General features: G+C 56.7%; 43 protein-coding genes and 1 pseudogene (2 of these 44 cut by a window edge). 9 read left to right on the top strand and 35 right to left on the bottom strand.

Features of this window, described 5'->3' with window-relative positions; translation table 11 throughout:
• The 25 genes from CWI75_RS14355 to fabV all read right to left on the bottom strand — a co-directional run.
• Positions 1-58 carry the 5' end (the start) of a sulfatase-like hydrolase/transferase gene (locus CWI75_RS14355; RefSeq protein WP_101522211.1) on the bottom strand. The gene continues 1913 nt to the left of window position 1, outside the view, so 58 of the gene's 1971 nt are visible here — the first part of the coding sequence; the start codon lies at positions 56-58; its stop codon lies off the left edge, out of view.
• Positions 55-1035, bottom strand: coding sequence for a glycosyltransferase family 2 protein (locus CWI75_RS14360; RefSeq protein ID WP_101522212.1), 981 nt, complete (start codon positions 1033-1035; stop codon positions 55-57). The genes CWI75_RS14355 and CWI75_RS14360 overlap by 4 nt, the downstream gene beginning before the upstream one ends.
• An 11-nt stretch (positions 1036-1046) precedes the next feature.
• Positions 1047-1745 (bottom strand): sulfotransferase family protein, encoded by a 699-nt coding sequence (locus CWI75_RS14365; RefSeq protein WP_101522213.1) that lies wholly within the window; start codon positions 1743-1745, stop codon positions 1047-1049.
• Positions 1742-2029, bottom strand: coding sequence for a hypothetical protein (locus tag CWI75_RS18725; RefSeq protein ID WP_241521237.1), 288 nt, complete (start codon positions 2027-2029; stop codon positions 1742-1744). The genes CWI75_RS14365 and CWI75_RS18725 overlap by 4 nt, the downstream gene beginning before the upstream one ends.
• A 130-nt stretch (positions 2030-2159) precedes the next feature.
• Entirely contained in the window at positions 2160-3278 is a 1119-nt protein-coding gene (locus CWI75_RS14375; RefSeq protein ID WP_101522214.1) for a hypothetical protein, read from the bottom strand.
• 68 nt (positions 3279-3346) lie between these two features.
• Positions 3347-5536, bottom strand: a complete 2190-nt coding sequence (locus tag CWI75_RS14380) for a glycosyltransferase (RefSeq protein WP_162300097.1) — start codon at positions 5534-5536, stop codon at positions 3347-3349.
• A complete protein-coding gene (locus tag CWI75_RS14385; protein ID WP_101522216.1) occupies positions 5523-6722 on the bottom strand; it encodes a sulfotransferase family protein in 1200 nt (399 codons plus the stop codon). Before CWI75_RS14385 ends, CWI75_RS14380 begins: the two co-directional genes overlap by 14 nt.
• Positions 6723-6850: 128 nt before the next feature.
• Entirely contained in the window at positions 6851-8053 is a 1203-nt protein-coding gene (locus tag CWI75_RS14390; protein ID WP_101522217.1) for an acetyl-CoA C-acyltransferase, read from the bottom strand.
• 41 nt (positions 8054-8094) lie between these two features.
• A complete protein-coding gene (locus tag CWI75_RS14395) occupies positions 8095-8886 on the bottom strand; it encodes an SDR family oxidoreductase (protein WP_101522218.1) in 792 nt (263 codons plus the stop codon).
• 14 nt (positions 8887-8900) lie between these two features.
• Positions 8901-10091 carry an acyl-CoA dehydrogenase family protein gene (locus CWI75_RS14400; protein ID WP_101522219.1) on the bottom strand — a complete coding sequence of 397 codons (1191 nt, stop codon included), beginning with the start codon at positions 10089-10091 and terminating at the stop codon, positions 8901-8903.
• Entirely contained in the window at positions 10088-11254 is a 1167-nt protein-coding gene (locus tag CWI75_RS14405) for an acyl-CoA dehydrogenase family protein (RefSeq protein ID WP_101522220.1), read from the bottom strand. The genes CWI75_RS14400 and CWI75_RS14405 overlap by 4 nt, the downstream gene beginning before the upstream one ends.
• Before the next feature lie 10 nt (positions 11255-11264).
• Positions 11265-12152 (bottom strand): SDR family oxidoreductase, encoded by an 888-nt coding sequence (locus CWI75_RS14410; protein WP_101522221.1) that lies wholly within the window; start codon positions 12150-12152, stop codon positions 11265-11267.
• A gap of 1 nt (position 12153) precedes the next feature.
• The gene (locus tag CWI75_RS14415; protein WP_101522222.1) at positions 12154-13302 is read right to left on the bottom strand and encodes an acetyl-CoA C-acetyltransferase; all 1149 of its coding nucleotides are present in this window, start codon (positions 13300-13302) and stop codon (positions 12154-12156) included.
• A gap of 20 nt (positions 13303-13322) precedes the next feature.
• Positions 13323-14369, bottom strand: a complete 1047-nt coding sequence (locus CWI75_RS14420; protein WP_101522223.1) for an acyl-CoA dehydrogenase family protein — start codon at positions 14367-14369, stop codon at positions 13323-13325.
• Positions 14370-14371: 2 nt separating this feature from the next.
• Positions 14372-15535: an acyl-CoA dehydrogenase family protein gene (locus tag CWI75_RS14425; RefSeq protein WP_101522224.1), complete on the bottom strand. Its 1164-nt coding sequence runs from the start codon at positions 15533-15535 to the stop codon at positions 14372-14374.
• Between the two features lie 3 nt (positions 15536-15538).
• Positions 15539-16303: an enoyl-CoA hydratase family protein gene (locus tag CWI75_RS14430; protein WP_101522225.1), complete on the bottom strand. Its 765-nt coding sequence runs from the start codon at positions 16301-16303 to the stop codon at positions 15539-15541.
• A gap of 13 nt (positions 16304-16316) precedes the next feature.
• On the bottom strand, positions 16317-17390 hold the full coding sequence (locus CWI75_RS14435) for an NAD(P)H-dependent flavin oxidoreductase (RefSeq protein WP_101522226.1): 1074 nt from the start codon (positions 17388-17390) through the stop codon (positions 16317-16319).
• Positions 17391-17400: 10 nt separating this feature from the next.
• Positions 17401-18204 carry a CoA-transferase subunit beta gene (locus CWI75_RS14440; RefSeq protein ID WP_101522227.1) on the bottom strand — a complete coding sequence of 268 codons (804 nt, stop codon included), beginning with the start codon at positions 18202-18204 and terminating at the stop codon, positions 17401-17403.
• A 23-nt stretch (positions 18205-18227) separates the two neighbouring features.
• A complete protein-coding gene (locus CWI75_RS14445; RefSeq protein WP_101522228.1) occupies positions 18228-19100 on the bottom strand; it encodes a CoA transferase subunit A in 873 nt (290 codons plus the stop codon).
• A 15-nt stretch (positions 19101-19115) separates the two neighbouring features.
• Positions 19116-19583 carry an Lrp/AsnC family transcriptional regulator gene (locus tag CWI75_RS14450; protein WP_101522229.1) on the bottom strand — a complete coding sequence of 156 codons (468 nt, stop codon included), beginning with the start codon at positions 19581-19583 and terminating at the stop codon, positions 19116-19118.
• Entirely contained in the window at positions 19570-20076 is a 507-nt protein-coding gene (locus CWI75_RS14455; RefSeq protein ID WP_101522230.1) for an Lrp/AsnC family transcriptional regulator, read from the bottom strand. The genes CWI75_RS14450 and CWI75_RS14455 overlap by 14 nt, the downstream gene beginning before the upstream one ends.
• Position 20077: 1 nt before the next feature.
• Positions 20078-21661 carry a FadD3 family acyl-CoA ligase gene (locus CWI75_RS14460; protein WP_101522231.1) on the bottom strand — a complete coding sequence of 528 codons (1584 nt, stop codon included), beginning with the start codon at positions 21659-21661 and terminating at the stop codon, positions 20078-20080.
• 178 nt (positions 21662-21839) lie between these two features.
• Positions 21840-23471, bottom strand: coding sequence for a long-chain-fatty-acid--CoA ligase (locus CWI75_RS14465; RefSeq protein ID WP_101522232.1), 1632 nt, complete (start codon positions 23469-23471; stop codon positions 21840-21842).
• Between the two features lie 26 nt (positions 23472-23497).
• Positions 23498-24340 (bottom strand): MBL fold metallo-hydrolase, encoded by an 843-nt coding sequence (locus CWI75_RS14470; RefSeq protein WP_241521238.1) that lies wholly within the window; start codon positions 24338-24340, stop codon positions 23498-23500.
• 5 nt (positions 24341-24345) lie between these two features.
• Positions 24346-25536, bottom strand: a complete 1191-nt coding sequence (gene fabV / locus CWI75_RS14475) for an enoyl-ACP reductase FabV (protein WP_101522288.1) — start codon at positions 25534-25536, stop codon at positions 24346-24348.
• A 246-nt stretch (positions 25537-25782) separates the two neighbouring features.
• Between fabV and CWI75_RS14480 the strand changes: the two genes are divergently transcribed.
• The 3 genes from CWI75_RS14480 to CWI75_RS14490 all read left to right on the top strand — a co-directional run bounded on the left by CWI75_RS14480 (position 25783) and on the right by CWI75_RS14490 (position 29701).
• Positions 25783-26361, top strand: coding sequence for a tRNA-(ms[2]io[6]A)-hydroxylase (locus CWI75_RS14480; protein WP_101522233.1), 579 nt, complete (start codon positions 25783-25785; stop codon positions 26359-26361).
• A gap of 13 nt (positions 26362-26374) precedes the next feature.
• Complete coding sequence (locus CWI75_RS14485) at positions 26375-27712, top strand: glycosyltransferase family 2 protein (protein WP_101522234.1); 1338 nt, start codon at positions 26375-26377, stop codon at positions 27710-27712.
• Positions 27713-27838: 126 nt separating this feature from the next.
• Positions 27839-29701, top strand: a complete 1863-nt coding sequence (locus CWI75_RS14490; RefSeq protein WP_101522235.1) for a choice-of-anchor I family protein — start codon at positions 27839-27841, stop codon at positions 29699-29701.
• An 86-nt stretch (positions 29702-29787) separates the two neighbouring features.
• On the opposite strand, the gene CWI75_RS14495 is transcribed toward CWI75_RS14490, so the two are convergent.
• From CWI75_RS14495 to CWI75_RS14535, 9 genes are all read right to left on the bottom strand, one after another.
• On the bottom strand, positions 29788-31566 hold the full coding sequence (locus tag CWI75_RS14495) for a sugar phosphorylase (RefSeq protein WP_101522236.1): 1779 nt from the start codon (positions 31564-31566) through the stop codon (positions 29788-29790).
• Positions 31567-31605: 39 nt separating this feature from the next.
• Positions 31606-32829: a glycosyltransferase family protein gene (locus tag CWI75_RS14500; RefSeq protein ID WP_101522237.1), complete on the bottom strand. Its 1224-nt coding sequence runs from the start codon at positions 32827-32829 to the stop codon at positions 31606-31608.
• A 5-nt stretch (positions 32830-32834) separates the two neighbouring features.
• Positions 32835-33674, bottom strand: a complete 840-nt coding sequence (locus CWI75_RS14505; RefSeq protein ID WP_101522238.1) for an HAD-IIB family hydrolase — start codon at positions 33672-33674, stop codon at positions 32835-32837.
• On the bottom strand, positions 33674-34591 hold the full coding sequence (locus tag CWI75_RS14510) for a hypothetical protein (RefSeq protein ID WP_241521239.1): 918 nt from the start codon (positions 34589-34591) through the stop codon (positions 33674-33676). The genes CWI75_RS14505 and CWI75_RS14510 overlap by 1 nt, the downstream gene beginning before the upstream one ends.
• Before the next feature lie 96 nt (positions 34592-34687).
• Positions 34688-36466, bottom strand: coding sequence for a dihydrolipoyllysine-residue acetyltransferase (gene aceF, locus CWI75_RS14515; RefSeq protein ID WP_101522239.1), 1779 nt, complete (start codon positions 36464-36466; stop codon positions 34688-34690).
• A 20-nt stretch (positions 36467-36486) separates the two neighbouring features.
• Positions 36487-39138 (bottom strand): pyruvate dehydrogenase (acetyl-transferring), homodimeric type, encoded by a 2652-nt coding sequence (gene aceE / locus CWI75_RS14520; RefSeq protein WP_101522240.1) that lies wholly within the window; start codon positions 39136-39138, stop codon positions 36487-36489.
• Positions 39139-39438: 300 nt separating this feature from the next.
• A complete protein-coding gene (locus tag CWI75_RS14525; protein WP_241521240.1) occupies positions 39439-42300 on the bottom strand; it encodes an insulinase family protein in 2862 nt (953 codons plus the stop codon).
• A 3-nt stretch (positions 42301-42303) separates the two neighbouring features.
• The gene (locus CWI75_RS14530) at positions 42304-43380 is read right to left on the bottom strand and encodes an AI-2E family transporter (protein ID WP_101522241.1); all 1077 of its coding nucleotides are present in this window, start codon (positions 43378-43380) and stop codon (positions 42304-42306) included.
• Positions 43381-43395: 15 nt separating this feature from the next.
• Positions 43396-43626, bottom strand: coding sequence for a sulfurtransferase TusA family protein (locus CWI75_RS14535; RefSeq protein WP_101522242.1), 231 nt, complete (start codon positions 43624-43626; stop codon positions 43396-43398).
• A gap of 205 nt (positions 43627-43831) precedes the next feature.
• Between CWI75_RS14535 and CWI75_RS14540 the strand changes: the two genes are divergently transcribed.
• Positions 43832-45286, top strand: coding sequence for a M48 family metalloprotease (locus CWI75_RS14540; protein WP_241521241.1), 1455 nt, complete (start codon positions 43832-43834; stop codon positions 45284-45286).
• 7 nt (positions 45287-45293) lie between these two features.
• Here the strand turns inward: CWI75_RS14540 and nadA are convergent, their stop codons facing one another.
• On the bottom strand, positions 45294-46367 hold the full coding sequence (gene nadA / locus CWI75_RS14545; RefSeq protein WP_101522244.1) for a quinolinate synthase NadA: 1074 nt from the start codon (positions 46365-46367) through the stop codon (positions 45294-45296).
• A gap of 271 nt (positions 46368-46638) precedes the next feature.
• Between nadA and CWI75_RS14550 the strand changes: the two genes are divergently transcribed.
• From CWI75_RS14550 to CWI75_RS14565, 5 genes and pseudogenes are all read left to right on the top strand, one after another.
• Positions 46639-48348: a putative bifunctional diguanylate cyclase/phosphodiesterase gene (locus tag CWI75_RS14550; RefSeq protein ID WP_101522245.1), complete on the top strand. Its 1710-nt coding sequence runs from the start codon at positions 46639-46641 to the stop codon at positions 48346-48348.
• Positions 48349-48453: 105 nt separating this feature from the next.
• Complete coding sequence (locus tag CWI75_RS14555; RefSeq protein ID WP_241521242.1) at positions 48454-50250, top strand: putative bifunctional diguanylate cyclase/phosphodiesterase; 1797 nt, start codon at positions 48454-48456, stop codon at positions 50248-50250.
• Position 50251: 1 nt separating this feature from the next.
• Positions 50252-52264, top strand: coding sequence for a S8 family peptidase (locus CWI75_RS14560; protein ID WP_101522246.1), 2013 nt, complete (start codon positions 50252-50254; stop codon positions 52262-52264).
• 1038 nt (positions 52265-53302) lie between these two features.
• A pseudogene (locus CWI75_RS18940) lies at positions 53303-53476 on the top strand (two-component regulator propeller domain-containing protein); the annotation flags it as partial.
• A gap of 39 nt (positions 53477-53515) precedes the next feature.
• Positions 53516-57671 carry the 5' portion of a two-component regulator propeller domain-containing protein gene (locus tag CWI75_RS14565; RefSeq protein WP_146003604.1) on the top strand. Its footprint extends 155 nt past the window's final position, so only the first 4156 of its 4311 coding nucleotides appear in the window; its start codon is at positions 53516-53518; the stop codon falls past the right edge of the window.

Raw genomic sequence — 57671 nt, forward strand, 5'->3', positions numbered from 1 at the left:
GCCTACCCCGCATGATTACCGCCGCGGCCAGGCAACTGGGGACTGCCCCCGCAATCACGCAACACTTCCGCGTCCTCCCGCATTCAGCGCCCTGAGCGCCGAGTCGTGAAGGAATCTCTGAACAGCAGGGTGGATCGAACCAAGGTAGATCGGGTCAGTCACGGGGCTCGAAAACTCCTCTCCCCGCAAAACGCGATATTGCCTTTTGCTGTTATCAATATAATCATCGCGCATTTTCGGGTCTTTACCACCGGTGGTAACACCGCCGTGAAATTGGTGAAAGCTGCCCTCGCCATGCAGGACCAGGTGTTGTACTCCGGGAAATTCGCACACTCTTTTATACATATCCAGGTTCACCAGGCCCCCGCCCGGCAGATCGAATTGCGGGTCGTAACCGCCAAGCGCCTGCCAGACCCTGACTGGAATGCTGATGCAGTTGCTCTCGCTGTTGGGCAGGAAAAAACCGGGAGCGCTGGAACCGCTGAAGCAGGCGATATCAAACAGACGGTAGCCGTCGTCAGGCCACGCTATGGACGCGAGAAGTTCCCGCTCCACTTCCGCACTGTAGCCGCTGCTTACGGCCTCCTGCTGCAACTCGCTGCCCAGATGGTAACCCGGCACCGCCACTATGGCATTACCAGCCGCACGGTGGCCCATGATGATATGCCGGACGACTCCCGGGGTGAGCATTCTCGCGCCGTCTATCATCACGCAAATGCAGTCACCCTTTGCCTGCTCGGCACCCGCATTGATCGCGCCAACCGGGCTGGGCTCCGGGTCCCGACGCAAAACATAGCGAAAATTGCCCGGCAATGTCTGCAGGAAATCTTCCCGCATCAGCCTGGATGAAGCGTTTTCGACAATAATGACTTCGTACTCATCGCCGCTCACACCGCGCTGATAACCGGGCAGTAATGAACGCACGGTATTTTCCGCCTGCAGCTGCATGTCATAAACCACCACGACAAAGCTGACCAGGGCAGGTTTTTCGAGACCTTGCCGTTTTTTTCCCTTACTGAATAGTCGTGCCAGCATGCGTAACCCGTTTAGAGACTTGCCCGTTTCAGTTTGTAATATAAAAAGCGTATTTTCCAGGGAAGACCATGATGTGAACGTGCGGCGAAGGTTTTTAACTGATTGTCATAGAATCGCTGGGGCGAGGCCACGGGATCAAGATTCAACTGACGCACAACGGTATCCACCCTGGCGTTGAAGACGGTCTCCTCCTGATCAAAACACAGCAGTGGGAACCGCTCCTGGCACCACTCCCTGTACAAAATGCGATTATAGGCATACCACAGTGACAGCGCCTCCTCTCGCGGGATTTGGCTACGATTTTGCAAGGACTCCGCAACCGCTTCGGGGTGCCGGAAGATGCCGACATACTCAAGATCCGGCAGTAGCGATTTCCATCCCCCCAGCACCAACAAGGCGCGCGGATCCTTGAACCCCAGTACGGCACTGGACGCATGGTCCGCCAGCAGTCGGCGACCGGCGGCCAGGTGGCCGGCAGACCAGATGGCACGCTCGGGAGGCTGGTCCCAGGCACCGCCGCTATCCGCCAGAATCCGGTCATGCAGGTCAACAAATGCCTGGTTTTCCCGATTACCCTTCTTGTTGTAGGGGTTCCAGGTATGACACTCACCCAGATCCAGGCCCGCCTCCTGCAGCGAGCCGGTCAGGCAACTGGTACCGCTGCGATGCATGCCCAGTATGGCGATCACCCGCCCGGGTTTTTGATTCATGCCTCGCCCTCACGCCATGGCGCCACCCAGAATAAGAGAAGCATACCGGGTAACGCGATTACGGCACACAATAAAAAGGCCATATTGTCGCCGATCTTGTACAGGAACATAAACCCGACGACCAGGGCAAACAGCCCGATTTCGGTCAGCGAGACACCCTGGTCCCGGAGCCAGGCAGGAACCAGCTGCAACAGGACATACAGCGGCATGCCCGAGGCAAGCCCGGTGAATACGCAAGTCAGTATTCGCTTGTTAAATACCGCCGCATGCCATGGGGCCTTCAATTCCTGGTAATTATTAATCGTAAGACCCTGTGCGCGTGGCTATCTGCGTGAAATGAAGAACCAGATTATCACTATCACCCCCATTAGTAATCCCGACTGCACCGGATACTGGGCCAGTAAGCGTGATGTGCTACCGCGACCTGCCTTCATGGGGGGACAATAAGTCCACCGGGTCGTGCCCTAACTCCGGCCACAAGCCAAGCTCTGCGTGCATAAGCAGGGCGGCTCGCGCTGCGGCTTGCCTCAGTTCCGGCGATTTAAGCTGACGCAGCTCATGTTTCACGATCGCGAGGAATTCGGCAATGACCTTTCTGTCGACGTTCTCAAGCTGCAATTCATCAGCCGCCGGTAGCGGTTCGGAAAACAGCTGTTCCTGCTGCAGAAAAATACGGGCAAGACGGTTATTGTCCCGCTGCCACTGCTTGCGGTAGCGGCCGTACAAGGCACGATTCACGTAAACCGTATTATTGGCGGGCGATTCCGGGCACAAGCGCTGGATAAACGCCACAACCGTATCATTATCCGCCTTGGGAAAACCGGTCCGATTGAAACAACGCTTGATGTAGAGCTGGTTGACCCCCAGGCCCTGGTTGCTCTCAAGCGGTGCCGAACCCAGGGCCGGAATGCCAATCGTTGCACAGAAGTCCTGCACAATATCCCCACCAACCCACTGGGCACGCTCGTAAGGACGAATAATAATGTTTTCAACGCCAAACGCGCTGGACCAAAACTCCATCAGCCGGGAGTAACTATGCCTGAAAATCTGGTGGGTCCCGTAGAACTCATAGGCACTTCGCGACCATTGCCGCGCGCCTTTAACATCCTGGTTATAAAACGAGGCATATAGCTGGTCCTGCCGACGCAGATACACGACGATCTTTACAGTGTGTCCCGCCAGCGCTTGCCGGATATCCCCCAGCATTGCCTCCAGGCCCACGGACTGGCCGAAAAACAGTTCTGAACTCAACACGACCTTATCAAACTTGCCAGCTTTGGCTTCAAGCTCGGTTTGCAGGCGTGCCCAGGCTTTCCCGCGTGGAAAATCCCCGTACCAGAAATCCGGCAGGTGCCCGGACTGATGCTTTCCAATCAGGTCCGCAACCAGTATGTGGTGGGCATCGCCGTGACGGCACTCGCGAGGGTACAGAACGCCCCGAGAGCCCAACTTGCGCTTGTGCCTGGCAAACACCGCCTGCAGGCTGGAAGTTGCGGTTTTAGGAGAACCAATGTGAAGATAAACCGTTGCCATTAAATAGTCCGTCAGGCTGATCAAGAATTATGCAGGATTTACCGGGTGATGCAGAGAGGACATTGCCATTAGCGCACGATGTCGTGCATGGGTCGCGCCGAGAAGCGACGCTTTATGGCCTGTTGCAGCCCGAACGGGACCAGTGCGACCAACCTGGCCACCAGAGGCCTGCGACTGAAACGCCAGATTCTGCCGAGCCAGCGTTCCGAGCTAGTGAGTTCATGCCCGGCGCCACGAAAATTCTCCCGCAGACCGGCCATCACAGTGGCACTGACAACCCCGCTGATAACCGCTACACCACGCAGATACTCATCCGCATAGAAATCATGCATTTCATCGGTGGTGTCAACCGCGGCGAGGCCTGGTTTCTGGTCCATGCCGTGGGCAGCGACATCCTGCCAGAACAGCTGCCATTCCCGCACCGACCTGTCCCAGGGACACACCACACTCAAGACCCGGCCGGCGACCCGCTCAACGAAAGCGCCTATATCCGGCACGACAACCGGCAGGCCCAGCCGTAGCGCCAGGCTCAGGGTATAACTGTATGTTTCCGGCCACAGTGCCGGAAACCATACTACATCGGGCGCGATTGTCTTGATCAGGTCTTTGGCCTGTGCGCTGTCGTAAGGCCCATGAGTGATAATGCCCTTGCCCAAGGCCCGGTAAGCATAGCCCAACAAATGCATTTCAACAGGTGACCCGGCCAGTGCGGCGGCGACCTCTTCCAGGATGTCGGCTCCTTTCTCCCGACTGATGGCGCCCACCACCAGAATCCTCAGCGGTCGCGAGTTATCGTGGTGCCACTGGGGTTGCGGATAAGGTTGCGCCGCCAGGTAATCGGGATGCCAGCAAATAACGGGCTGGGCCACGGTAAAGTACCGCTGAAACCTGCGCGCGCAATCAGTTGAGGGAAAGATGACCCGCCGCGCCCTGCTGACCAGTGGCCTTTGATTTAACCGCCATTGCTGCGCCGAAATGCCATCGGGTAGAGGATAATGTCCGGCGCAGCGCTGATCAAATTCCGGACTACTCTCGGCAACAAACCTGGCTTCGGCATCGGTCAGTGTCGGGTTGCCATTGACCAGATAATAATCGTGGATTGTGAGGTCGTAATCGCAATCCAGCGCCCCCGCGACCGCCCATATCCGCGGGTGCAGCCCCAATGTGTGATGAAAGTGTACATGACCAACACCCAGCTCCCGCAATAGCGCAACCAGCTTGTCAAACTCGCTGTCGACGTCAAAATACAGTCCATCTCTCAGCCGTCTACCCTGATCGAATATACCGAGCGTTACCGATTGCCCATCCTGCTCGGGGACCAACTGCAGAAACAGGGCGTCAGCGGCATAAAGTTTGGCCAGCTCATTCAGGTGTTCCTGTACGCCACCACCCAGCTTGTGCGATATGAACAACACCTTGGGCCGATGTTGGGCTGCAAACAAGCCCAGCAATACGGGTATCCGGACCTCCCGTGCGGGGTCCTGGACAACAAATGACCCGATGGTGGCGTGATAATGTGGGTAGCGCTGGTCGAGCAATTCCATTGCCCTGGCCACCCGCGGGGTCTGCTCCTGCGCAAAGCTGACGCCGCCTTTGTGATAGACAAAACAGTTGCCCAGATGAAGGTTACGCCAGCCCGCCTGTTCCGCACGCTGGCACCAGTCATTTTCCTCCCCGTAACCGCGACCGAAAGTATCTTCGTCAAAATAACCGATGTCATCGAGGCAATCCCGGCGCAGGTACATACAGCATCCGATACCGGTCGGTATGGAAAACACATCCTCTACTGAAAAATGGGTCGCGAAGTGGCTGTCCAGTTGTGCCACATCCAGGTCAAACAGCAAATTATTGTCTTTGCAGAAATCGGGAAAGCTGCAAATGGTGGCGTTGTTGGCGAAGGGTGTAAGGCTGGCCACTCTCTGGTGATGGTAGGCAGCCTCCCGTAGCCGGAACAGCCAGTCGTTGGCGACCTCGACGTCACTGTTCAACAATACCGCATCATTGTTGGAGTCATAGCGCAGGCCGCGATTGGCGGTAGCGACAAAACCGAGGTTGTGTTCGTTCTCCAGCAGCACCAGCTGAGGGTTATCAGCAGCATAATTTCGCAACAAGGTCGTAATGTGCGGATCTGGCGAGGCATCGTTGATCACCACAAGCCTGGCCCAGGCACTATCCACCGTTGCCAGTGCCGTCTCGATACAGCGACGGGTTTCCTCCAGGCCGTTATAGACCGGAATGATGACATCAACGTTGCGCATGAATACTCCGGAGCCGGCGCAGTATCGGGCCAATAAGGGGGAGTTTGTAAATGTCCTCCAGGTGTTGTTCGAGCTGTGTGATTTGGGCATCCTTGCGGGCAACGATGTCCGTTAAACGGTGATCAAACTCGATTATTTCGCGATCCCGCCTGGCAATTACCTCAAGCGCCTCGCTGTGCTCTGACCCTATTGCAGCAAGACGTCGATCAAATTCCATGATCTGGCCGTCACGTAACGCTATGGTCTCCAACGCCAGATCGTGCGCCGCACCGGCTTCAAGCAGGCGCCTGTCAAACTCCACAATCTGGGCATCACGCTCGGCGATGATTGCCAATGCGCCGCTATGGGCTTCACCGAGTTCGGTGAGTTTGCTGCCCCGTGCCACAAACACCACGGCCAGTTCTGAGAGCAGCGTCGTGGAGGAATATTGTGTTTCTATTTCGGCTTCGAGGTCTGGCAGTGACTCGGGAGCAATCACTGCCGTGGCAAGCAAGCCGCGCGTGTCTCCGGCACTGTCATGATGACGCAGATCATTGCGTACGGCGGTCGCCAGTGCCGCATGGTTAATCACCAGCGGCACGCTTTCCGCCAAACGCTGCATCACCGGCACAGGCGCGGTTGCCAGGTCGGCATATGACACCTGAAGCTCGGCGGATGGAAGCCCGCTTGCCAACGCCTGTCGATAAGCGAGATCCAGGCGCAAACCATATCCGAGAGGGAAGCCGTCGCGCCGAGACAGTGACTGTGCCACCTCCAGCGGAGGCCGGAAAGCTGTGCAGACTCGCGGCGTGATCCCGTGCGTTGCGCACACATCAAGCCATAGCGGCAGGGTCAGGCAAAAACGGGGGTCTTTGACCACCTGCACCCCCCCATCTCCGAAACCACGCTGTAATACGACCGCCGCCTGCTCGGCAAACCGTTCGATAGCGGCGACTGGCCAGTCTCCGGACACAGCTTTTTCACCGGGTGCGTACCAACTGCTCCCTACGGAGGCGAGAAGTGCTTCGTTAAGGGCCACGACCTCGGCATCTTCCCAGAAACCCTCTTCATTAACACCCGCCATTGGCGCCAGCAAATTATCGCCAAAGCTGGCGCCACAGGCTTGCAGCGCCGCGCACAGCGCCGACGTGCCGGAGCGATGCATGCCGACAATGAAGAGCAGGTCGTGTTGATCAGGCAGGGCCATTCACTGGGTCCGATAGTCAGCCCGATGTCATGGCAACGGGCAATCCACAAACCGTTATTGTAGCCAACCATGGATCAAAAAGGACTGTTTACGGGTGGATAACTTGCCGTTTCCCTCCGTCGCGACCCTCAGGCAACCTCAAACAACCCCGCAGCACCCATACCACCGCCAATACACATGGTAATAACCACATATTTCACCCCGCGGCGACGGCCTTCAATCAGCGCGTGGCCCACCATGCGGGCACCACTCATGCCAAAGGGATGACCGATGGCAATCGCGCCACCGTTAACGTTGAGCCGGTCGTTATCAATACCCAGCTTGTCGCGGCAGTACAACACCTGGCAGGCAAAGGCCTCGTTCAGCTCCCAGAGACCGATATCGTCGATCTTGAGACTGTGGCGAGCCAGCAATTTCGGAATCGCAAACACCGGGCCAATGCCCATTTCCTCCGCCGCACAACCGGCTACCGCCAGGCCGCGGTAGATACCCAGTGGCTCCAGGCCCCGCTGGCTGGCAAGCTTGCCATCCATGAGCACACAGGCGGAGGCGCCATCAGACAGCTGCGAGGCGTTGCCCGCGGTAATAAAACGCCCCTCTTTCACAAACTGGCCGTCCTTGAATACGGGCTGCAAGGATTGCAGGCCTTCCAGGGTGGTGCCGGGCCGATTACCTTCATCCTTGTCCAGGGTAAGCTGCTGGTGACTGGTCTCTTTTGTCTCTTTGTTGAATACCGCCATGGTAGTGCTCATTGGCACAATTTCATCATTGAACGCGCCCGCTTCCTGGGCCGCGGCGGTGCGCATCTGGCTCTGGAAGGAATATTCATCCTGGGCATCCCGGGAGATGCCATAGCGGTCAGCGACGATCTCTGCGGTCTCCATCATCTGTATGTAGGCTTTGGGGGACTGCTCCAGAACTGCCTGGGATACGTTGCGGTAGCTGTTCTTGTGCTTGTTCTGGACCAGCGAGATGGATTCAAGGCCGCCGGCCACGGCAACGTCGTATTCATTACAGATGATGGACTTGGCCGCCGTGGCGATAGTCATCAATCCGGAGGAACACTGGCGGTCCATGGTCATGCCGGCGGTCGTCTCGGGCAGGCCACCGGCCACGGCACAGAGCCGGCCCAGGTTATAGGCCTGGGTACCCTGCTGGGCGGCAGCGCCCATCACCACGTCATCTACCATTGCGGGGTCGATACCCGCGCGCGACACCGCGGCGCGCACAACGTGCCCACCCATTGCCGGGGCCTCGGTGTCATTAAAGGCGCCGCGGAAAGCCTTGCCAATAGGGGTTCTTGCAGTGCTGACGATGACCGCGTCTCTCATTACTTTCTCCTGTTTACCATTAATTTTAGCGAAACAGAGGGTCAGGCCCGCTGACTCGAGCAGGACACAATCTCCCCGGTCATATACCCCGAGTAATCCGACGCCAGGAACATCATAACGTTGGCAACCTCCCATACTTCCGCGGCGCGCCCGAAGGCTTCCTTCGCCGCCAATTCTTCCAACAGCTCCATCGGCGTGGTTTTCTTCAAAAACTCGTGAAAAGCAATAGAGGGCGACACCGCATTGATACGCACGCCATGATCGGCCGCCTCAAGCGCAGAACAACGGGTCAATGCCATCACACCCGCCTTGGCAGCAGCGTAGTGGGATTGCTCCTTTTGCGCGCGCCAGCCCAGTACCGAGGCATTATTGACAATGACGCCGGCGCCCCTTGGCTGCATTTTCCGGAGCATGGCGCGGGTCATGCGCATGGTGCCGGTGAGGGTAATATCGAGTACCCGGGACCATTCGTCATCGGGCATCTCCACCAGCAAACGGGTGCCCCCGAGGCCGGCATTGTTGATGAGGATATCAACACCCGACATCTGCTCCTCCGCATGATCAATCAGCGCCTGCACCTCCTCTTCAACAGTGACATTCGCCAGCTTGCCGTATATCGCGTCAAGGCCGGTGTCTGCCTTGAGTTGTGCCACCGCCTTGCCAAGGCGGCCTTCGTGAATATCGCTGATCATTACTGCCCGGGCGCCCTCTTCCGCCGCTCGGGTCGCCGCGGCAAAACCGATACCGGCACCCGCGGCAGCGGTAATGAGTACGGACTTGCCCGCCAGCAGATTGTGTCCGCCGACATAGGGTGGTGGTTCTTTCAGGGCCATCTTTATATCTCCTGTTAACCGCGCGGCTCTCTGGGCATTCCCAGTGCCCGCTCGGCGATAATGTTGCGCTGGATCTGGTTGGTGCCGCCATAAATCGTATCGGCGCGGGTAAACAGGTACAGCGATTGCAGCCGGTTCAGTTCATAGGGCGCGGCGCTGATGATTTCGCTCTCTGCCCCCAGCACGTCCATGGCCAGCTTGCCAAGGTTGCGGTGCCAGGTTGCCCAATAGAGCTTGTAGATCATCGCCTCCTTCTGCAGGCTACCGTCGTCGCCGCCACCGGAGAGCATGCGCATGCTGTTAAAACGCATGATGCGCAGGCCGATATGTGCTTCGGCGATACGCTGGCGCAGGGCCGGATTCCGAGCGGCACCGTTGGCGCGGGCAATCCGGATAATTTCATCAAGCTCGTTCTGGAACAGCATCTGCTGCCCCAGGGTAGATACGCCCCGCTCAAAGCCGAGCAGCCCCATTCCCACTTTCCAGCCGTCGCCCGGCTCGCCGACAATGTCATCCGCGCTACAGACCGCATCGTCGAAAAAAACTTCATTGAATTCGCTGGTGCCGGTGAGTTGCTCGATAGGCCGAACCGTAACGCCGGGCTGGGCCATCGCGACCAGGAAAACCCCCAGACCCTTGTGGCCGACGGAAGTCGGATCGGTGCGAGCAATCACAAAGCAATATTCTGATTCGTGGGCCAGGGAGGTCCACACTTTCTGGCCGCTGATGTACCACTGCTGAGAAGTCTCATCAAAGCGGGCCCGGGTCTTGACGTTGGCCAAATCGGATCCGGCAGCGGGTTCGGAATAGCCCTGGCACCAGAATTGTTTGCCGGCGCGAATGCCGGGCAGGTAGTGCTCGCGCTGGAGGTCGGTGCCGAAGGCGATCAGGGTCGGTCCCATCAGGGTCTCGCCAATATGACCCATGCGTCCCGGCCCACCGGCGCGGGCATATTCCTCGTTGAAAATAACCTGTTGCTCAATGCTTGCGCCGCGACCACCGAATGCCGTGGGCCAGCCGAGCCCGGTCCAGCCACCCGAGGCCAGTTCCTGCTCCCAGGCTTTTCGCTCCTCGACAAAGCTGTGCTCGTCACCGGGGCCGCCACGACCCCGGATAGCCTCAAACTCACCACAGAGATGGTTCGCCAGCCAGTCGGCGACCTCATCGCGGAATGCCTCGTCCTGCGCGTTGAAACTCAGTTTCATACGGATTCTCCATCAAGCAACTGCCGCGCCAGCCGGTCCCGGTGCCAGGCGGCATTGCCCAGCAGGGTTTCGGTAGACTTGGCGCGCTTGAAATACAGCTGGATATCGTACTCGGCCGTAATACCGACACCACCGTGCAACTGGATACCGCAACCGGCATTGAAAAAAGCGGCGTCCGAGCAGTAGGCCTTGGCGATACTGGCGGCCTCGGCCAGCTCTGCGCCCCGGGGGTTTCCCGCCAGCGCTTCGTCAGCGATGCAGGCGGCATAATACAGTGCCGAACGGGCGGCCTCTGCGCGAAGCATCATGTCCGCCGCCTTGTGCTTGATCGCCTGATACGATGCAATGGTACGGCCGAATTGCACACGTTCAGAGGTATAGGCCACGGAGGAGTCCAGTGCCTGCTGGGCAACCCCTACCTGCTCGGCGGCAACCGCAATCGTCGCCAGGTCCAGCACTTTGGCCAGGGCAGGCCAGGCATTAGCTTCCTCGCCCAGCAAGGCGGATGCATCCAGGCGCACGTTGTCAAAAAACAGTGCGGCCTGCTTGCGGGTCTGGTCCATGGTCGGCAGCCACTCCCGCCGCACACCCTCTGTTTCTGCCGGCAACACGAACAGGCTGATGCCGGCCTCGCCGGAAGTCCCGGGCGCACGCGCGGCAACCAGCAGCAGTTCAGCGCTGTGGCCGTCGGTCACATAGCGGTATTCACCATTGAGGCAGTAACCCTGTTCCTCCGTGGTGAACGTGGCCTGAACGGCGTCGGCATCACACTCGCTGCCCGGCCCCATGAACGCCAGGGTCGCTGTTTTACCCGCCACAACTTCCGGTAGATAGCGCTGCTTCTGTGATTCACTACCGGCCACCAACAGGGTATTGACTGCAAATCCGACAGTCGCCAGAAACGGTGAACAGAGCAGATAGCGGCCCATCTGTTCCTGCATCGCTGCAAGTTCTACATAACCCAGGCCCATACCCCCATATTCCTCCGGGATATGCAGCGCCGGCCACATCATGTCTTCGCTGATACGCTTCCACAGCGCCTCGTCATAACCACGCTCGGTGACCATGGCACCGCGCACCGCGGCAGGCGTGGACACTTCCGCAAGAAAGGCCTGCGCAGTGTCACGGATCATCTCTTGTTCTTCAGTAAAGCGGAATTCCATGGCCAGTGCCTCAGCTGCCGTAGACTTTTTGCGCGGGAACTTCGTACTCGAGTAACTGCGCTACAACCCCGGCCACTTCCGCGGGCTCCCAGCGTGCGCCCTTGTCCACGGGCTTGGTCGAGCGCCAGCCATCGGCAATGGAGATTTTCCCACCCTCGGCCTCAAATACCCGGCCGGTGATCGCGGCGGACTGGGCCGACACCAGGTAGGCCACCAGGGACGATACATTCTCCGGCGCCCAGTAATCAAAACTGTCATCTTCGGGCTTGGCCATACGCGTAGCCATGGATTCCACTGCGGTGGTCATACCGGTGCGGGCAGCGGGTGCCACCGCATTGGCGGTAATCCCATAGCGCCCCAGCTCAGCCGCCTGATTCAGGGTGAGTGCGATGATACCGGCTTTGGCAGCGGCGTAATTGGACTGGCCGATCGAGCCCTGCAAGCCCGCACCAGACGTGGTGTTGATGATGCGCGCATCCACAGGCTTACCTTCCTTGGACTGGCCGCGCCAGTAATGCACCGCGTGGGAACTGATGCAAAAATGGCCCTTCAGGTGTACCGCCATCACCGCATCCCAGTCCGCTTCGGTCATTGAAGCGAACATGCGATCGCGATTGATGCCCGCGTTGTTTACTACCGCGTGCAGGTCACCAAAACTGTCGAGGGCCTGCCTGACCGCATTCAGGCTGTCATCGTAGTCAGTAATATTGGAGGTGTTAACCACCGCTTCGCCACCGGCAGCCTGAATCTCGTCCACCACTGCCTGCGCGGCCGCCTCATTGATATCATTGACCACCACCCTGGCGCCTTCGCTGGCCAGAACCCGTGCATGGGCGGCACCGAGACCGCCACCGGCGCCAGTGATGATGACAACACGTCCTTCACAAATTCCGCTCATGTTACAACCTCTCAATAATTGTCACGTTGGCCTGGCCCCCGCCTTCGCACATGGTCTGCAGGCCATAGCGACCGCCTGTACGCTCGAGTTCGTGCAACAGCGTGGTCATCAGTTTGGTGCCGGTGGCACCCAGTGGATGCCCCAGTGCGATGGCGCCACCGTTAACATTGGTTCTGGCGTGGTCGTACCCGGTTTCCGCAAGCCAGGCCATGGGCACCGACGCAAAGGCCTCGTTGATTTCAACCAGGTCGATATCGGCCAGTGACATTCCCGCCCGCTTGAGGGCATAGGCCGTAGCCGGAATTGGGGCGGTCAACATCCAGATCGGGTCCGCGGCACGCACACTCATGTGCGCGATACGCGCCCTGGGCGTCAGGTTGTAGCGCTTCAGTGCCGCTTCCGACACGATAAGCATCGCAGAGGATGCATCACAGGTCTGGCTGGAAACCGCGGCTGTAATGCTGCCGCCTTCCTGCAGAACCTGTAACTCGCTCATTTTTGCCATGGTGGTCTGGCGCGGGGTCTCGTCCATAGCCACGCCATTGAGCGGCGCGATCTCGCGGTCGAATCGGCCCTGCGCGATCGCGGCAAGTGCGCGGTTGTGGGATTCCAGTGCAAAAGCTTCCATCTGCTCGCGAGACAGGCCCCATTTGTCGGCGATCATCTGCGCGGAATTGAACTGCGAGACCGGCACATTGCCGTAGCGCTTCACCCACCCTTCACTACCGGAGAATGGATCGGAAAAACCCATGGGCTGCGCCGCCAGCATGGCGGAGGAAATGGGGATCTGGGTCATGGTCTGGACACCGCCGGCGATGACGACATCATTCACCCCCGCCATGATTGCCTGCGCGGCAAAATGCACCGCCTGCTGTGAGGAACCGCACTGGCGATCCACTGTGGTACCGGGCACTTCATCGGAAAGCCCGGCCGCCAGCCAGGCTGTGCGGGCAATGTCTCCCGCCAGGGGACCGATGGTGTCGACGCAACCGAAGATCACGTCGTCATACTCGTTGTCGGGTATACCGTTGCGCGCTACCAGGGTCTGGAGCACATGGGCGCCCAGGTCGGCGCCGTGTACATCCGCCAAGCCACCCTTGCGTTTGCCGGTGGGGCTGCGCACTGCATCAACAATATAGGCATGTGCCATTGTGGAATTCCTCATTTGATCTATTGAAAGGTGGCGCCGGCGCCCAGCACGGCATCGTCGGCAAAAATATGCCCGGCTACCTGCTGCTTGTGAAAGCCGGCATCGCCCCAGGTATTGGCCAGGGCCCAGGCTTTTTTCATAAAGATGTGCAGGTCGACTTCCCAGGTATAGCCCATGGCGCCATGCACCTGGATGCTATTCTTTGCCGCCAGGCCGGCAGCCTCGCAGGCCATCAGCTTGGCCTGGGATACAGCCTGGCCGGCGCCGGCGGCATCCTCTGCCACCGCATAAGCCGCACGGTGAACCGGCGCCTTCGCGTACTCGAGACGCACCGCAACATTGGCCAGGTGATGTTTTACTGCCTGGAAGGAACCAATGGGCTTGCCGAACTGCTGACGGTCGCTGGTATAAAGCACGGACATGTCTACCATGCGCTGGGCCAGGCCCAGTGCCTGCGCGGCGCAGCCAAGGGCACCGCGATTCAGGGTGGCAAGCCGCAGGCGCCGGGCCTGGTCACCGCTGGCAACGGGCTGTACGGCGTCGTTCACTGTCACCGTGAACAAACGCCGGGAGGGATCGACAGAGGCATTGTGCTGGAGGCTGAATTCGCCCTGGGTCAGCGCATACCACTGCCCTGCCCGCTCCAGTAACAGCAGGTCTGCCACATGGGCATCTTCCACCAACAGGTTCTGCTCCAGCGCGGCGATAATACGTGCCTCACCGGTTGCCGCCTTCGGTAGCCAGGCCTCGGCCAGGGCGCCACCCAGATCCTGCAGTAAAGGCACGCCGGCCAGGGCGTGATTGACCAGTGGTTCGGCCAGGGCCACATAACCGCACTCTTGTGCCAGCAGCACAAAATCCAGGGCGTTCATGCCCAGGCCACCGTGCTCTTCCGGCACTGTCAGGCCCGCCAGCCCCAGCTCCGCCAATTGCGTCCACAGGGCCGGATCGCGACCGGTATCCGTGTCCCAGGCCGCGCGCAGGCGCTCGGGGGTGATTTCATTGCCCAGGAACTCGCGCACCGACTCCTGGAACAACAGCTGGTCTTCGTTAAATGTAAAATCCATGATTACCTCGGCATACCCAGCATTCGCTCGGCGATGATGTTGCGCTGGATTTCATTGGTGCCGGCATAAATGGGCCCGGACTGGGAAAACAGGAATCCGTCCAGCCAGCTGCCCACACCCTGCGCCGCCGGCGCGTGGGGCAACAGTTCAGCACGGGCGCCAAGAATGCTCATGGCGGTGGCGTGCATGTTCTGGTCCAGCTCGGACCAGAAGATCTTGTTGGTGGAGGATTCAGCGCCGATCTTGCCGCCCTGGGTGAGCCGACAGGCGGTTTGGTAGGTGCTCAGGCAATAGCTCTCCGCATCCAGGTAGGCGCGGATAACGGCCTCTTTCACTGCCGGATCAGCGCTCGCAGTAGTCTCATTGGCCCGGTACAGCTCTATCAGCCGGCGCGCCGTCTCCTGGAATCGTGCCGGCGAGCGCAGCATCAGGCCTCGCTCGAAACCGGCGGTCGCCATCGCCACGGCCCAGCCTGCCCCTTCATCACCAAGGCGGTTGCTGACATCTACCTCGACATTATCAAAGAAGATTTCAGCAAAACCGGGTAGCCCATCCAGTTGCGGAATGGGCCGCACAGTAATGCCCGGGCTGTTCAGCGGCACCAGGATGAAAGTCAGGCCCCGGTGACGCTCGGACTCGGGGTCGGTGCGAAACATGCCAAACAACCAGTCTGCCCACACAGCCCGGGTAGACCAGGTTTTCTGGCCATTGATAATGTATTTATCGCCCTGATGGTCGGCGCGGGAACGAATGGCCGCCATATCGGAACCGGCGTTGGGTTCCGACCAGCCCTGGGCCCAGATATCGCGACCCTCGGCCATGGCCGGGAGAAAGCGTGCCCTCTGCTCTTCGGTGCCATACTCCATGAGTGTGGGGCCGAGCAGGAAAATACCATTCTGGTTAACCCGCTGTGGTGCTCGTGCGCGGTAGTATTCCTCCTCGAAAATCAGCCATTCGATCAGGTCGCAGCCGCGTCCGCCGAGAGCTTCGGGCCAGGTCACCATGCCCCAGCGGCCCTGGTTGAGAATCACCTCCCAATCGCGGTGCTGCTGGAAACCCTCGGCAGTATCAAAAGACGCCAGTGGTTGTGCCGGCACATGGCCCGCGAGCCACTCTCGCACCTCCAGACGAAATGCCTGTTGTTGCGCGGTATATTGCAGATTCATTGCCTAATCCTGCTCTCGGAAAGTGACATCACGTTTTTGCACAAAGGCATCGCGTGACTCCTGGGAATCATCCATGGTGTAGGCTTCCAGGGTAAAACCCTGCTCCCAGCGGTACTTGTCTTCCAGGTTGCCATCCTCGATACCGTTGAGAGCCTCCTTGGCCAGCTTCACCATGGCCGGTGACTTTTCCGCAATCTTCGCGGCGATGTCACGGGCTGTGGGCAGGAGCTCATCCCTGGGAACCACTTTTTCGACCGCGCCCAGCCGATAAGCCTCGGCCGCGTCGATAAATTCACCGGTAAAGTACATGTAACGCACTTTCTGCACCGGAAACATCCGTTGCAGGTGGGCGCCGCCGCCCATCGCGCCGCGATCGATTTCAGGCACCCCGAAACGGGCACAATCGGACGCCACCAGGATATCCGCAGCACCCGCCATGCCAATGCCGCCGCCAAGCACGAAGCCGTGCAACGCAATGATTACCGGTTTCGGGTTAAGGTGGATGGCGCGAAAGGTTTCATAATTACCCTTGTTTACCCCGACAATACGATTGGGCTCCGCCGCCAGCTCCTTGATATCGACACCGGCGCAAAAACCCTTGCCGGCAGCGGCAATAATGATCACCCGTACCTCGGGATTGATACCCAGGGCATCAATCTCACCGGCAATGGCGTACCAACCGGCGGTATTGAAGGCATTGACCGGCGGCTTATCCAGGATCATTTCGGCAATGCCGTTATTAACTGTCGTTACAAATGGCTGGGACATGGGCAGGACCTGTTCAGACTGTGGCGTTGACTCGCTGCGCAAGCGCAGTGAGGCGAAGTTCAGCTTCAGTGACGATGCTCTGGATCAGCTCCTCGCAAGTCAGCAGCGAGTCGATCACCCCTGCCACCTGGCCACTGGGCAAGACACCCTGCGAAGGCTGGCCGTCGACCATCGCTTTCTGGATGATCATCGGCGCATTGGCGGACATGATCGCCTGGGCAGCCGTGGTGTCGTCACTGCGAGTCATGGCAATGGCGGATTTCAGCAGGCCCAACAGGCTGGCACCGGTATACTGGCGGAAGGCCAGGCCATTGCGTATGGCGATCAGCAGCTTGCGTAGCGTACTGGCGCGTTCCATCTCACTCAGCAGCTCGTTCATGATCATGCGCTGGGGCAAACCATCCATGGCCCGGGAAACAATGATGTCGGCGGGATTGTTGCAATCCAGGTAGCGCTGCAGCGTAGCATCGGGAACCGGGGACTCCCGGGTCAGCAGGAAACGGGTGCCCATGGCGATGCCATCGGCGCCCCAGGCCAGTGCCGCAACCAGTCCGCGACCATCCTTGAAACCCCCGGCCGCAACCACCGGCACCTGCTCACCCACCGCATCGATTACCTGGGGAATGAGCAGGGTTGTGGGTATTGCGCCCGTGTGGCCGCCGCCCTCGCCCCCCTGGACGGTCACTGCATCCGCACCCAGCTCCACCGCCTTGATGGCATGTTTGGGCAGCCCGACCGTGGGCATGCAAACCACACCCGCATCCTTGAGCCTGGCGATGAACTCGGGCCCGGGGGAACGGGAATAACTCACTGCCCTGACACCGTGGCGGATAACCATATCGACAATATCGGCCGCATTGGGCTGATACATATGGAAATTGACACCAAAGGGCTGATCGGTCAGCTCCTTGACGCGCAGAATATCGCGCTCCATTTCCGCCGGTGGAATCGTGGCCCCCGCCAGAAAACCAAAGCCACCGGCGTTGCAGCTGCCGGCCACCAGGTTCGGGTCAGCTACCCAGCCCATCGCGGTTTGCACGATGGGATAGCGGCAGCCGAGCAGGGTTGTCAATCGTGTACTGAGCATTGCATGTTCCTCAGGAGCGTTTACCGGGCGGGTTACCCGCAATCTGCGAAGCGCGCTGATTGTGTGGGTCAAGCGCGGCGATGATCGCCAGCTGTTCCACGGTTGGCGCGGGCGTGGTGGGGACCGAGTCGCCAATACACAGGGCAAAGCCGGTATTCTCTTGCACCTGTTCCGCGGTGACTCCCGGATGCAGCGACAACAAGCGGAGCTGGTGTTCCGGGCCGCCGAAGTCCATCACGCAAAGGTCAGTAATCACCCGGCGAATATCAATATCATCCAGCGCATGCCCTTTCGGCAGACGGGCCGGGTTATAACCCACTGAGGAGACGTAATCACATTCGCCCGCCAGGAAAACGCGGTCGTTGTGGCCCGGCACAAAAAAACTGTTGGGATGGGAAATGGAATTGCCGGGAAAGCCGCGGGCACCCAGCATCATCACCTTGGGCTGGGCGTAGGTTCCGCCCAGTGCCGACGTATTTGACTGGCCGAAACGGTCGATCTGGGTCGGGCCCAGCATGGCGTGGCGCTTGCCACTCCAGACGTTGTCAAAAATCCGTGAAAAACCCATCCAGGTTTCAGTCGCCGGCTGGAAATCAGCGGGACGCTCACCCAGCGGATTGGGTTCACTGAGCAGGAAAGACTCGGAATCCGTCATCATCAGATCCGGGTTGAAAGTCTTCATGGCCAGGCTGGCGGCCAGTCGCGGTATTACCCCGATACCGGTGGCGAGCACCTCGCCGTCGTAACGAAAAGCTTCGGCGGATGCGACGATACACAATTCCGCCAGGGTATATTCGGTTGCTGCATTGGACATGATCTGTTGCTCTCCCGGGCCAATCAGTAAGTGGGTAGTGCCAGAGACGTGATGGCCTCCAGGCCGCCGACGTTGCGCTGGTACTCGGCCTCATCGGCGCCAAGATACTGCTCCATGTAGGCATTGATGCCACCGTCTTTCGCCGATGCCGCATAGGCCTTGAAGTGCGCCACATCAAAGCCGTAACGGGGGCTGCAGGAACTGGGGTGGGCACCACCCGGAGCTTCCACAATCGCGCTGGTCGCGGAGCGTTCCCAGAACACTTCACGGGCACGTGCCGGGTCGTGAAAGAAGTCGGTGTCGACCAGTTCATCGCAGGACACAATCGTGTTGTTCGCGGCGCGTGCAAACCAGTCATCCATGTAGTGATCGGGACCGGCGATCTGGCAGACGCCGCGGAAGTCGGCGCGATCCACATGGATCAGCGAGACATCCAGTGGCAATGCCGGCATTGCCACCCATTCCTTGTCATCATAGGGGCTGTCGATGATCTTTATCTGCGGGTTATGGGTCAGCACGTCCGTACCCAACCCTACCTCGGTAGGCATGAACGGCAGGCTCCAGGCCGCCGCACGCAAGCCCAGCAACAGCATGCCCTCATCGATTTCCATCACTTCAATGGCACCGCTCTGGCGCGCCTGGCGGAAATAGGGTTCCAGGGGAATGAAATCCAGCGACACGAAGGCGAACACCAGTTTTTTGACCTTCCCCGCCGCGCACAGCATGCCCACATCGGCACCACCGTAAGAGACCACGGTAAGATCCTTGAGATCCGAGCGCAGGATTTCGCGAACCAGCGCCATTGGCTTGCGGCGCGGCCCCCAGCCACCGATGCCCACGGTCATGCCGTCTTCGATCTGTGCCACCGCTTCGCGGGCACTCATGCGTTTATCCATTTGCTCTACCCTTCTTTAACTGACGATCCGCGCCATGCGGTAATCGTGTTTGACAAAGTTCACCCCGAGGGTGCTTTCCGTGCGCCGCACTCCCGGGAGCCCACTGATGCGCTGGTGGACAAATTCCGCCAGGTGCTCGTTACTACGCACCATGGTAATCGCGAGAATGTCCGAGCGACCCAGCATTTCGCCGACAAAACCCAGTTCCGTGATCCGGGCGAGCTCACTGGCCACTTCGCGCACCTGGTAGCTGCGCTCCACTTCGATCCAGATATAGGCCAGGGAGCCGTTACGAAAGCGATCAATATTGGTGACCGCGGTGATCCGTATCTGTTTTTCCTCTTCCATGCGCTTGATCCGGGCGCGCACCGTACCTTCGGTGACACCCAGGTCGCTGGCGATCTGGCGATTACTGGTGCGCGCGTCCGTGGACAGCTGCGCAACAATCTGCCGGTCAATCTCATCCAGGCTACGCCGGGTCATGAAAGGGCACCCAATCCGGCTGGTTCTTCAGTACATTGACTGCCAGCGCCGGGGTCAAACGGCGCACCCCGGCCATGGTAGCCAGTTTCTCGTGCAACAATCCCTGCAACGCCGCCTGGTCTTCGGCCACCATCAGGATTTCCAGATCCTGGGTACCGACGACAATATTCACCGAAAACACCTCGGGAATGGCCGCCATGTCCCGGCCGACCTCCTCTGGCGAACGATCTTCAACCTGGACACCAATCGCCAGCAACATACCATAGCCGGCCGCTTCGATATCCGTCACCGCGACCACGCGCATGGTTCGGGATTCTTCCAGTCGCCGCACCCGCGCCCGAACCGTGGCCTCGGTGAGATTCAGCTCCCGGGCGATTGAGCGGTAAGGCAAGCGACCATCGCCACGCAACAGAGCAATAATGCGATGGTCGGTTTCATCCAGCTCTATCTGCGCGGCGGGCTGCTGGCGACTGCTTATTGATGCAAGCGACATCCTATACCTGCTCGGCCATGGACCATTCGCGCAGCACGGTTTTCAATACCTTGCCGCCGGCATTCATCGGCAGCTCACTGACCAGGCGCACGGACCGCGGCACCTTGTAATTCGCCATCTGCTCGCGGCACCATTTGATCACCATTTCCTCAGACAGCTCTGCGCCCGCAGCCGGAACAATATAGGCGCGGGCGACTTCGCCCAGGCGCTCATCAGCGACCCCGATAACTGCTGCCCTGGTCACGCCGGGCATATCGTGCAGGGTATTCTCTATCTCCGCCGGGTAACAGTTGAAGCCACCGACGATGAACATGTCCTTGATGCGGTCGGTAATGCGCACATAACCGTCGCTGTCCATTACACCCACATCACCGGTACGTAGCCAACCGTCGCTGGTAATGGCATGGGACGTCTCGATGGGGTCATCCAGGTATCCCTGCATTACGTTATAGCCACGGCACCAGATTTCGCCTTCAGTACCCGGCGCCACGGAATTACCCTCCGCATCGACACATTTCATTTCCACCCCGGCCATGGCGCGCCCTGAGGTGTGTGAAATACGCTCAGCGCTATCCTCGGGCCGGCAGATGGAAATCACTCCACAGGATTCGGTAAGGCCATAGGCGGTAACCACCACCTTGAACCCCAGCTCACTGCGCATTTTCTCAATCAGTGATACCGGCACCGGCGCCGCGCCTGTTACCGCCAGGCGCAGACTGGAGAGGTCATAATCCCGGCGACGGGGATGGGAGAGTAACGACTGATAAATGGTCGGCGGGCCGGGGATGACCGATATCTGTTCGCGATCAATCTGTGCCAGCACCGTATCAAGATCAAACTGCTGGACCGGTACGATCCGGGCACCGCGAATAAGAGCTGCCAGCCACCCGGCCTTGTAGCCAAAAGAGTGAAAGAATGGGTTAATAATCAGATAGTTATCGTGTTCGGTGAGACCTACGGTAGCACCCCAGGTGGCAAAGGCACGGATATTCTGCCCGTGACTGGTCACCACACCCTTGGGTTTGCCGGTAGTGCCTGAAGTAAACAGGATATCCAGCACATCCCCGGGCTGCACTTCCCTCACCCGCGCCTCGAGCTGGGCGGGAGACACCCGTGCACCCGACAACAGGAAATCCTCCCAGGATTGCGCACCCCCGGCGTCACCAGCCAGCAAAATGGTGCCCTCGAGAGCCGGCAAATCCTCACCCCTGAGCATGGCCGGATAATTCATCCCCAAAAATTCGGGGACGGTGAACAACCACCGCGCGCCGCTACGGCGCAGTATATAAGCGGCTTCCGGGCCCTTGAGACGGGTGTTGAGCGGCACCAGGACGCCGCCCACCGACTGGGCGCCAATTGCGGCAACAATCCACTGATAAAGATTGGGTGCCCAGATCGCGATGCGCTCACCGTGCTCCAGACCCAGGGCAAGAAAGGCCTTCGCGGCTGTAATCCGCGCCGAGTCCAGCTCCGCATAGGTCAGGGTGACGTCGCCATCAATAATGGCAATATGGTCGGGCAGGGCCGCCGCAGTTGCGGCGACGACTTCGGGGACGGTTTGTTGTGGTACTTCGTTGCTCGACATGGCTGCAGGCGTGAACAATGAATGAGCTGCCATGATAGTAATGGTTGCAGGCGATAACAATTAGAATGCGTAGTTATTTCGTATTTGTTTTACGAATAGTGCGATTCTTTATACGGCGAGCGCCCGCTCCCCGGGCGCCCCCTGCAAACCGGATCAATACCTGGCCGAACAGGCCGGGTCACACACCGGGGAATGTATAATCCCTGAACTGCTCCCGCAGGCCCACCTTATGGACTTTGCCGGTGGCGCCGTGGGGCAATTCATCGACGAACTCCACCGCGTCGGGTTTCCACCAGCTGGCGACCTTACCGTCAAACCAGGCCAGCATTTCTTCCGCGCTGAGATCCTGTCCATCCGCTTCGCGGACAACAATCAATAGCGGCCGCTCACTCCATTTCGGGTGATAGTGGCCAATAACGGCAGCTTCAGCGACCTTGGGATGCCCCATGGCCACATTCTCAAGGTCGATTGAGGAGATCCACTCGCCACCGGACTTGATTACATCCTTGGTGCGGTCGGTGATGGCCATGTACCCTTCGGGATCGATAGTGGCGACATCACCGGTTTCAAACCAGCCGTCTTCGGCGTGGGCTTCACCGGGCGCCGACTTGAAATAACTGGAACAGATCCATGGCCCACGCACTTTCAGCGAGCCAAAGGCCTTGCCGTCCCAGGGTAACTCACGGCCTTCATCATCCACGATCTTCATTTCCACGCCAAAAATCGGCCGACCCGCCTTGAGACGTTTTTTACTGTACTCCTCGGCGCTGTAGCGGTCTCGCTGGTCAGCGCTGGCATTGATGCTGCCCAGCGGACTCATTTCAGTCATGCCCCAGCCGACCCGGCTTTCAACCCCATAGCGGTCGAAACCCTCGGCAATTGACAATGGACAGGCGGCACCGCCCACCACCACCCGCTTCAGCGTTGGGATATCCTTGCCCGATGCCTTCAGGTGCGCCAGCAGTGCCAGCCATATAGTCGGCACACCGGCAGACAAGGTAACCCCTTCCTCGTTGATCAGGTTGGTCAGGGTTTCGCCATCGCCCATCTTGTTGCCCGGGAACACCAGCTTGGAACCAGCCATGGGGCAGGAATAGGGGTTGCCCCATGCGTTGACATGGAACATCGGCACAATGGGCAATACCACATCACTGGCGGACAGTCCCATGGCATCCGGCATCATCGTGGCATAGGCGTGCAGCATGGTGGAACGGTGCGAATAGAGCACCCCCTTCGGATTACCCGTAGTGCCTGAGGTGTAACACAGCGCGCAGGCATCGCGCTCATCCAGCTCCGGCCAGTCAAATTCCTCGTCGCCTGCCGCTACGAGAGTGTCGTAACACAATACATTGGCGAGGCTGGTCTCGGGCATGTTTGCCTCATCGGTAAGCACTATCCACCCCTGAACTCCCGGACACTCGCCGGCAATTTTTTCTGCCAGCGGCATGAAATCCGGGTCCAGGAAGATGTAACGATCCTCCGCGTGATTGATGATATACACCAGCTGCTCGGGAAACAGGCGCGGGTTGATGGTGTGGCAAACATAACCACTGCAGGCAGAGGCGTAATAGGTCTCCAGGTGCCGATAGTCATTCCACGCCAGCGTGCCAATGCGGTCACCCCGTGACAATTGCCAGGATGCCAGGATATTCGCCAGTTTCCGGGCGCGGACAAAGGCCTCTCGATAGGTATACCGGTGGCGCGGATTGTCGCGGGTTACCGATACGATCTCCTGGTTACCATTTACCTGCTCTGCGTGCAGCATGATCGACGTGATCGTCAGCGGCATGTCCATCATCAGACCTTGCATGGATATTCCTCTCCTATGAATACAAATCAGCCACCGCTGGCAACAGCTTCCCAGCTATCGTCGGTGACAAAATGCCGGGCGCGACCGTCCTTCTCCAGCTTGATCAGGTGCGCCGCCAGTGACAGCTTCGCCCACTCGTGACGGGCCGGGTCCACATCATCGTAAACAACCCGCACCAGTGCATCCAGGCCGGTTTGGCCGAGGCCGGCAAGACCGGATACCACCTTGCGCTCTCGCGCCAGGCGATGCGCTACCAGGCCCGCCACTTCCTCTCGCGGCTGCTGGATAACATCACCGTGGCCGGGAGCGATAGTACGCAGCGGATAATCCAGCAGCAGCTCAAGGGATTCAATGTAAGCCTTCATGTCGCCACCGGGAGGCACAATCACTACGGTGGAACCGTTCATGATGTGATCACCTGCAAACAGCATTCCCTCTTCCTCGAGCAGGAAGCAGTAGTGATTACTGACATGGCCGGGAGTGTGCAAACCGCGTAGCGTAAACTCGGGGGTTTGCAGCACCCAGTTGTGTTCAAGGAGCACCGTGGGCCGGAATGTCTTGTCCTGGAAGCGGTCATCTTCCGCCAGGGCGCCTATCACTTCGGCGCCGGTGGCCTCGGCCACCGCAAGCCAGGCGGGGGAGTGATCCGGGTGGGTATGGGTACAGACAATCCAGCGGATACGGTCGCCCCCCGCCGCCAGAATGGCATCAATATGTTCCGGGATAGCAGGGCCGGGATCCAGCACTGCCACTTGTTCATTGCCCAACAGGTACGTGTTGGTACCCGGGCCTGTCATCATTCCCGGATTGGGTGCCACCAGGCGGCGAACCCGACTGTTCAGCGCAAAGGGAATACCATGTTCAAACATACGCGTTACACCATATTGGCAATAGGAACCTGGGGATTCACATCGGCATCGTAATCAACCCCCTCCACCTCAAAGCCGAACAGCTGCAGGAACTCCCGGCGATAACCTTCGAAATCGGATAGTTCATGCAGATTATCAGTATCAATCTGCTCCCACAGTGTGGCCACTTCCTGCTGTACCGACGGGTCGAGTTCCTTGCTGTCAGCGCGCAAACGGCCCTCTTCGTCCAGCCGCGGTTCCGGGCTATAAAGTGACTCCCGGAACAACCCATCTACCTGCTCAATACAACCCTCGTGAGTACCGCGCTCCTTCATCACCTTGAACAGTATGGCCAGATAGATAGGCATTGCGGGAATGGCAGCACTGGCCTGGGTGACCACGGCCTTGAGTACCGAAACCCGGGCATCACCGCCGCGCCGGGCCAATCGCTCGCGGATGGCAACGACGCGGCGATCAAGATCCTGTTTGGCGGCGCCGATAGTGCCATGCCAGTAAATATCCCAGGTCATTTTTTCGCCAATATAAGTATAGGCCGTAGTTTTAGCGCCATCGGCGAGCACCCCGGCCTCGTCCAGGGCATCAATCCACATCTGCCAGTCTTCACCGCCCATCACCGCAACGGTATTATCGATCTCTTCCTGGGTGGCGGCTTCCAGGTGGAAATTCTGCACTTCCTGCTTGTCAGTATTCACCCCCTTCTGGGTGGTGTCACCGCCGATGGGCTTGAGTGTCGAATTGTGTACCACACCGGTTACCGGATGCTGACGCCGGGGCGAGGCCAGACTGTAGACCACCAGGTCAACCTGGCCGAGATCCTCGCGGATGGTGGCGATGGTTTTCTGTTTGATTTCGTCGCTGAAGGCGTCTCCGTTGATGCTCTTCGCATACAGGCCCTCGGCCTCGGCCGCCGTATGAAATGCGGCGCTGTTATACCAGCCGGCACTGCCGGGTTTGGTTTCAGTGCCTTCTTTTTCAAAGAAAATACCCAGGGTGGCGGCACCCGCGCCAAAAGCTGCAGTGATGCGCGAAGCCAGGCCATAACCTGTCGACGCACCAATCACCAGCACCCGTTTCGGGCCGTTGGCGATCGGGCCCTGGCTCTTGACGTAATCAATCTGGCGGCTGACATTGGCGGCGCAGCCTTGTGGATGGGTGGTGACACAGAGGAACCCGCGAACGCGTGGCTTGATGATCATAATAGCTGGTTTCCTGATGCTCTGGTTTGGTCGGCGCACCCCGCGAGTGGCACCCTGAAGTTGCGGATTGTAGCACAGGCAAAGACGCATTCGACCCTTGCCGGTAACCGCTTCAGACAGGTGCAGGTAGCCGGTCAAACCTGCTTTGGCATCAGCCACAGGCAGAGGTCCTGTAATTGGCAGCACTTGAGTTCAGCAGGCCGTTACCGTTCAATAGCAGCTCATTTATCAGTGCTACCCATTGCCATGTCATCATCACCTTTACGCTATATCACCCCCGGCGACTGGACGGATACCGTTTTGCAGGACTTTGACCGGTTCCTGCAAGACCATGCCGCCGCCGAGAAAAAAGCCTCCGGCATGGCTATTTCCATGCTGTCCCACTACCCCGACCGCGTCCGGCTGGTTGAGGCCATGGCCGACCTGGCGATAGAAGAACTGACCCATTACCGGGAAGTAATGAAATGGATACACCGGCGTGGCGGGCGCACCGCAGCCGATGAAAAAGACCCCTATATCCTCGCCTTTCGTGAGCACAGCCGTAAAGGGAAGGAAGCCTACCTGCTCGATCGGCTCCTGACCGCCAGTGTTATTGAGGCGCGCGGAGCGGAACGTTTTGCCCTGGTTGCCGAGGCTCTGCCGGCATCAGCGCTGAAGCGCTTTTACCAGTCGATAGCGCGCTCCGAACAGCGTCATTATCAACTGTTCCTGGAACTGGCCGGACTGTATTTTGCCGCTGATGTCATAGCGAGTCGCTGGGATGAGTTACTGGATATCGAAGCGGGCATTGCGGCCGCCCTGCCCCTGCGCGCGGCACTGCATTGACTTTGCCTGACGCATGAACGGTGATGTTGCCTGGCAGCGCTATCGCGAGCGTCACATGGAGCCGGACTTGCCGCCCTGTTCAGGGCAGGGGCGGAATTATCGTCATGTCGTGGTCATACCTGCCTACGCGGAGTCCCCGCAACTGCTCTCCAGCCTGGCCAGATTGACGCCGGCCGTTCTGGTTATCCTGGTGTTGAATTGCCCGGAAACCGCGACTGCCACCAGACCCAACGACGCCATGCGCGACGCGCTGGAAAGTCATGGTCTGCTTGAACAACTCGGCCCGCATTGTGCACTGCGAGCACTGCCCGCGGGCAGTGCACTGCTGGTCTACGACCTTGAGCGCGCTCGCGGCCCCAGCCCGGCAGACCAGGGCGTGGGCCTGGCGCGCAAGGTGGGCTGCGATATCGCCTGCCTGTGGTTCGCGGCCGGGTGTATCGAGAGCTCCTGGATTCTCAATACCGATGCCGACGCCATCTTACCAGCCAGTTGTTTCGAGCGCCTGCGACAGCTGCCGGGCAACGCCGCGGCGGCGGTCCTGCCGTTTTATCACACCCCGTGTGAAACGCCCCTGACAACCCGGGTAACGGCACTGTATGAATTACGTTTGCACTACTATGTACTGGGCCTCGAATTCGCCCGCTCACCCTATGCGTACCACAGTCTAGGCAGCTGTCTGGCAGTATCTGCCCGTCACTATGTACGGGTCCGGGGATTCCCCAAACGTGCAGCGGGAGAGGATTTTCACCTCCTCAACAAGTTGCGCAAAACCGGGCCAATCATCCGTCTCGCAGGTAGTTGCATCACTCTGGAATCGCGGCTTTCCGCGCGCGTTCCTTTCGGTACGGGCCCAGCTGCCACGCGACTGGCCCTCGCCACTGCGCCCGATGATACGCCCCTGTTTTACCATCCCGATTGCTTCAGGGCCCTACGCGCCGTATTGGAAACAGTTGCAAAGGCGCCTCTGGATGATTCGCTGCCGGGGCCCGTGTCCCCGCAAGAGCAATGGGCCGGGATACTGCAACGCTGGGGGCTGGATAATAAACTGGCCGAAGCCAGCGCAGAGGCCCTTGCGGATCTTGGCCTGCATGGGGCCCTGCAACACTGCCGACGCCAGAGCAACGATGACCCCGGTTTTCGCCGCCACTTCGAGCAGTGGTTTGACGCCCTGCGCAGCCTGCGCTTCATTCACCTGCTGCGCAGCGCCGGCTGGGCTGAGCTGACGCTTGCCGAAAGCCTGCAAAGCACGCCCCTGCTCTGGCCCGCCGCCGGCACAGATCACCAGCTACTGCGTGACGCCATTCATAAGCACTGGGGTTGGACGTTACCGAGCGCATCTCCAGACGATTAGGCCCTGGGGTAACGCTTTTGTCGCACAACTTTCATATTGTCGTCACTGTGCATTCATCAAATCGTCATCCCGCAGACCCACGCTATTGTCCGGACGTTTACGTAAAACTGACCCGGAGAATATCGTATGAGAAGAACCAAATGGATTCTGGCTTCCTGCCTGACCCTGCCTCTGCTACTGGCTGGCTGTGAGGGCGACGATGGCACCAACGGTGTCGATGGCGCTGATGGTATTGAGGGTGCCGCGGGTGCCGATGGCACTGCCGGGCAAGACGCGGTGGCAAGCACCGTTGCGCTGTCTTTTCTCGGCCGTTATGAAACCGGTGAGTTTGATGAAAGCGCCGCGGAGATTGTTGACTACGACCCCGCCACACGCCAGGTCTTTGTGGTAAATGCGAACTCGGGCCGGGTGGACATCCTGGATATCAGCGCCCCCTCGTTGCCAACACTGGTCAGCTCGCTGGACCTTGCGAGCGATATCGTCGGCGCCATTGACGCCCTGACTGACCCCGCCCAACTCGGTGCCGCCAACAGCGTTGCAGTCTCCGGTACCACCCTGGCGGTCGCGGTAGAAGCCGATACCAAGCAGGATAACGGCTACGTTGCCTTTTACCAGACCGATGGCACCTTCCTCAGTGCCGTTGAAGCGGGCGCACTGCCGGACATGGTCATCTTTACACCAGACGGCAACACTGTACTCGTGGCAAACGAGGGCGAGCCCAACGGCGACTACAGCGTAGACCCCGAAGGCAGTATCACCCTGGTTGATATCTCAGCCGGCGCCGGCAGTGTCACCGCGGCCAACGTCACCCACCTGCGTTTTACCGACTTTAACAGCGGTGGCAGCAAGACACTGGGTAGCGATGTCCGAATTTCCAGCAAGAGCGCGAGCGTCGCACAGGATCTGGAACCTGAATACATCGCGGTATCCGCAGATAGCAGCACCGCCTGGGTCGCCCTGCAGGAAAACAGCTCGCTGGCCGTCATCGACATTGCTGCAAAGCAAATCACTTCAGTACTGGGGCTCGGCTATAAATTACACAGCGTACCCGGCAACGAGCTTGACGCCAGCAATCGCGATGGCGGTGTTAATATTCGCCAGTGGCCATTACGCGGTGTATACATGCCCGATACCATTGACAGCTACGAATTCAATGGCATTACCTACCTGGTTACCGCCAACGAAGGCGATGGCCGCGAATACTTGACAGACGCCACAGATGCCACCGATTGCACCGCCCAAGGCGGCTTTGACTTCGACGACGGCGACTGCTTTCACTACCTGGATGAAATCCGGGTGAAGGATATCGAAGACACCGGCGCCACTATTGAACTCGACAACCTCTCCCGCTTTGCAATCGATGTTGCCACCCTGACCGCTGATGAAAACCTCGGGCGCATCAAGGTGATAAGCACACTCGGCGCCATTGGTTGCCCCGCAGATTCACTGGAGACCACTGGCCAGCCCACTACCGGCTGTGCGTACGAAGCGCTGTACAGCTTTGGCGCACGGTCTTTCAGCATCTGGAACGGCTCCACCGGCGAACTGGTGTTCGATAGCGGCAGCGATTTTGAGACCATCACCGCACAACGCCTGGGCAATGACTTTAATGCCACTAACGACGAAAACGGCGGCGATGATCGCTCCGACGACAAAGGGCCGGAACCGGAAGCGATTGAAATTGCCCGTATCGCCGGCAAAACCTATGCGTTCATTGGCCTCGAGCGGGTCGGTGGCATCATGGTGTACAACATCTCCAACCCTGAGAAAGCGGAGTTCGTGCAGTACATCAATACCCGTGACTTCTCGGTTGATGTAGAAACGCTGGTCGATGCAGGCGACTTCTCCGCTGTCGGTGATCTCGGACCCGAATCAATCAGGTTCATCGCTGCAGAAGACAGCCCCAACGGTGAGGCACTACTGGTTGTCGGTAACGAAGTGAGCGGCACCACTGCGCTCTTCGGCGTTAACATTATTGACAACGACTAAACCGATCCCTTGCGCGACCAGCCGCTGCAGTTAGCAATGCGGCTGGTCGCAATCTCCTGTATCGAAACCGCTCCCCAGGCCTTCCCTCAGTTTTCCTCCCGCATATTGGTAATCCACAAAGTCTGGTAAGGCTCCAGCACAAGCTGCTGTTCCCTGCCCGCATAGTGCTCACCGCTGATCAGGTCCAGCCACTGGTGGTACTCGATCAGATTGATATCCTGCAAATTAAGTGGCTGGTCCTCGTTACTTATATTGCTGATGCAGAAAATACTCTGGCGCCTGTCCATGCTTTGCCGCCAGAAACCGAACAGGTGGCAGCCCAGATGCAGGGTGAACTGGGTGGCATTGGGGTGAAATGCCGGCTGGCAGCGGCGGATTGCCAGCAGGTCGCGCAATCCTCTTACTACCAGGCCATGGCTTGCCACGGGGTCTGTCAGCGCCTCATCCAGCTCCGCCAGCTGCCACTGGTGGCGATTGATGGCACGGTTGTGGCCGCTGTGCTTTACCCGGCTGTAGTCGTTGCGGGTACCGAGGAAACTGTGAATATAGAGCCCGGGAATCCCCTCCAGGCCAAACATGATTGCATGGGCGCACAGGAACCGCGCCAGCCCGTGTTCATCCGGGCCGTCGAGGGTACCCTGCAGGGCATCAAACAGGGAAATATTGATCTCGTAGGGACGGTTCCGACCGTCTTCAAGCGCCCGGTAGGAGACATGACCACCAAACTCCTGCATGGTGGCAATAAGCGTGTCCAGTTCTTCATCCGAGAGCAGGCCCTCGGCAGGACGCAGGCCGATGCCGTCATGCGAGGCCACAAAATTAAAATAAGTAGTCCCGTTCTGGGCCGGGGGCATACTCATCAGCCACTGCTTGAGATAGCTGCAATCACCACTGACCAGGGTGTTAAGCAGCAGTGGCGGCAGCGAAAAGTTATACACACAGTGGGCTTCGTTGGCGTTACCGAAGTAGGAGAGATTTTCCCGGTTGGGAATGTTGGTTTCAGTTATCAGCACCGCGTCGGGTCGGGCATGTTCCACCAGTGTCCGCAGCAGCCTCACCAACTCGTGGGTCTGCTCAAGATTAAGGCAACTGGTCCCGGGTATTTTCCACAGGAAGGCCACCGCATCAAGGCGAAACAAACGCACACCGTTGTTCAGGTAATGGCGGACAATAGACACAAACTGCCTGAGTACTGCCGGGTTGCGAAAATCGAGGTCAACCTGGTCGTGGCTGAAAGTGCACCAGACCCATTCCGTCCCACGAGCCGTGGTAACTTCGCGCAGTAATGGCGAGGTTCGCGGCCTGACGACCGCACTCAAGTCATCGTCCGGCGATGCAGTGAAAAAATAGTCTCTCCCGGGGTCCTCGTCCTTCAGGAAGTTCTCAAACCAGAGACTGCGACTGGAGCAGTGATTGATCACCAGGTCTGCCATCAGATCATAGTCAGCGGCGATCGCCGCCACGTCATCCCAGTCCCCCAGAGCCTCATTGACACTGGAATAGTCCAGCACCGAAAACCCGTCGTCCGAGCTCCAGGGGTAGAATGGCAGCAAATGCACTGCGCTGATCACCCCGCCGGTATAGTTGTCCAGAAACCGTTTCAGGGTTTGCAGTGGCTTTTCGTTTTCGGCGAGTACGGTATCGCCATAGGTGATCATTACCACGTCGCCCTGGTTCCAGTGATTGGCATACTGCCGGGGGAAATGCACGTCACCGTCAAGACCCATAGTGCTGACCAGCTCGTCCGCCAGTTGTTCAAGACCCTGCGGCACGGCAACGTGATGATAAATAACCTGCAAATGTTGCAACACCCTGTCGTGCAGACGCTCAAGGCCCACGGCAGACTGCTCGCTATCGATGATCATGTCGTACTCTCTGCCGTCTGGTCGATTTCATTCCGCGGCTCAAGCACGGAACTCATTATTGTCCTCTTCCACAGCCACCAGCAGCCGTTCCAGGATGTCGGGAATGGCACTGGCAACGCGATTCCAGCTGGGGATGAAGGGGCGCTCCATGGGATGTTCGAGAAACGCCTCACCGGCTTTCATGATGTTTTCCGCAAACATTTCCACCGCCAGCTCCTCACTGTGTATATCCACACTCAAGCCATTCATTACGGCGTCGTTATGGTAGGTCTCAACAAAGTCGAGAGCGATGCGGTAGTAGGTCGCCTTCAGTGAACGGAAGGTTTCACTGTTGAAGGTAACACCGCGAGTGGCAAGCTTGCGGAATAACGCCTTGGCAATATCGATAGACATCTTGGACAGGCCCCGGCTGTCGTCCTCTTTCGACATTTCCTGGTGCTTGTGATCATAGGTGTCGGCGATGTCCACCTGGCACAGGCGATTGTTGGCGTAGTTTCGGTAGACCTCGGACAATACGCCAATTTCCAGCCCCCAATCACTGGGAATCCGAATATCAGTGAGCACATCGCGGCGAAACGAAAACTCCCCCGCGAGGGGATAACGAAAGCTGTCCATGTAATCCAGGTATTCCATATCCCCCAGTACCTTTTTCAGCGCGCGCAGCAAGGGTGTCACCAGCAAGCGACTCACCCGCCCGTTGATCTTGCCGCCGGCCACGCGAGCGTAATATCCCTTGCAAAACTCATAATTGAACTGCGGGTTGGCGACCGGGTAAATCAGCCGGGCGAGCAAGCTCCGATCATAGGTGAGAATATCGCAATCGTGCAGCGCAACCGACTCGGTACGACCGGATGCCAGGGCGTAACCCATGCAGTACCAGACGTTGCGCCCTTTTCCCAGCTCCCGGGGGGCCAGATCCTGGGCCTGTAACTCCCGGTCCAGGGCCTGCAACCTTGGGCCGTCATTCCATAACACCCGATGATGCTGGGGCAGGTCGCTGAAAAAATCCAGCGCCCGGCGATACTCGCCCTCGTCCGCGCGGTCCAGCCCAATGACAATTTCAGAAAGATAGGGCACCTCACGCAGGTGCTTAATGATGGCGGGGAGTGCTTCACCCTCAAGTTCCGAGTACAGCGAGGGCAGGATCAGCCCCATGGGACGGCTACCGGAAAAGCGTACCAGTTCGTTTTCCATGTCCTCCAGAGACCGGTGGGACAGGTTATGCAGGGTGGTAATGATGCCGTTCTGGTAAAAGTCGCCCATGGCGATCACTCCTCATGTTCAATATGGTAGCGCTGTAACCAGCGTTCGACTCCCTCCGCCCATCCCCCGGGGCCCATGGCCTCGCTGTGCCATACACCCTCCTTGCGCTGCAGGGCCGGGAACGGATGCACCGGAGAGCGGATCAAAAGCGCCGTTTCCGCCACTTCCAGCATGTCGCGATCGTTGCCGCTGTCTCCTATGGCAAGGTCATGCACAACCCGTGCCGGATGCTGTGCCAGAAAGACATTTCGCAACCAGCGCAGTGCCTGTCCCTTATCGCAATCCCCGGATACCGCCATAAACCGGCCGCCCTGCTGCACCCGCGCACCGGCATCCACTAACGCTGCCACAAATTCCTGCCGCCTCGCCTCACTGCCAAGCCAGCGCACCGGTTCACTGTAATCGCGCTGGTTTGCCCCGGCGGCGGCCGTAGCATCAAGGCCGGTCATCGTTGCAATACCATCCACGCCCGCTGCCTGGAAACCGATAAACTCTCCGGGAAATCGACATCCCACTTCATCCAGCAGCGTCAACCAGTAATCTCGCGGCGCCGCAAATGTGCGCACGCAATAGCCGAAGCGGCGCAGGGTGTCCTCGGGGGTCACCGGAAAATAACCTTCGGGTACAAAAACCGCCGCACCGTTTTCGGCGATAAAAGGATGACAATTACCAAGCCGGCGGCGCAAAGGCTCAATTTCAGCTCGTGTTTTGCTGGTTGCAAGAATCAGGGGGATACCGGCACGGTCCAGGGCCTCCAGCTGCCCCAGGGCCGCATCAAAGTCGTAGCTGTGATGATCGAGCAGGGAGCCATCGAGATCGCTGAATACCAGCAGCAGGGGGCGCATCACTTTGTGACTCGCCGCTTGCAGTCCATGATCTGGCGCCGCTCATCCAGGCGCAGCAACACATCGACTTGTGCGGGCAAAGTTTCAAGGCAGTGCCGGGTCAGGCGCTCGTAATGCTGGATAAAGCGCGCCAGCGCAGCCGGCGTCATGGTGTGAGCACTCGCTGTTCCTGCGAGGCTCGCAATCAGTTTGTCTTCCTGCTCCTGGCGCCAGCGTCGTACGCAGGCGAAGGAAGGCGCCTGCAGCATGATCCAGAAATCAACCCGGGCGTAAAGCGGCAGGAAATCCGCAGCGAGCCGATCATTTACGTACTGCCGCCACAGCCCGAGGGTATCCTCGTCGCGCTCCAGGTTATTACAGGGATCAGTGAGTTCCGTAACGGATTGTGGCCGCGCCCCGAGGCACCAGCCTTCCAGTAGAATAATATCCACCGGCAGGCCAACCCGATCCCAACGGGAGCGAGGCAACCGGTCATCGGTCGCCTTGTTGAAACGGGGTATGGCCAGGGTCTCGCCCTGCTCGGCCTCAGCTACGCTGAGACTATCCAGGGTAGCTGCCAGCAAGGACATATCGTGGGTGCCGGGAACGCCCCGTGTTGCCAGTAGCGGGTGGACACGCGCGGCAAGTGCTTCGCGCTCGCCGCGCCCCAGATAAAAGTCATCCAGCGAGAGCGCCAGGGTTTTGAGGCCAGATTCTGCTTCAAGGGCATGCCGCAGGTAATCACAAAACGTTGTCTTGCCTGAGCCCTGGCAACCATTCACCGCAACCAGCATCGGTCCCGGCGCACCAGAACGGTGCGCCGCGAGGCGATTCATCAGCGGATCGAACCATTGTTGTGCACTGGCAAGATAGGCCGGCGGCAGCTGATGACGCGCCAGGAACCGGCTGCGCCAGCTATCCCGCTCGCCTTCAATCACTGAGGGTCATGCTCGCGATAATCATGGCAGGGCTTTGTTGTGTCCATGACCGGATTACAGCAGTTTCCGTGCCGCTTCAGGCCGCGCGGCACCAGGTCAAAGTAAAAATCGCCGGATATCACCCAGTAGCGCCACCAGCTGGGTACAAAAGCGACCGGCGTCGGCACCATTGATCACTCGATGGTCATAGGAGAGCGCCAGTGGCAACAAGGTTCTGGGCTGGAAGGCCTGCCCGTCCCACACCGGTTTAACACTGGCTCGGGACACCCCGAGGATACCCACTTCCGGCGTGTTCACGATCGGTGTAAAGCCATTGCCGCCCAGACCACCGAGGCTGGAAATAGTGAAACAGCCTCCCTGCATATCCGCCGGCCGTAGCTTGCGGTCCCGCGCCTTGCCGGCCATTTCCGCCACTTCTTCAGCCAGTTGCCACAAGCTCTTCTGATCGACATCGCGGATGACCGGCACCATCAACCCAGCCGGCGTATCCACCGCCACACCAATATGGATATAGTGTTTGAACACCAGGCTCTCGCCATCCGCCGATAGTGAAGCATTCAACTTCGGGTTGTCCCGCAGCGCCAATGCACAGGCCTTGAGCATGAAGGGCAGTGGCGTAAGCTTGGTACCGCGCTTCTCTCCTTCATCGGCCAGCCCTTTGCGAAAAGCCTCCAGTTCGGTAATGTCTGCATCATCCCACTGGGTAACATGGGGCACGTTAAGCCAGCTGCGGTGCATGTTGGCCGCGGTCAGCTTGTCCAACTTGGTCCGTGCCACCGTCTCGATTTGCCCGAAAGCGGCAAAATCGATCTCCGGGACTGCCGGAATGCCGGCACCGGATGTCGCGGCAGTACCTCGATTACTCAGCGCGCGCTGCACAAACTGGTGCACGTCTTCTTTAACAATGCGCTCGCGTGGACCAGTGCCACTGACCTGGCCCAGCTCAACGCCCAGCTCCCGGGCCAATTTACGAACTGCAGGCCCCGCGTACACAAGATCCTTTTGTGACGTTGTTTCCTCAGTCTCCCGAGGTTCACGTCGAGTTACCCTGTCAGTCGCTGATACCGCAGCCTTACCGGATTCTGGCTTGGATTCCTTGCCTGCTCCCGACTGTCCCTCTTCGGTAGCAGATTGATCGGTGGTATCCTCCTTTTTCTCTTTCTTTTCCTCTCTTTTGTTCTCTTTCTTTTCATCGCCTGTGGTTCCCGGCGCGGACAGCACCACCAGCGGATCACCCTGCCGCACCGAAGCACCCTCTTTCACCAGCCACTTCACTACCTTGCCGGCATGGGAGGAAGGCACCTCCATCGAGGCCTTGTCGGACTCAAGCACTACCAGGGAGTCTCCCTCAGCAACCTCATCACCAACCTCGACGCTGAATTCAATAAGATCCACCGCTTCGTCAGTGCCGATATCCGGCACCTCGACAGTGATTTCTTCTGCTTCTTCGCCCTGTTTTTCCGGGGCTTGAGTATCTTCTTGCGTGTTAGACGTCTTTGCGGCCTTGTTGCTCACAGGTGCCTGGTCCTGGCCGGTAGCCGACTCCTCTTCTGCGGACGCCGGTTCAGCTTCTTTACCAGGCGTGCTCGCGGCAGGCTCTTTTTCGTCGGTTTCGTCGGCTTCGCCGGTTTCAGTATCACCCGTATCCACCACGGCGATGGTATCGCCTTCAGCCACCTCATCGCCCTCGCTTACCAGGACCTGGATTACCTTGCCGGCTACTTCCGAGGGTATTTCCATTGAGGCCTTGTCAGACTCCAGCACCAGCAAGCCCTGCTCTACAGCAATTTCATCACCCACCTTGACCAGTAATTCAACGACCTCGGCGCCTTCTGCGCCCCCGATATCGGGAACTCTTATCTCTTGCTTCGCCATGCTGTCTGTATCCTGTACCGTTACACTGTCAGCGGGTCAATTTTATCGGGCGAAATACCCAGGGCCTGCATGGCCTCGGCCACGACCGCGGCTTTGATTGCGCCATCGTCAGCCAGCGCCTTCAGCGATGCCAGCACCACATATTCGCGGCTCACTTCAAAAAATTTACGCAGACGCTCGCGGGTGTCACTGCGCCCATAGCCATCCGTACCCAACACTGAATAGCGACCGGGGATAAACTGGCGCAGCTGCTCCGCATGGGATTTCATGTAATCCGTTGCCACAATCACAGGACCCTCGCGCTCCGACAACTGCTCGGTAACAAAGGGGATACGGGGCTCATCTTCCGGATGTAAAAGATTCCAGCGCACCGCGGTCTTACCTTCACGCTGCAATTCATTGATGCTGGTAAGACTCCAGACATCTGCCACCACACCGTAATCCTCTTCCAGCATTACTGCCGCCGCCTCAACCTCCCGGAGAATGGTGCCGGCACCGAGTAATTGAACACGGGGGCCTTTCTTGCGGGTGCTGCGTTTGAGCCGGTACATGCCTTTAACAATGCCTTCTTCCACTCCCGGGGGCATTTCCGGCTGCAGGTAGTTTTCATTCATGGTGGTGATGTAATAAAACTTGTTTTCACCCTCCTGGTACATGCGCCGCAGACCATCGTGAATGATGACAGCCAGCTCATAAGCATAGGCGGGATCGTAACTCACACAGTTGGGAATGGTGCTTGCCAACAGGTGGCTGTGACCGTCCTGGTGCTGCAAGCCTTCACCGTTCAGTGTGGTACGACCTGCGGTGGCGCCAATCAGGAAACCACGGGCCTGACTGTCGCCGGCAGCCCACGCCAGGTCTCCGATACGCTGAAAACCGAACATGGAGTAAAAGATATAGAAAGGCACCATGGGATAATCACTGGTGCTGTAGGAAGTGGCCGCGGCAATCCAGGCGGAGAACGCACCGGCTTCATTGATGCCTTCCTCCAGGATCTGGCCCTTTTTGTCTTCCTTGTAAAACATGATCTGGCCGGCATCCTGCGGCGTGTAACGCTGGCCTACCGAGGAATAGATACCCAGCTGGCGGAACATTCCCTCCATACCGAAGGTGCGCGCCTCATCGGGCACAATCGGTACGATGCGCTCGCCGATTGCCTTGTCTTTGGCCAGTGCCGACAGCTGCCGGACAAAAGCCATTGTGGTAGAGCTTTCACGCTTGCCACTGCCCTTGAGCTGATTGTCAAAAATGGACAAAGGCGGTGTTTGCAACCGCTCCAGTTCCTTGCGGCGGGTGGGGATGGCGCCACCCAATTCATCCCGCCGTTGCTTCATGTAGCGCAGTTCAGGGCTGTCCGGTGCGGGACGGTAATAGGGTACATCCTTAAGCTCTGAATCGCTGATGGGGATCCCAAACCGGTCGCGGAATGCCTTGAGGCTTTCAAGATCAAGCTTTTTCAGGGAGTGAGTTTCGTTGTTGGCCTCCCCCGACTCACCCGTGCCGTATCCTTTCACGGTCATCGCCAGGATCACCGTCGGACGCTCGTCCTGGGCTACTGCACTCGCATAGGCGGCATAGAGCTTGTAGGGGTCGTGGCCGCCGCGGTTAAGATACATAATATCGTCATCAGAGAGGTCTTTTACCAGCTCCAGCAGTTCCGGATATTTGCCGAAGAAATGCTCTCGCGTGTAAGCCCCGCCGTTATACTTGTAATTCTGCAGTTCGCCGTCGCACACCTCGTCCATCCGCTGCTGCAGTAGTCCGGTAGTATCCTTCTCGAGTAACGGGTCCCACTTGCGGCCCCAGACCACCTTCAACACATCCCAGCCGGCCCCGCGGAAAACGCCTTCCAGCTCCTGGATAATCTTGCCGTTACCGCGCACCGGACCATCAAGACGCTGCAAATTACAGTTAACAACAAAAATCAGGTTGCCGAGACCCTCGCGACCCGCCATGGAAATGGCGCCCAGTGATTCGGGCTCATCGCACTCCCCATCCCCGAGGAAACACCAGACATTGCGATCACCATGATCGACCAGGCCGCGGCTCTGCTGGTATTTCATCACATGAGCCTGGTAAATCGCCTGGATCGGACCCAGCCCCATCGAAACGGTCGGGAACTGCCAGTAGTCGGGCATCAGCCAGGGGTGCGGATAGGATGACAAGCCGTTGCCGTCCACTTCGCGACGAAAGTTGTCCAGCTGCTCTTCAGCGAATCGCCCTTCAAGATAGGAACGCGCATACATACCGGGAGCGCTGTGGCCCTGGTAGAACACCAGATCACCGGGATGCTCACCGTCGGAACCCCGGAAAAAATAATTGAACCCGATGTCATATAGCGTGGCACTGGATGAGAAACTGGAGATATGCCCGCCCAGGCCCTCGTCGTTATCGTTTGCACGCATGACCATGGCCAATGCATTCCAGCGCACCAGAGAGCGGATGCGTCGTTCCATGAACAGGTCGCCCGGCATGATCTGTTCATCCCGGGGGGCAATGGTATTACGAAACGGCGTAGTGATCGCCGTGGGCAAACGGACTCCCGTCTCGGTTGCATGTTTTGAGAGTTCTACCAGAAGCTCCGAGGCACGCTCGGGCCCGCTATACTTGAACACTGCGTCCAGTGCTTCCATCCATTCCCGGGTTTCGATGGGATCCTTGTCTTCGGTCATGCCGGCATTGCTCCTGACAAAATGGGGTAGTCGCGGCCACGCACAGGTTTCTTTTTAGAACTATAGTTTAAAACCATAATTTAGCTCCCGCGCATGGCAAAACAACGAGCGCCGCTGCACTATTTCCAAAAAGCCGTAGCCGACGCGCTGCACATGTGTGGGTAAAAATACTACAGGAATCAAAGGAAAGGCAACACATGGGTTCCATTATAGAACCCATGCATTCAAGCAAAACTCTTTTAAATCAACCGGTTGCCGAAAAGCAGGCCGACTGAGCCCGCGTAATTAAATTACCCGGACTCAGTCGATACGGTAAAAATCCTGGCTGTTCCTGATCGACGCCGCATCCTGGACCGTTTCACCATAACCTTCGGGAACCACCCCGAAGCGCCCGGGAGCGATCACCTGTAGCGAGTGCCGCTGCTCCACGAACACCTGCCGATAGTAATCACGCCACTGCTCCAGGGTCAGGTCTCGCACGGTAGCAGCCAGTTGCTGGCGACTGTCGAACTCGTACTGTTTTTTGGCGAGGGACTGCCAGTAAAACTCCGCACGCTCCCAGAGGTTTTTATGTGGCCGAACAATCTCGCCCACCAGAGCCGCACGATGACGGCGGAATTGCTCCTCATCAAGCGAGGCCTCAACGCCAGCCATGAACTCGTCGATGGCCGTCACCACATCAACCGCACTGGCGTTTGGCGATTGAATCAGCAGCATCAATCCGGGAATTTCCAGTTGCGGCCAGGAAAAGGAGGTCACCACATAACCCAGCTGCTGCTCCGTACGCAATTGCTGGAAAAAACCCGACTTGATTATCTGGCCGGTCAGCGCGGTAGCCGCCCGGTCCTTCCAGCTGTTGTCCCGCGCCTGCAGATACCAGCCCACCACCGAGTCATCATGGGACAGGGTAACCGGATATTGAAGGGCCTCGCCCGCCTGTAGCCGGGTCACTTTCAGCGGCGGCATTACCGGGGCTTCACCGGTGGGAAGTATCTTGCGGATCAGATCCGCGGTGACCGCGACGGCATCCGGCATATAGTTGCCGTAGATCATGGTCTCTGCCGTAGCACTGGCCCAGAAATCATCAGCATAGGCTTCAATATCTGCAAGCGTCATGGTGTCCAGGGCCAGCACCAGCTCCTGCTCGCCCCACTGCCCGTGCAACAGCGCCTCACGCAGATCATCCATAACCTGGCTGGTCGGCCTGGTGGAATCGATATTTTCCAATGTACGTATGATATCGGCGCGGATGTTGGCAAAGCGCTGGGGGCTGAACTGGGGATTCTGTACCACTTCAAGCAGCTGACCAAGCAATACCTGCTGCTTGTCAGTGTAGCCACTAACGCGGAGGCTGAGGCCCTGGGCGTGCTTGTAAACATCAAAATTCAATCCGGCCAGCTGTGCCGGATAAGTGAATTCATTCGCCGCATCCTTGAGCAACGCGGCATATAACGCGGCAGCAGCCGTCTGGTCTGGTTGCTGTCCCACCTGCGGCGAACGGAAGTTGATATAGGTGGCACCTCGAGGAATCCTGAACTCGGGGTCCTGGCCAAACCACACCGACTGCCTGGCCTCACTCAAGGCCAGGATCGGGTCCGACAACAGCTCTTCCTGCAGCGGCACAAGACTGACATCTTCCGCAATGAATGCATTTGGTTGCGGTAAAGTCAGCCCGGCCCCCTCAACCGGTTTGGTCCAGCGCGCAATCTGCTGATCAGTAACCTGCGTCTTGCCGTAGGGTACCTCGTAATGCCCGGATACCCGGTCGGTTTGCACGGACGAATCACTCAGGGTGACCAGTGCATTCTCCGGCACAAGATCCCGCACCAGTTGCGCCAGCATCTGTTCGTCATAATTCGACATCAGGCTTGAACCACGCAGGATGTCTTCCGGTTTGTAGTAGTGCATGCCGTTGGAGAGTGCGGCGACATAATTGACGGGATTGGATTGCTCCCGAAAGCGAAAGCCCAGCTCGGCCAGCTGGGATTGCTCGCTGTAGAGCCACTGCTGCGGACCCTCTTCACGAAGCATATCCAGATAGGTGAATAATAGTTGAAGCACCCGTTCGTAGTGCTCCACACCCTTCTCGGTGAGGGTAATACCCACGTTGAACAGGGCGCCGCCGCGCCAGGCCAGGCCCGAGCCGGCGCCAAGGCCCTCTGCCAGCCCCTCTTCCTTGAGACGCGACAGCAAGCTGCCGGCACCCTCGTGCCCCACCAGGTTGCCGAGATAAGCCAGTGGGTTGGCCGCATAATCGCTGCGGTAATCAGCAATCGGGAAGACCACTTCCAGCTGCCTGCTTGTCGCCAGGGGCTTGACGGTGAGCAATAACGGCAGTTCTTCGGGGGCGAATAAGGGTTCGGAAATCGGTTCCGGTTCCACGTCCCGGTTGGGGACCTCCTCGAACATCGGTGCTACCAGCGCCTCGAGTTCATCGAGAGTTTCGGCACCAAACACCACCAGGCTCATCATGTCCGCCGAGTAGTGGCGCTCGTAAAACGCCAGCAGGTCATCCCGAATACCAGCTCCCGGACGGTCGGCCAGGGTCTCCAGGCTGCCGACGGTAAACTGGCTGAATGGATGGGCTGGATTCATGGTTTCCTGTAGCACATCCAGGCCTCGCCGCGAGTCGCTTTTGAGCCCCATCTGGAACTCCGCTTCAACCGCGTTCATTTCCCGCCCTACATACTGCTCATCAAAGCGCGGGGCGATAAAGAACTGGGCGAAACGATCCAGCGCTCCGGGTAGATGAGCAGCCTGGATATCAAAAAAGTAGTTCGTATGCTCGAAGCTGGTATAGGCATTACGGCTGCCCCCATGCTCGGTAACAAATGCTTCGTATTCAGCGGCATCCGGGTACTTGTCTGTTCCCAGGAACAACATATGCTCGAGAAAATGGGCCAGGCCGGCGCGCCCGGGAGGGTTGTCGCCACTTCCCACCAGAACATCAAGCGATGCCGCTGCCTTTGGTGCATCCGGGTCGGAAATCAACAGCACCTGCATCTCGTTGTCCAGCGTCAGGTAACGGTATGCGTAATCATCGTTCGGGCTCTGCAGGGGCTGAACCGTGGAATTCGGCAGTGTAGCGCACGCAGCCAGCAAAACGAGCACAAGGCTGCCCGCAAGGGATCTGCAACCCCATCCGTTAAATCTCAAACCCATGTGTTACTCCAGTTCGTCGGTATCAGCTCGGTCCATACGGCTCGGCCAGGCGTTGATAATAGCTTTGATCAGGGTTGCCAGGGGAATCGCAAAAAACACGCCCCAAAGACCCCAGATACCCCCAAAAAACAATACTGCCAGGATGATGGCTACCGGATGCAAATTGACCGCTTCCGAAAACAGCAGCGGCACCAGCACATTGCCATCCAACCCCTGGATAATAAGGTAGACAATCAACAGGTAATAAAATTCATTGGCAAAGCCCCACTGGAAATAGCCCACAATGAGTACAGGCACGGTAATCAGCGCGGCACCCAGGTAAGGAATGATGACCGAAAGCCCCACCGCCAATGCCAGCAGGGCCGCATAATTCAGTCCCAGCAACACGAAACTCACATAACTGACAGACCCCACAATGAAGATTTCCAGGGCCTTGCCACGGGCATAATTGGCCACCTGTGTATTCATTTCCGTCCAGATGCGGCGCAATAGCGGCCGCTCGTGGGGCAGGAAGGTAGCCATCCAGTCCAGGATCACCTGGCGGTCCTTGAGGAAAAAGAACACCAGTATCGGTATCAGGATCATATACACCAGCACAACGAGAATACTGGGAATGGTTGCCAGTGACCAGGTGACCAGGCGCTGGCCGAGGCCGCCCATCTCCGCCTGGGCCAGCGTCATCAGCTGATTGATTTGCTGTTGACTGAAAAGCTCCGGGTAGCGCGCGGGCAGGACCGCAAGGAGCTCACGGCCCTGCTCAAGCATCCTGGGCAGTTCGCTCGCCAGGCCTACCAGCTGGCGCCAGACCAGGGGCAACAGGCCGAGGGTCACCCCGAAGAAAATACTGATGAAGATAAGGAAGGCGACAGTGACCCCGACCCATTGGGGTAGTCCCCGCCGCTGCAGTTGGCTGGCCAGCCCTTCCACGAGATAAGCCAACACAATTGCCGCCAGCACCGGAGCCAGGATGTCGCCTATCGTTATTAGCAACAGGACCGCCGCAACCAGCAAGACCAGTAATAATACCGACTCCTCCTCAAACAGGTAGCGTCGGTACCATTTGTTAAAGATTTCCAGCATACAACCAGTTCCGGGTCAGGATGATTTCTCAAGCAGGTGGGTATACACCCCTGCAGATTCTTCAGACAGCAACAACGTATGCCCGGATTGCTCCGCAAACACCCTGAAGTCGCGAACTGACCCCTGATCAGTCGCCAGCACTCTCAGGCGCTCGCCAGGCTGCATCCGGTTCAGGGCCCGCTTGGCTTGCAGCAGGGGCATGGGACACTCCAGCCCGCGCGCATCAACTTCGATTATTACGGTCATCGCAGCCCCTAAATTGACGTCCTGTATCCCCAGGCGGGCGACAGTATATCCGCTGGGAACCTGCACCCCAACAGGATTGAACTTTTATGGTATCACGCCCTCTGAATCCGAGTAGGCAAGCTTGTTACGGCACGGCCAGTCTGGGGTACAATGGGTCATCCGGGCCCCGTATCCTCTGGCCTCCCAGATGGTGATATTTTTCCGCATGACTTCAACTATCTCCAGATACACGCTCAGCTTGCTGCTTTCGTTGACGATTGTGAGCAGCGGCGTCCGTGCGGACGATAATCTGAAGCTGCCGAATCTTGGCGAATCAAGCACCAGCCTGTTTTCTGCGGAATATGAATACAAGCTCGGCAGAACCTGGCTGAGCATATTTCGCAGCCAGGTCAGGACCGTTGACGATCCCCTTCTATTCGATTACCTGGAAGACCTGGTATACCGACTGGTAACCCACAGCGAGCTTGATGATCGTCGCATCGACCTGGTTTTGGTAGACAACCCCACCATTAACGCTTTTGCAGTGCCCGGCGGCGTTATCGGCGTACACAATGGCTTGTTGCTGTACGCCCAGACCGAAGATGAACTGGCCACGGTATTGGCTCACGAGATCGCTCACCTCAGCCAACGGCACTTCTCGCGGCGGGTGGAATTCCAGCGCCGGCAGCAACCACTTAATCTTGCCGCCATGCTGGCGGGGTTCGTTCTGCTGGCCGCCGCAGGTGGTGAGGCTGGCATGGCGGCACTTTCGGCCGCGCAGGCCGCCGCTCAGGATTCCGCACTCCGCTATAGCCGCAGCAATGAGGCTGAAGCTGACCGGGTTGGCATGCAGACGATAGCAGCAGCGGGCATGGATCCGCATGCCGCCCCCGTCATGTTCGAACGCATGTTGCAGGCATCACGTTATGCCCGCGGCAACCGGATTCCCGAGTTTTTGCGCAGCCACCCGCTGTCGGAAAACCGCATTGCGGATACCCGTAACCGGGCACGCCAGTACAGCAAGCCGGCTCCGAGTGACGACCTGCAGTACCAGCTGATGCGAGCGCGGGTAATCAACCATCTCAGCGACACACCCGAGGAGGCCATACAGAAGTTCAGGAGCGAGCTGGATGGCACAACCCGCTCCCGGGAAGCCTCGACCTATGGCCTGGTTCTTGCCCTGACCGATGCCAGTCGCACTGATGAAGCAGCCCTCACCCTGGACAGTATCCAGAGTAAAAACCCTGACCGGCTGGAATACAAACTGGCGGACGCAGAAATCCTGATGGCACGGGGACAACCCGAGTTGGCCGCCACCAGACTGGCGGCGGAGTTGAAACTTTCGCCAGGGAATCATCCTGTCACCATGGCCTATGCAAAAGCCCTGATGCAGAACCGCAAGGCACATGTGGCCGCAGAGGTTCTGCTTGAGCAGAGCAAGCGCCGTGATGACGACCCCGCTCTATGGTATTTACTCGCAGAGGTACAGGGCCTTTCGGGGAATATCATCGGTTTGCATCAGGCTCGCGCCGAGTACTTTATTCTCAACGGTAATCTTGACCAGGCTGAAAAGCAGCTCAATTACGCGATGAAACTGGTTGGTCGAGACCATGTAACGGCCGCCAGGGTAAACGAACGCCTGCGCGATATTGCCGACCTGCGCGCCCGTATGGAGATCTGATCAGGCGTTAGGCGTTGCCAACAACACCTTTTTTGATCCCTGCGGCAAAATCAAGCATCCGCCGCAAGGGCACCATCGCCTGTTCAGCCACCGTCGGATCCACCACAATTTCGTTGTCGGCACGATCAAATACGGTGGCCAGAACCTCCAGTTCGTTCATTGCCATCCAGGGACAATTGGCACAGCTGCGACAGCTTCCGCCGTTTCCTGCGGTAGGAGCGATAATGAATTCCTTGTCAGGCGCCTGCTGCTGGAGCTTATAAAAAATCCCCTGATCGGTCGCCACGATAAAACGTTTGTTCGGCATTTCCTGTGCCGCCCGTATGATTTGCGATGTGGACCCCACACGATCAGCCAATTCCACCACTGCAGTCGGCGACTCGGGGTGCACCAGTACCGCGGCGTCGGGATAGACTCGCTTGAGATCGGCAATACCACGGGCCTTGAATTCTTCATGCACAATACAGGCCCCATCCCAGATCAGCATATCTGCGCCTGTTTGGCGGCGCACATAATCCCCCAGGTGGCGATCCGGCGCCCAGATGATTTTCTGGCCCATAGCGGTCAGGTGCTCGGCAACATCCAGCGCTATACTGGACGTCACCACCCAATCCGCACGCGCCTTGACGGCAGCGGAAGTATTGGCATACACCACCACCTGGCGGTCGGGATGCTGGTCACAAAATGCGGAGAATTCCTCGATCGGACAACCCAGGTCCAGTGAACAGGTAGCCTCGAGAGTCGGCATCAACACGCGTTTTTCCGGGGTCAGGATTTTTGCTGTCTCACCCATGAACTTGACGCCTGCAACCACCAGCGTGGTAGCGGGATGATCATGACCAAAGCGCGCCATCTCAAGGGAATCGGAAACGCAGCCACCGGTTTCCTCCGCCAATGCCTGAATCGCGGGCGCAGTGTAGTAATGGGCCACCATAACCGCATTCTCCGCCTGCAGACGGGCGGCGATACGTGCCTTGACCTCCCGTTCCCGGGCGGGGCTCAACTGCTGCCGCTCCGCCAGGTCGAGATGGCGCTGCACTTGATGACGAATGGTTTCCAGCTTGTCGGAGGCAATACTCATACGGACAAAATCAGAAAAAAACGGCCACAGATTCTAACACAATTTGGTGGCAAGTCGCGGTTCATAAGCGTGCCATCAAGCATATTTCCGGTGCAGAACCACACCGAATGAGCAATATTTTCATTCCTCCGGTGATTTTTTAAATAATTACTAGAATTATTCTAAGTTATCTCGTATAACCTGATGTTATCTAAAGAATAAGCTGCCTTGCAGCGTCCTGTGCTCAAGGTCACTGCTGACCAGGGCACCAGAGTAGCACCCAGGGGTTGTTGTGGATCTTCGTACAATACTGGTCATTTCAGACAGCAAGACCGATCAACTGGTCCTGTCAGACTGCCTCAATCGTGCCAGTCCCAGGCGCTTTCGCCTGGTCAGTAGCGAAACCCTGACGCGCCCGCTCGAAGCACTGATGGACCCCGAGATAGATGCCGTTATCATGGCTGTAGGGCCCGAAACTGATTACGTGCTGCGCCTGGCACTCAAAAATGGCGCATCAGTACCCATCATTCTTCTTCTGGACGAGGCACCTGCCGGCGATCGCGCGCAGCACCTGCGCGATAGCGGCGCCCAGGATTACCTTATCCGCGGCCACCTGCAGGATGCACTGGTACACAGAATCCTGGATTACAGTATCGAATTGAAGCAGGCACGCACCATCATACGTGAACTGTCCAATCGCGATCAGCTCACCGGCGCACTGAATCGCGCCGGCTTCCGGGCACACCTCGAGCGCGCCATGCACCGCTCCCAGCGCTACAGCTTCAAGACAGCTCTCCTCTACATCAACATTGACCAGTTCACCAATATTAATGACCACTTTGGTGAGCATAACGGCGACCTGCTGATCAAAAGCCTGTGCCGGCGCATGACCAGCAAGCTGCGCAGCAGTGACAGCATTGCGCGGCTCGGTGGTGATGAATTTGCCGTGGTGCTGGAAGACATCAGCTCAGCTGCAGATATGGCGACAATAGCAGAGAAAATGTTGCAAGCGATCGCCGCACCCCTGAACCTGGAAGAACAGCATGTGCAGGTTGATGCCAGTATCGGCGGCGCCGTTTTCCCGGAAGATGCAGAGGAATTTTCCCAGCTTGTGGAAAATGCCCGCAGCGCCATGCTTCAGGCAAAATCGATTATCGGCTGCAAATTCATACCTTACAGTGACCGGCTCCAATTCGATATGGCCGGCATTAATACCCTGGCGGCGGAGCTGCGCTTTGCCGCGCGCAAAAACCAGTTCGAACTCCATTACCAACCACGGATAGCACTGGATAGCGGCAAACTCGCTGGGCTTGAGGCATTGCTGCGCTGGAACCATCCACAACGCGGCCTCGTATGCCCCGGCGAATTTATCGCCGAGTGCGAGGATATGGGGTTGATGAAAAGCATCGGTTACCAGGTAATACAGCACGCCTGCTGCGCCCTGAATTGGCTGGCTGAGCAAGGTCTGGGCAATGTCGTTGTCGCCGTCAATATTTCCTTTTCCCAGATTCAGGATGACCGGTTTGTAGCGGCGGTTAAGGATATTTTGCAGAAGACCGAGGCAAACGCCTCACGCCTGGAATTCGAACTCACTGAAAGTACGATTTTGAAAGGCCCGGGAGCCGTAAAGTCCCGTATGAATGAACTGCGCGAGCTAGGCATTCGTTTTTCCCTGGACGACTTTGGCACCGGCTTTTCGCAGCTCACGCATTTAACCGAACTACCCATCTCTGCGTTAAAAATCGATTCGGCCTTTGTTCGCGATCTTCCGCACAACCCACAGCAGGCAGCCGTGTGCAGCCTCATTATCGAGATGGCCCGACGCCTGGAGATCAAAGTCATAGCCGAAGGCGCAGAAACCCATGAACAGGTCGAATTTTTGCGGGAACACAACTGCGAGCAGGTACAGGGATTCTATTACAGCCCGGCCATGCCGCTGGAGCAACTACCGAGATTCGTTCAGGAGCAGCGCTTCAAGCAAAAATCACGTGCACTGCCTTGAGCGACGATTTCTATCGTAATCGTTTTCGACCGAAGAATCCTGTTCTGGAGATGTCAGTGGTGGTAGCCTGTTACGCTAACATCCAGCCCTTGTATGCAGCCTTTCATGCCCACTAACTTTTCGACCGCGATGCGCCCCAAAATTCTGGTTGCCGACGACGACCAGAATGTACGTTTCCTCACGCGACAATGCCTCGAAGCCGAGGATATGGTTGTCGTTGAAGCGAGCGATGGATTGGAAGCGCTTGACCTGTTTGTTCGTGAAAGACCGGACCTGGTGTTCCTTGATGTGGAAATGCCCGGAATGACCGGGCTTGAAGTTTGCCGCCGGATCCGGGATCTCCCACAAGGCGCATCCACCCCGATTATGATCGTAACGGGCTCGGATGACCGGGATTCAATCGACCTCGGCTTTGACGCCGGGGCAACACAATACAAGACCAAGCCCGTAAACTGGTCGCTCCTGGGCCGCGATGTACTTTATATGCTGCGCGCCAGCAATGCGTTTAACGCCCTGAAACGCCAGGAAGACCGACTTCGGTACCTTGCCTACTACGACCCGCTCACAAGCTTACCCAACCGGCGCAGCTTCAACGAGCAACTGGTTCGTATCATTAAACGCAGTCAGCGGAAAAAATCGTATGCCGCCCTGCTATTTATCGACCTCGATCATTTCAAGCGTATCAATGATTCCATCGGTCACGGTCGAGGCGACCGCTTACTGGTAGAAATTGCAAAGCGACTTACCCTGGAATTGCGTGAAGATGACGCCATCAATTTTCTCGGCGACGAAGACGCTAATGACGAAGATGGCAGCACAGAAATTGCCAGGCTCGGCGGCGATGAATTTACCGTTGTGCTATCTGATGTGCCCGATACGGCACATGTTGAAACCATTGCCAGACGTATTCTCGAAAGCCTGTCACAGCCTATCGCACTGCAATCACATAACCCGGTTGTCACACCGAGTATTGGTATAGCAATTTATCCTCAGGATGGTGAAGAACCCGACACCCTGATTCGCAATGCCGATACCGCCATGTATGTGGCCAAAGCAGAAGGGCGCGCCTGCTTCCGTTTTTATAATGAAGAAATGAATGCCAGGGCTGTAGAGCAGCTGAAAATGGAGGAAGAACTCCGCTACGGTATGCAGCATGGGCAACTGGAGCTGCGGTACCAGCCACAAATTGATGTAGCCACGGGAAAAGCTGTGAGCCTGGAAGCACTGGTGCGCTGGAAGCACCCGCTGCGGGGCATGATCTCACCCGCGGAGTTTATCCCTGTGGCGGAAAGTACGGGGCAGATCATCGAACTCGGCGAATGGGTCATGTCGGAAGTGGGCAGGCACTGCATTTACTGGGACAGTCTGGGGCTTCCCCTGTTCAGGGTGTGCGTAAACATCTCACCCCTGCAATTCAACCAGACGGGGCTTTCCAACTTCATGCGCGGCTTTATCGAAAGCTCCAAAATAGCACCCAATCGCCTGGAACTTGAATTGACCGAAGGGGCCATCATGACTGACGCGGAAAGCAATATCGTAAAATTGCTGGAGCTCAAGTCCCTGGGGCTTGATCTTGCGGTCGATGACTTTGGTACTGGGTATTCATCACTCAGTTACCTGAAGCGCTTCCCGATCGATACACTGAAAATTGACCAGAGCTTTGTTGCAGACCTTGGCAGTCCTGATGGAGCCGCCATTATCGACGCCATTGTCGCGTTATCCAAGTCACTCAACCTGCGCGTAATCGCCGAGGGCATTGAGACCCAGGAACAGATGCGCTACCTGGTGGACAAGAAATGTGACCTTTTACAGGGCTACTATTTATGCACGCCGGTGTATCCTGAGGAAGTGCCTGCGCTTTTGGTAAAAGACTATACCGAGCAGCTTGCATCAGGCTGCTGATATGAAGTGTTTTCAATGCCTGCCGTACTTGCTCGGGCTTTCAGTGGCGGCAGCCGGTGCAACCGACGTCAACGATCATGACCTGATGAAAATCATGGTTCAGGGCAAATCCACTGCGGAGCTACGACAACTCGTAGAGCAGCATGGCGGCACAATCACCCACGATCTGCCCATCATCAAGGCCATCGGCGCTACGGTAAGCGCTAGCCAGCTTGAACAGATCCGCATCTCATCGCTCGTTTCAAGAATCATTGATGATCTGTCAATGGACATTTCGGAACCGGAAGTCCCACCAGAGCGAGCTGACTGCGATATCGGCGGAGCACTCGAAGCAACCCTGGAGAATAATAGCCTTCAGTGGCAGCTGTTTAACAAGCAGGAGAAGCCGGCAAAGCTACAGCATATCGAGCTGGGCTGGCCGACCATGCTGGGAGCAGTCGTCGCAGCAAAAATCGACCAACAGGATTTGGCTTTACCGATACCTTCAACTGATACCGGGCCAACGCAAACCGCTAGCGCACACTATGAAGCAACCCATGCGCCTGCCCTCTCTGGAATTACGACATTCCAGCTCCGTTTTGAGCACCCCCTCAACGAACACGGCAAAGCCCCGCGCTGGCAGCAAAGCGACTTCAGTATCAAACTGGAATTTGCCGGCGGCTGTAGTACCAAGTTGATACCGGGCTATCCTGATTATGAAGCTGACACCTATTATCCGGGCATCGTTGGCGCAGACGCGTTACATCTGCATGGTATTAGAGGTAAGGGCGTAACAGTCGCGGTGCTTGACTCAGGACTATGGGAGCACCCCGCCCTGGCGTATGACACCAACGGCAATCCGCGCATTGTCGGTCGCTTTGATGCCATCAACAATATTGAAAATGCTGACGTTTTTGATGACAGCGGCCACGGCACTCATATGACCAGCGTGATTGCTCATAGCGGGGAGGTCTTCAGCGCTGGCGTAGGCAATGGCTCCTACAAGGGAATCGCACCAGACGTAAAACTGGTGGCAGTAAAGGCGTTCGATGAGCAGGGCCAGGGTGAATTCCTGGACATCGTGCGCGGAATTCAGTGGATCGTGGAACAAAAAGACGTTCTTGATATTAAGGTACTGAACCTCTCGTTTGCGGCGCGTCCCCGATGGCCCTATTTCCTGGACCCAATAAACCAGGCACTCATGCAGGCCTGGGCCGCCGGTATAACCGTAATAGCCGCCGCAGGTAATGAAGGTCCCGAACCAATGACAATTGGCTCTCCTGGAAACCTGCCTTACCTCATCACTGTGGGCGCTGTTACTGACTCCTGGACAACTACGGACCGAGACGATGACTACATACCGGATTTTTCGTCGCGAGGCCCAACACCAAGCGGGCACATCAAGCCGGATATTGTGGCACCCGGAGGGCATATCGCAGGTCTCATGCGGCCGGGCAGTAAACTGATGCAAAAGCATCCTGACTACCTGATAAGCACTGGTGAACTGGTAATGACCGGAACATCGCAAGCCAGCGCGCTGGTTTCCGGTATTGCAGCCCTGCTATTGCAACTCGAGCCTGAGCTAAAGCCTGATGATGTCAAATGCAAACTGCTCAGCAGCGCGGACTTGGCTATCAACCGTGATGGAAGGCTCTCCTACAGCCCATTCCAGCAGGGCAACGGCTATGTGAACGCAGTTCGTGCAGTAACACTTGGCCAGCGAGGATGCGGCAACCAGGACATGAACATCCAACGCGATATTGCAGCACAAGAGCACTTTGAAGGTCCCGCAATCATGGATGAGAAAGGCAACGCTACTCTTCCAGGCCTGAACAGGATGCTCTCACCGACGGAATCAGAAAAAGGTCTTAGCACCGACCGCAAATGGGGGATCAAGGCTTATATTGAAAGAAAAGACGCCGCAGAACCCAGCGGTGACCTCCCCTTCCACTGGCTGGAAATCTATCTTTCAGAAAAATCCACGATCGAGTCACTTTCCACAAATCCACCACCAAATGACACAGCCAGCCCCTAGGGTACCCATTCGGGTCATGCCCGCAGAACAACAATCTCCCATGACGAAATAGCGCCTACAATCAAGAACATAGGAGACTTTATTTACCAGATTTCGTAAGATCCACCCCCATGACCATCCGTAATGGTCTACCCCCTACCCCAAAGAGGGTATAGACCACCCTTCATTAGCACTCGCCTCCCCCCTATAACGGTTGCATGCGTCTACGGACCACGATGCATAACGCCTCTCACGGACGAGATTGGGCTGGACCACGATGTCACGACAAGTGACGCGAATTTTTGAACGAAAGAGGCAGGGCGGATTATGAGAAATCTATTGGGGAAAGGCAGGTTTATAACTTGGGCCACAGCATCCATAATAATGGGCGCAGCTAGCGCGCACACGGTAGCATTGGATAAAAGCGACCACCAAAGCAGAGCAGTTGCGCCTGTCGCCCACGCGGCCATCACCCGATCTCTTGCCTCAGAAGAAAACTATCAACACACACCTAGTGGCTACAAATGGAGTGGAGATCGAGAAATTCGCGGAGCGAGCACTGCTCCGTGGCTTTCAGAAGATATAACCGCAAACGCTGACCCTGTTTCGCAGAAACAAGCTTATTCTTGGGGCGCTGACTTGAATCCGGCGCAAGCAGGGTACCGCTGGGGCATCCGTAACGTCTCTGATCAGGCCGGCTACCGTTGGGGTATCCGTAACGTCTCTGGCCAAGCCGGTTACCGTTGGGGTATCCGTAACGTCTCTGGCCAAGCCGGTTACCGTTGGGGTATCCGTAACGTCTCTGGCCAAGCCGGTTACCGTTGGGGTATCCGTAACGTCTCTGCCCAAGCCGGTTACCGCTGGGGCATTCGTAACGCTTCGAACCAAGCCGGCTATCGTTGGGGCATCCGATAAGTTTACCGTCCCATTCCCGACTAGCTATTCAGTCAGTAGCTGGTCGGCACTTCCTAGCTTCCTTCAAGGTCAGCATAGTCTCAAGAAGATATCCGTTGTAGTATGCCCTAATCATTTCAAAACGAAATAGTTAGGGCTTTTGCTGTGAATCTGACCTTTCGCTCCCTCCTATCCATAACTCTTATACTGTTGTCACTGGATAGTTTTGGGCTTAGTCCTCGCGATTACACATTCCAACTGTCCCCGGCTACGAGACAACTAAGTCAACAATCTGTCCGATCAATCTTCCAGGACTCTCAAGGCTTTATTTGGATTCTAACGCAAGAAGGCATCCATCGTTATGATGGATACACAGTTGTGCGCTTTAGAGCGTCAAACAGAGATGCTAAATCAATAAGCCACCAATCCACCACTGGAATAGTAGAAGATAAAAATGGCTATCTATGGGTTTCGACCGCAGGTGGTGGCCTCAACAGATACAATCCTGCAACACAAACATTTACAGCTATCCAAAGTAGTACCGAACCCTCCTCTACTCACCCGCTCTCAGATTCAATTTATTCGATGTTTATGTCAAAGACCGGCAGTATTTGGCTAGGTTACGATACAGGATACGGGTTTAGTAAGTTTAACCCTGACACCCTCCGCTTTGAGCATTTTTCGCCACTCTCACGAGACACAACAAACAGACCTGTCGCATTTACAGAGACTGAAGACGGAATGGTTTGGGCTCTTATTGATAACTACGGGCTACTCAGAATAGACGAGTCGAAAAAAAAGATTGAAACGGTTCTCGTGCCATCGGAGATAGATCCGGAAAAGCACATGAAACGCTTTAACTTCGTCATGGCCGCTGAGAACGGTAACATTTGGATATCAACACTGGATTCCGGGATCGTACGATATTCGCCACATACCAACGACTTTGAATACTTTGACACCAATAATCTAGCCAACGACTCAATCTCCGACCAACGAGTCTACATGACGATTGAGGACAGATCCGGAAATGTCTGGGCAGCAACGCGCTCCGGGGTTAGCGTCTGGGAACCCGGAACACATAGCTTCACCTCGATAAATACGACAAATTCAAACCTACCCGACAATCAGGTCTTTAGCCTATACCAAAGTATGGCTGGAATCATTTGGGTAGGCACCTACAACGGACTGGCTTATGGAACCAGATCACTCTTTCGGCGAGTTGACTCTGATTTCGGAAGCCAAGCGGATTCAATTAACACGTTCGCCCAAGATGACAATGGTCAGATCTGGATCGGTAGCAGCACAGGCCTTCACCTTTTCAACTCAGATGCGAAAAGCGAACATTACGCCACACAGACTACATTGAATAACAAGATTTCATCCGGCGAGGTGATGAGCCTTCTTTATGAAGATGGAACCCTGTGGGCGGGCACCCTCACCGCGGGATTAAACAAGATTGATTTAGAAACACAAGAAATCGAAATATTTAGGAGACGAGTCACTCAAACCACCTCCATTAGCGCAAATGGGATCACCTCGATTACCAGGCTTTCCACTGGTCAACTCCTAATAGGCACTTATGGCGGAGGCTTGAATATATATAACGACGAAACCAATTCATTTCGCCACTTTAAGTACGACCCAGATTCTGCGAATACTATAAGTAATGACAATGTCATAGCAATTCTGGAGGACTCCTCGGGGGACATCTGGGTTGGCACTGAGAATGGACTCAATCTTTTTGATATACAAGCTGGGACGTTTCAACGCTTTATGAGTAACCCGGAAAACCCAGAGAGCTTATCAAGCAATCTTGCCTGGGCAATTCATGAAGACTCTCAAGAACGACTCTGGATAGGTACACAAAGTGGAGGCATAAACCGCTGGGATAAAAAAGACCGAAAAGAGCGACGCAACAAATTTACTCAATATTCCGAAAACGTGATGCTACCAAGTGTCGATATCTATGCAATTACTAGTGACATGAACGCAAATATATGGGTCTCCCATAACAGAGGATTATCAAAGCTATCTCCGTCTACTGGCGAACTCGACAATTTTGACGTCAGCGACGGATTACAAGGACCCGAGTTCAATCACGCCGCAGTCTTTAAAGACAAAGACTCTCAAATATATTTCGGTGGCAACAACGGATTCAACATAATATCAACAGAAAAAATACGGAGAAGCATCTATATCCCGCCTTTAATAATCACAGAGTTTAGGATACTCAATGATGAGGTCTCTTTTGATGTGCCCTATCACCAATTAGACGAGATAACATTCCCTCATAATTTTCGATATGCAACCTTTACTTTTGCATCACTGGATTACACGAATCCGCCCTCGAATCAATATCGCTACATGCTGGACGGCTTTGACAGCGAATGGATAGAGTTAGGCACCACTAGATCCACATCTTTCACCAGCTTGCCTAGTGGCTCCTACACCCTTCGGGTTCAAGGCAGCAATTCTGACGGCGTCTGGAATACAGAAGGTCTAAATTTAGATATAAATGTCAAACCCGCACCATGGAAAAGCGCTCCCGCCTATATTGCATATGGAATTCTAACCATTGGGCTGATAATTTTACTTTTCGTTAAACAACGCAGGAAGCAACAGCTTATTTTTAGGCGCCAACGAGAACTTGAACTCAAAGTTCAGGAAAGAACTGTTGATCTTCAAGAAGCCAGAAACATTGCGGAACATGCAAACAAATCGAAATCCGAATTCTTGGCTACGATGACGCATGAAATAAGGACGCCAATGCATGGCATGATAGGTATGACTGAGCTGCTGTTAAATACGAAGCTGAATGATCAACAAACACGATTTGCGAAAGCTGCTCACGCTAGTGGAGAATCACTTTTACAATTAATAAATTCGATATTAGACTTTTCAAAACTTGAGGCTGCCAAAGTTGAGGTCGAAAATGTAGAGTTTGACTTGATAAAGTTAATAGACGATATCTGTTATCTCCAGGCGGAGCCGGCAAGCCGAAAGAAAATACAATTCAATTACTTTATTGCCAAAGATCTTCCAGATCGCATCGTTGGAGACCCAGCCAAAATACGACAAGTCACAATGAATCTCATTAATAATGCAATAAAATTTACAGAATTTGGCTTTATCGACTTACGCGTGTCTTGGGCTTCTGATGACCTTTGCAGCCATGCTGGTAACCTTGTTATCACTATCGAAGATTCAGGCATCGGCATGGATAACGCTGCAAAGTCAAAAATCTTCGAAGCATTCACACAAGCCGACGCTAGCACAACTCGAAAGTACGGCGGCACCGGACTGGGCTTGGCGATTTCAAAAGAATTTGTTGAACTTATGAGCGGTGAAATTTCTGTAAGCTCTGAAGTCAACAAAGGTACCGAGATAACTATCTCGATACCTTCTATAAAAATCGCCAAGATTTCTAAATCTTATTCTGGCAGCGCGACTAGCGCTTCGATACTTTGCTCAGATCAAAAAACCACAGGAATGTTAAAATCACATTTGGCAAGACTAAACGTACCCTCAACGTTGGTTGATCTCCAGCACGAAAAGCAGATTTCTGGTGACATTGTTTTTGTGGATTATGACTTTTTTGCAACGAGAGCTCTCATGTCGGAATTCTTTGCAGACCTCCGCTCTAACCAAGTGGTTCTATTGACTCCATTTCGCTTACCTGATGAAGAATTGCTCGATTATGAAATGACAACGATCAGCAAACCTATAACACACCAATCGATTTCCGATCTTATTCATCATCGGAATAGACCAATTAATAAGATAGGTCCTGATAAATCGGAGATACGCAAGAGCCCCAAGTTAAGGCCTAAGGTCCTGGTGGCAGAGGATCTTGAGATAAATCAACGAATTGTGAGGGAGATACTTGAACTCCAAAGCTGCGACGTTGATATTGCTGAAGATGGCGGATTGGCAGTCGAACTATTCAAAAAGGGAAAATATGATCTAATATTTATGGATTGCCAAATGCCAAAAATGGACGGCTATCAAGCGACGATAGAAATAAGGGAAATCGAAAAAAGTATAGGAAAAATAAATATACCAATCATCGCTCTAACAGCCGGGAATACCGAGGAGGAAATGCGGAAAGGCCTAGACGCGGGAATGGATAAATATCTCACAAAGCCATTTAAGATAAGTGACATAAACGAAATTCTCGACCACTATCTGATAAGTACAAGGACGCGAGAATCGCCAGAAAAAAAGACCTCCATTCGAGATAATCGAGATAATCGAGATAATCGAGATAATCGAGATAATCGAGATAATCGAGATAATCGAGATAATCGAGATAATGAATATGACTCGAAGATAATAAATTACAAGGCCATAAAAAATATTATCTTGGTTGAAGAGCAGACTGGCAGGAAAATTCTTCCAGAGCTCTTAGATGTCTTTCAAAAACAAATTTTTGAAAAGTTTTCTGAGTTACGTGACGAAACAGTTCAATCAGACAGCGAAAAGCTTGGGAAGATTGCACATGCTATAAAATCCATGAGCGCTAATTTGGGTG

Source organism: Kineobactrum sediminis (genome assembly GCF_002868715.1).
In the GTDB taxonomy this organism is placed as follows: domain Bacteria; phylum Pseudomonadota; class Gammaproteobacteria; order Pseudomonadales; family Halieaceae; genus Kineobactrum; species Kineobactrum sediminis.

What these genes read in the sequence shown, in the direction of transcription:
- CWI75_RS14360 (WP_101522212.1), bottom strand. Translation starts at nt 1,035, where the DNA reads ATGCTGGCACGACTATTCAGTAAGGGAAAAAAACGGCAAGGTCTCGAA.
- CWI75_RS14365 (WP_101522213.1), bottom strand. Translation starts at nt 1,745, where the DNA reads ATGAATCAAAAACCCGGGCGGGTGATCGCCATACTGGGCATGCATCGC.
- CWI75_RS14375 (WP_101522214.1), bottom strand. Translation starts at nt 3,278, where the DNA reads ATGGCAACGGTTTATCTTCACATTGGTTCTCCTAAAACCGCAACTTCC.
- CWI75_RS14380 (WP_162300097.1), bottom strand. Translation starts at nt 5,536, where the DNA reads ATGCGCAACGTTGATGTCATCATTCCGGTCTATAACGGCCTGGAGGAA.
- CWI75_RS14385 (WP_101522216.1), bottom strand. Translation starts at nt 6,722, where the DNA reads ATGGCCCTGCCTGATCAACACGACCTGCTCTTCATTGTCGGCATGCAT.
- CWI75_RS14390 (WP_101522217.1), bottom strand. Translation starts at nt 8,053, where the DNA reads ATGAGAGACGCGGTCATCGTCAGCACTGCAAGAACCCCTATTGGCAAG.
- CWI75_RS14395 (WP_101522218.1), bottom strand. Translation starts at nt 8,886, where the DNA reads ATGGCCCTGAAAGAACCACCACCCTATGTCGGCGGACACAATCTGCTG.
- CWI75_RS14400 (WP_101522219.1), bottom strand. Translation starts at nt 10,091, where the DNA reads ATGAAACTGAGTTTCAACGCGCAGGACGAGGCATTCCGCGATGAGGTC.
- CWI75_RS14405 (WP_101522220.1), bottom strand. Translation starts at nt 11,254, where the DNA reads ATGGAATTCCGCTTTACTGAAGAACAAGAGATGATCCGTGACACTGCG.
- CWI75_RS14410 (WP_101522221.1), bottom strand. Translation starts at nt 12,152, where the DNA reads ATGAGCGGAATTTGTGAAGGACGTGTTGTCATCATCACTGGCGCCGGT.
- CWI75_RS14415 (WP_101522222.1), bottom strand. Translation starts at nt 13,302, where the DNA reads ATGGCACATGCCTATATTGTTGATGCAGTGCGCAGCCCCACCGGCAAA.
- CWI75_RS14420 (WP_101522223.1), bottom strand. Translation starts at nt 14,369, where the DNA reads ATGGATTTTACATTTAACGAAGACCAGCTGTTGTTCCAGGAGTCGGTG.
- CWI75_RS14425 (WP_101522224.1), bottom strand. Translation starts at nt 15,535, where the DNA reads ATGAATCTGCAATATACCGCGCAACAACAGGCATTTCGTCTGGAGGTG.
- CWI75_RS14430 (WP_101522225.1), bottom strand. Translation starts at nt 16,303, where the DNA reads ATGTCCCAGCCATTTGTAACGACAGTTAATAACGGCATTGCCGAAATG.
- CWI75_RS14435 (WP_101522226.1), bottom strand. Translation starts at nt 17,390, where the DNA reads ATGCTCAGTACACGATTGACAACCCTGCTCGGCTGCCGCTATCCCATC.
- CWI75_RS14440 (WP_101522227.1), bottom strand. Translation starts at nt 18,204, where the DNA reads ATGTCCAATGCAGCAACCGAATATACCCTGGCGGAATTGTGTATCGTC.
- CWI75_RS14445 (WP_101522228.1), bottom strand. Translation starts at nt 19,100, where the DNA reads ATGGATAAACGCATGAGTGCCCGCGAAGCGGTGGCACAGATCGAAGAC.
- CWI75_RS14450 (WP_101522229.1), bottom strand. Translation starts at nt 19,583, where the DNA reads ATGACCCGGCGTAGCCTGGATGAGATTGACCGGCAGATTGTTGCGCAG.
- CWI75_RS14455 (WP_101522230.1), bottom strand. Translation starts at nt 20,076, where the DNA reads ATGTCGCTTGCATCAATAAGCAGTCGCCAGCAGCCCGCCGCGCAGATA.
- CWI75_RS14460 (WP_101522231.1), bottom strand. Translation starts at nt 21,661, where the DNA reads ATGTCGAGCAACGAAGTACCACAACAAACCGTCCCCGAAGTCGTCGCC.
- CWI75_RS14465 (WP_101522232.1), bottom strand. Translation starts at nt 23,471, where the DNA reads ATGCAAGGTCTGATGATGGACATGCCGCTGACGATCACGTCGATCATG.
- CWI75_RS14470 (WP_241521238.1), bottom strand. Translation starts at nt 24,340, where the DNA reads ATGTTTGAACATGGTATTCCCTTTGCGCTGAACAGTCGGGTTCGCCGC.
- fabV (WP_101522288.1), bottom strand. Translation starts at nt 25,536, where the DNA reads ATGATCATCAAGCCACGCGTTCGCGGGTTCCTCTGTGTCACCACCCAT.
- CWI75_RS14480 (WP_101522233.1), top strand. Translation starts at nt 25,783, where the DNA reads ATGTCATCATCACCTTTACGCTATATCACCCCCGGCGACTGGACGGAT.
- CWI75_RS14485 (WP_101522234.1), top strand. Translation starts at nt 26,375, where the DNA reads ATGAACGGTGATGTTGCCTGGCAGCGCTATCGCGAGCGTCACATGGAG.
- CWI75_RS14490 (WP_101522235.1), top strand. Translation starts at nt 27,839, where the DNA reads ATGAGAAGAACCAAATGGATTCTGGCTTCCTGCCTGACCCTGCCTCTG.
- CWI75_RS14495 (WP_101522236.1), bottom strand. Translation starts at nt 31,566, where the DNA reads ATGATCATCGATAGCGAGCAGTCTGCCGTGGGCCTTGAGCGTCTGCAC.
- CWI75_RS14500 (WP_101522237.1), bottom strand. Translation starts at nt 32,829, where the DNA reads ATGGGCGACTTTTACCAGAACGGCATCATTACCACCCTGCATAACCTG.
- CWI75_RS14505 (WP_101522238.1), bottom strand. Translation starts at nt 33,674, where the DNA reads ATGCGCCCCCTGCTGCTGGTATTCAGCGATCTCGATGGCTCCCTGCTC.
- aceF (WP_101522239.1), bottom strand. Translation starts at nt 36,466, where the DNA reads ATGGCGAAGCAAGAGATAAGAGTTCCCGATATCGGGGGCGCAGAAGGC.
- aceE (WP_101522240.1), bottom strand. Translation starts at nt 39,138, where the DNA reads ATGACCGAAGACAAGGATCCCATCGAAACCCGGGAATGGATGGAAGCA.
- CWI75_RS14525 (WP_241521240.1), bottom strand. Translation starts at nt 42,300, where the DNA reads ATGGGTTTGAGATTTAACGGATGGGGTTGCAGATCCCTTGCGGGCAGC.
- CWI75_RS14530 (WP_101522241.1), bottom strand. Translation starts at nt 43,380, where the DNA reads ATGCTGGAAATCTTTAACAAATGGTACCGACGCTACCTGTTTGAGGAG.
- CWI75_RS14535 (WP_101522242.1), bottom strand. Translation starts at nt 43,626, where the DNA reads ATGACCGTAATAATCGAAGTTGATGCGCGCGGGCTGGAGTGTCCCATG.
- CWI75_RS14540 (WP_241521241.1), top strand. Translation starts at nt 43,832, where the DNA reads ATGACTTCAACTATCTCCAGATACACGCTCAGCTTGCTGCTTTCGTTG.
- nadA (WP_101522244.1), bottom strand. Translation starts at nt 46,367, where the DNA reads ATGAGTATTGCCTCCGACAAGCTGGAAACCATTCGTCATCAAGTGCAG.
- CWI75_RS14555 (WP_241521242.1), top strand. Translation starts at nt 48,454, where the DNA reads ATGCCCACTAACTTTTCGACCGCGATGCGCCCCAAAATTCTGGTTGCC.
- CWI75_RS14560 (WP_101522246.1), top strand. Translation starts at nt 50,252, where the DNA reads ATGAAGTGTTTTCAATGCCTGCCGTACTTGCTCGGGCTTTCAGTGGCG.